The organism is Gluconobacter sp. OJB (genome assembly GCF_039638275.1).
GTDB lineage: Bacteria > Pseudomonadota > Alphaproteobacteria > Acetobacterales > Acetobacteraceae > Gluconobacter > Gluconobacter cerevisiae.
Window position 1 is genome coordinate 57,053 of the sequence record NZ_JBDIWH010000003.1, and the last position, 54,234, is coordinate 111,286.

General features: G+C 60.4%; 60 protein-coding genes (2 of these 60 only partly in view). 36 read left to right on the top strand and 24 right to left on the bottom strand.

Going from position 1 to position 54,234, the window contains the following annotated elements; translation table 11 throughout:
- A protein-coding gene (locus ABDK74_RS14335) for a ParA family protein (RefSeq protein ID WP_061507245.1) crosses the window boundary here: on the bottom strand, positions 1 to 418 show its 5' portion. 245 nt of this gene lie to the left of the window's left edge; only the first 418 of its 663 coding nucleotides appear in the window; its start codon is at positions 416 to 418; its stop codon lies off the left edge, out of view.
- Positions 419 to 608: 190 nt separating this feature from the next.
- Positions 609 to 896 carry a hypothetical protein gene (locus ABDK74_RS14340; protein ID WP_172493786.1) on the bottom strand — a complete coding sequence of 96 codons (288 nt, stop codon included), beginning with the start codon at positions 894 to 896 and terminating at the stop codon, positions 609 to 611.
- On the opposite strand from ABDK74_RS14340, the gene ABDK74_RS14345 reads away from it, so the two are divergent.
- The 12 genes from ABDK74_RS14345 to ABDK74_RS14400 all read left to right on the top strand — a co-directional run bounded on the left by ABDK74_RS14345 (position 895) and on the right by ABDK74_RS14400 (position 13,301).
- Complete coding sequence (locus ABDK74_RS14345) at positions 895 to 1,272, top strand: hypothetical protein (RefSeq protein WP_346004383.1); 378 nt, start codon at positions 895 to 897, stop codon at positions 1,270 to 1,272. The genes ABDK74_RS14340 and ABDK74_RS14345 overlap by 2 nt on opposite strands.
- Positions 1,269 to 2,240, top strand: coding sequence for a phosphoadenosine phosphosulfate reductase family protein (locus ABDK74_RS14350; protein WP_346004384.1), 972 nt, complete (start codon positions 1,269 to 1,271; stop codon positions 2,238 to 2,240). The genes ABDK74_RS14345 and ABDK74_RS14350 overlap by 4 nt, the downstream gene beginning before the upstream one ends.
- 197 nt (positions 2,241 to 2,437) lie before the next feature.
- Positions 2,438 to 2,698, top strand: a complete 261-nt coding sequence (locus ABDK74_RS14355; protein WP_061498686.1) for a hypothetical protein — start codon at positions 2,438 to 2,440, stop codon at positions 2,696 to 2,698.
- A 114-nt stretch (positions 2,699 to 2,812) separates the two neighbouring features.
- Entirely contained in the window at positions 2,813 to 7,957 is a 5,145-nt protein-coding gene (locus tag ABDK74_RS14360; protein ID WP_346004385.1) for a DEAD/DEAH box helicase family protein, read from the top strand.
- 193 nt (positions 7,958 to 8,150) lie between these two features.
- Entirely contained in the window at positions 8,151 to 10,013 is a 1,863-nt protein-coding gene (locus ABDK74_RS14365) for a ParB/RepB/Spo0J family partition protein (RefSeq protein ID WP_346004386.1), read from the top strand.
- Positions 10,014 to 10,201: 188 nt separating this feature from the next.
- Positions 10,202 to 10,882, top strand: coding sequence for an LPD29 domain-containing protein (locus ABDK74_RS14370; RefSeq protein WP_346004387.1), 681 nt, complete (start codon positions 10,202 to 10,204; stop codon positions 10,880 to 10,882).
- A 72-nt stretch (positions 10,883 to 10,954) separates the two neighbouring features.
- Positions 10,955 to 11,362: a hypothetical protein gene (locus ABDK74_RS14375; RefSeq protein ID WP_015074906.1), complete on the top strand. Its 408-nt coding sequence runs from the start codon at positions 10,955 to 10,957 to the stop codon at positions 11,360 to 11,362.
- Between the two features lie 196 nt (positions 11,363 to 11,558).
- A complete protein-coding gene (locus ABDK74_RS14380) occupies positions 11,559 to 11,687 on the top strand; it encodes a hypothetical protein (RefSeq protein ID WP_255308586.1) in 129 nt (42 codons plus the stop codon).
- A gap of 54 nt (positions 11,688 to 11,741) precedes the next feature.
- A complete protein-coding gene (locus ABDK74_RS14385) occupies positions 11,742 to 12,092 on the top strand; it encodes a hypothetical protein (protein WP_346004388.1) in 351 nt (116 codons plus the stop codon).
- Positions 12,089 to 12,610, top strand: coding sequence for a hypothetical protein (locus tag ABDK74_RS14390; protein ID WP_346004389.1), 522 nt, complete (start codon positions 12,089 to 12,091; stop codon positions 12,608 to 12,610). The genes ABDK74_RS14385 and ABDK74_RS14390 overlap by 4 nt, the downstream gene beginning before the upstream one ends.
- 26 nt (positions 12,611 to 12,636) lie before the next feature.
- On the top strand, positions 12,637 to 12,987 hold the full coding sequence (gene ssb, locus ABDK74_RS14395; RefSeq protein WP_172493778.1) for a single-stranded DNA-binding protein: 351 nt from the start codon (positions 12,637 to 12,639) through the stop codon (positions 12,985 to 12,987).
- 92 nt (positions 12,988 to 13,079) lie between these two features.
- Positions 13,080 to 13,301, top strand: coding sequence for a hypothetical protein (locus ABDK74_RS14400; RefSeq protein ID WP_061500341.1), 222 nt, complete (start codon positions 13,080 to 13,082; stop codon positions 13,299 to 13,301).
- Between the two features lie 218 nt (positions 13,302 to 13,519).
- On the opposite strand, the gene ABDK74_RS14405 is transcribed toward ABDK74_RS14400, so the two are convergent.
- Positions 13,520 to 13,798 (bottom strand): DNA-binding transcriptional regulator, encoded by a 279-nt coding sequence (locus ABDK74_RS14405; protein ID WP_010505506.1) that lies wholly within the window; start codon positions 13,796 to 13,798, stop codon positions 13,520 to 13,522.
- Positions 13,767 to 14,126 carry a BrnT family toxin gene (locus ABDK74_RS14410; protein WP_346004390.1) on the bottom strand — a complete coding sequence of 120 codons (360 nt, stop codon included), beginning with the start codon at positions 14,124 to 14,126 and terminating at the stop codon, positions 13,767 to 13,769. Before ABDK74_RS14410 ends, ABDK74_RS14405 begins: the two co-directional genes overlap by 32 nt.
- A gap of 610 nt (positions 14,127 to 14,736) precedes the next feature.
- On the opposite strand from ABDK74_RS14410, the gene ABDK74_RS14415 reads away from it, so the two are divergent.
- From ABDK74_RS14415 to ABDK74_RS14445, 7 genes are all read left to right on the top strand, one after another.
- Positions 14,737 to 15,717, top strand: coding sequence for a DUF3991 and TOPRIM domain-containing protein (locus ABDK74_RS14415; protein WP_346004391.1), 981 nt, complete (start codon positions 14,737 to 14,739; stop codon positions 15,715 to 15,717).
- Positions 15,714 to 16,385 (top strand): hypothetical protein, encoded by a 672-nt coding sequence (locus ABDK74_RS14420; RefSeq protein WP_061500337.1) that lies wholly within the window; start codon positions 15,714 to 15,716, stop codon positions 16,383 to 16,385. Before ABDK74_RS14415 ends, ABDK74_RS14420 begins: the two co-directional genes overlap by 4 nt.
- The gene (locus ABDK74_RS14425; RefSeq protein WP_346004392.1) at positions 16,382 to 18,430 is read left to right on the top strand and encodes a UvrD-helicase domain-containing protein; all 2,049 of its coding nucleotides are present in this window, start codon (positions 16,382 to 16,384) and stop codon (positions 18,428 to 18,430) included. Before ABDK74_RS14420 ends, ABDK74_RS14425 begins: the two co-directional genes overlap by 4 nt.
- Positions 18,431 to 18,712: 282 nt before the next feature.
- Positions 18,713 to 19,204 (top strand): MucR family transcriptional regulator, encoded by a 492-nt coding sequence (locus ABDK74_RS14430; RefSeq protein WP_346004393.1) that lies wholly within the window; start codon positions 18,713 to 18,715, stop codon positions 19,202 to 19,204.
- Positions 19,205 to 19,290: 86 nt separating this feature from the next.
- On the top strand, positions 19,291 to 19,662 hold the full coding sequence (locus tag ABDK74_RS14435) for a hypothetical protein (protein WP_061500330.1): 372 nt from the start codon (positions 19,291 to 19,293) through the stop codon (positions 19,660 to 19,662).
- On the top strand, positions 19,662 to 20,054 hold the full coding sequence (locus ABDK74_RS14440) for a hypothetical protein (protein ID WP_062501815.1): 393 nt from the start codon (positions 19,662 to 19,664) through the stop codon (positions 20,052 to 20,054). The genes ABDK74_RS14435 and ABDK74_RS14440 overlap by 1 nt, the downstream gene beginning before the upstream one ends.
- A gap of 67 nt (positions 20,055 to 20,121) precedes the next feature.
- A complete protein-coding gene (locus ABDK74_RS14445; RefSeq protein ID WP_194260269.1) occupies positions 20,122 to 20,487 on the top strand; it encodes a hypothetical protein in 366 nt (121 codons plus the stop codon).
- Between the two features lie 11 nt (positions 20,488 to 20,498).
- Here ABDK74_RS14445 and ABDK74_RS14450 read toward each other — a convergent pair whose 3' ends face one another.
- Together ABDK74_RS14450 and ABDK74_RS14455 are read right to left on the bottom strand one after the other, a co-directional pair.
- The gene (locus tag ABDK74_RS14450; protein ID WP_346004394.1) at positions 20,499 to 21,092 is read right to left on the bottom strand and encodes a nuclease-related domain-containing protein; all 594 of its coding nucleotides are present in this window, start codon (positions 21,090 to 21,092) and stop codon (positions 20,499 to 20,501) included.
- Between the two features lie 221 nt (positions 21,093 to 21,313).
- Positions 21,314 to 21,667 (bottom strand): hypothetical protein, encoded by a 354-nt coding sequence (locus ABDK74_RS14455; protein ID WP_194255956.1) that lies wholly within the window; start codon positions 21,665 to 21,667, stop codon positions 21,314 to 21,316.
- 247 nt (positions 21,668 to 21,914) lie between these two features.
- Between ABDK74_RS14455 and ABDK74_RS14460 the strand changes: the two genes are divergently transcribed.
- The 4 genes from ABDK74_RS14460 (at position 21,915) to tnpC (ending at position 25,431) form a co-directional block, all read left to right on the top strand.
- Positions 21,915 to 22,739 (top strand): hypothetical protein, encoded by an 825-nt coding sequence (locus tag ABDK74_RS14460; RefSeq protein ID WP_346004395.1) that lies wholly within the window; start codon positions 21,915 to 21,917, stop codon positions 22,737 to 22,739.
- Between the two features lie 94 nt (positions 22,740 to 22,833).
- The gene (gene tnpA, locus ABDK74_RS14465; RefSeq protein ID WP_346004396.1) at positions 22,834 to 23,493 is read left to right on the top strand and encodes an IS66 family insertion sequence element accessory protein TnpA; all 660 of its coding nucleotides are present in this window, start codon (positions 22,834 to 22,836) and stop codon (positions 23,491 to 23,493) included.
- The gene (gene tnpB, locus ABDK74_RS14470) at positions 23,490 to 23,852 is read left to right on the top strand and encodes an IS66 family insertion sequence element accessory protein TnpB (RefSeq protein WP_346004397.1); all 363 of its coding nucleotides are present in this window, start codon (positions 23,490 to 23,492) and stop codon (positions 23,850 to 23,852) included. The genes tnpA and tnpB overlap by 4 nt, the downstream gene beginning before the upstream one ends.
- A gap of 52 nt (positions 23,853 to 23,904) precedes the next feature.
- Positions 23,905 to 25,431 (top strand): IS66 family transposase, encoded by a 1,527-nt coding sequence (gene tnpC, locus ABDK74_RS14475; protein WP_346004398.1) that lies wholly within the window; start codon positions 23,905 to 23,907, stop codon positions 25,429 to 25,431.
- 155 nt (positions 25,432 to 25,586) lie between these two features.
- Here tnpC and ABDK74_RS14480 read toward each other — a convergent pair whose 3' ends face one another.
- Positions 25,587 to 27,044, bottom strand: a complete 1,458-nt coding sequence (locus ABDK74_RS14480) for a catalase (RefSeq protein ID WP_346004399.1) — start codon at positions 27,042 to 27,044, stop codon at positions 25,587 to 25,589.
- A gap of 325 nt (positions 27,045 to 27,369) precedes the next feature.
- On the opposite strand from ABDK74_RS14480, the gene katG reads away from it, so the two are divergent.
- From katG to ABDK74_RS14510, 6 genes are all read left to right on the top strand, one after another.
- A complete protein-coding gene (gene katG / locus ABDK74_RS14485; protein ID WP_346004400.1) occupies positions 27,370 to 29,628 on the top strand; it encodes a catalase/peroxidase HPI in 2,259 nt (752 codons plus the stop codon).
- Positions 29,629 to 29,681: 53 nt separating this feature from the next.
- Positions 29,682 to 30,122, top strand: a complete 441-nt coding sequence (locus tag ABDK74_RS14490; RefSeq protein ID WP_346004401.1) for a pseudoazurin — start codon at positions 29,682 to 29,684, stop codon at positions 30,120 to 30,122.
- Between the two features lie 1,296 nt (positions 30,123 to 31,418).
- A complete protein-coding gene (ssb, locus tag ABDK74_RS14495) occupies positions 31,419 to 31,913 on the top strand; it encodes a single-stranded DNA-binding protein (RefSeq protein ID WP_346004402.1) in 495 nt (164 codons plus the stop codon).
- 27 nt (positions 31,914 to 31,940) lie between these two features.
- Positions 31,941 to 32,219 carry a hypothetical protein gene (locus ABDK74_RS14500; protein WP_010505526.1) on the top strand — a complete coding sequence of 93 codons (279 nt, stop codon included), beginning with the start codon at positions 31,941 to 31,943 and terminating at the stop codon, positions 32,217 to 32,219.
- Complete coding sequence (locus ABDK74_RS14505) at positions 32,212 to 32,337, top strand: hypothetical protein (RefSeq protein ID WP_255308585.1); 126 nt, start codon at positions 32,212 to 32,214, stop codon at positions 32,335 to 32,337. The genes ABDK74_RS14500 and ABDK74_RS14505 overlap by 8 nt, the downstream gene beginning before the upstream one ends.
- Before the next feature lie 152 nt (positions 32,338 to 32,489).
- Positions 32,490 to 32,666: a hypothetical protein gene (locus ABDK74_RS14510; RefSeq protein ID WP_346004403.1), complete on the top strand. Its 177-nt coding sequence runs from the start codon at positions 32,490 to 32,492 to the stop codon at positions 32,664 to 32,666.
- 348 nt (positions 32,667 to 33,014) lie between these two features.
- Here ABDK74_RS14510 and ABDK74_RS14515 read toward each other — a convergent pair whose 3' ends face one another.
- Positions 33,015 to 33,167 (bottom strand): hypothetical protein, encoded by a 153-nt coding sequence (locus tag ABDK74_RS14515; protein WP_264815041.1) that lies wholly within the window; start codon positions 33,165 to 33,167, stop codon positions 33,015 to 33,017.
- A gap of 265 nt (positions 33,168 to 33,432) precedes the next feature.
- Between ABDK74_RS14515 and ABDK74_RS14520 the strand changes: the two genes are divergently transcribed.
- Together ABDK74_RS14520 and ABDK74_RS14525 are read left to right on the top strand one after the other, a co-directional pair.
- Positions 33,433 to 34,101: a hypothetical protein gene (locus ABDK74_RS14520; RefSeq protein ID WP_346004404.1), complete on the top strand. Its 669-nt coding sequence runs from the start codon at positions 33,433 to 33,435 to the stop codon at positions 34,099 to 34,101.
- Between the two features lie 314 nt (positions 34,102 to 34,415).
- On the top strand, positions 34,416 to 35,090 hold the full coding sequence (locus tag ABDK74_RS14525; RefSeq protein ID WP_346004405.1) for a hypothetical protein: 675 nt from the start codon (positions 34,416 to 34,418) through the stop codon (positions 35,088 to 35,090).
- Between the two features lie 543 nt (positions 35,091 to 35,633).
- Here the strand turns inward: ABDK74_RS14525 and ABDK74_RS14530 are convergent.
- Positions 35,634 to 37,109, bottom strand: a complete 1,476-nt coding sequence (locus tag ABDK74_RS14530; protein WP_346004406.1) for a Fic family protein — start codon at positions 37,107 to 37,109, stop codon at positions 35,634 to 35,636.
- A 7-nt stretch (positions 37,110 to 37,116) separates the two neighbouring features.
- Complete coding sequence (locus ABDK74_RS14535) at positions 37,117 to 37,332, bottom strand: antitoxin VbhA family protein (protein ID WP_061489988.1); 216 nt, start codon at positions 37,330 to 37,332, stop codon at positions 37,117 to 37,119.
- A 126-nt stretch (positions 37,333 to 37,458) separates the two neighbouring features.
- Between ABDK74_RS14535 and ABDK74_RS14540 the strand changes: the two genes are divergently transcribed.
- Entirely contained in the window at positions 37,459 to 37,737 is a 279-nt protein-coding gene (locus ABDK74_RS14540; protein ID WP_194255986.1) for a hypothetical protein, read from the top strand.
- A gap of 83 nt (positions 37,738 to 37,820) precedes the next feature.
- Here ABDK74_RS14540 and ABDK74_RS14545 read toward each other — a convergent pair whose 3' ends face one another.
- The 5 genes from ABDK74_RS14545 to ABDK74_RS14565 form a co-directional block, all read right to left on the bottom strand.
- Entirely contained in the window at positions 37,821 to 38,216 is a 396-nt protein-coding gene (locus tag ABDK74_RS14545) for a hypothetical protein (RefSeq protein ID WP_061507385.1), read from the bottom strand.
- Positions 38,217 to 38,251: 35 nt separating this feature from the next.
- The gene (locus ABDK74_RS14550) at positions 38,252 to 39,055 is read right to left on the bottom strand and encodes a hypothetical protein (RefSeq protein ID WP_346004407.1); all 804 of its coding nucleotides are present in this window, start codon (positions 39,053 to 39,055) and stop codon (positions 38,252 to 38,254) included.
- 108 nt (positions 39,056 to 39,163) lie between these two features.
- The gene (locus ABDK74_RS14555; protein WP_062501820.1) at positions 39,164 to 39,730 is read right to left on the bottom strand and encodes a hypothetical protein; all 567 of its coding nucleotides are present in this window, start codon (positions 39,728 to 39,730) and stop codon (positions 39,164 to 39,166) included.
- Positions 39,730 to 40,572, bottom strand: a complete 843-nt coding sequence (locus ABDK74_RS14560; RefSeq protein WP_346004408.1) for an FAD-binding oxidoreductase — start codon at positions 40,570 to 40,572, stop codon at positions 39,730 to 39,732. Before ABDK74_RS14560 ends, ABDK74_RS14555 begins: the two co-directional genes overlap by 1 nt.
- A 114-nt stretch (positions 40,573 to 40,686) precedes the next feature.
- Positions 40,687 to 41,241 carry a hypothetical protein gene (locus ABDK74_RS14565; protein WP_194260277.1) on the bottom strand — a complete coding sequence of 185 codons (555 nt, stop codon included), beginning with the start codon at positions 41,239 to 41,241 and terminating at the stop codon, positions 40,687 to 40,689.
- Between the two features lie 446 nt (positions 41,242 to 41,687).
- On the opposite strand from ABDK74_RS14565, the gene ABDK74_RS14570 reads away from it, so the two are divergent.
- The 3 genes from ABDK74_RS14570 to mobF are packed head-to-tail and all read left to right on the top strand — an operon-like array spanning position 41,688 to position 45,986.
- Positions 41,688 to 42,455 (top strand): BRO family protein, encoded by a 768-nt coding sequence (locus tag ABDK74_RS14570; RefSeq protein WP_346004409.1) that lies wholly within the window; start codon positions 41,688 to 41,690, stop codon positions 42,453 to 42,455.
- 10 nt (positions 42,456 to 42,465) lie between these two features.
- The gene (locus tag ABDK74_RS14575) at positions 42,466 to 42,816 is read left to right on the top strand and encodes a hypothetical protein (protein WP_346004410.1); all 351 of its coding nucleotides are present in this window, start codon (positions 42,466 to 42,468) and stop codon (positions 42,814 to 42,816) included.
- The gene (gene mobF / locus ABDK74_RS14580; RefSeq protein ID WP_346004411.1) at positions 42,813 to 45,986 is read left to right on the top strand and encodes a MobF family relaxase; all 3,174 of its coding nucleotides are present in this window, start codon (positions 42,813 to 42,815) and stop codon (positions 45,984 to 45,986) included. Before ABDK74_RS14575 ends, mobF begins: the two co-directional genes overlap by 4 nt.
- 101 nt (positions 45,987 to 46,087) lie before the next feature.
- On the opposite strand, the gene ABDK74_RS14585 is transcribed toward mobF, so the two are convergent.
- Genes ABDK74_RS14585 through ABDK74_RS14625 form a run of 9 tightly spaced genes read right to left on the bottom strand, consistent with a single transcriptional unit; the run spans position 46,088 to position 53,769 of the window.
- The gene (locus ABDK74_RS14585; protein ID WP_346004412.1) at positions 46,088 to 48,403 is read right to left on the bottom strand and encodes a type IV secretion system DNA-binding domain-containing protein; all 2,316 of its coding nucleotides are present in this window, start codon (positions 48,401 to 48,403) and stop codon (positions 46,088 to 46,090) included.
- Between the two features lie 4 nt (positions 48,404 to 48,407).
- Entirely contained in the window at positions 48,408 to 48,848 is a 441-nt protein-coding gene (locus ABDK74_RS14590; protein ID WP_346004413.1) for a hypothetical protein, read from the bottom strand.
- A complete protein-coding gene (locus ABDK74_RS14595; RefSeq protein WP_346004414.1) occupies positions 48,845 to 50,008 on the bottom strand; it encodes a hypothetical protein in 1,164 nt (387 codons plus the stop codon). Before ABDK74_RS14595 ends, ABDK74_RS14590 begins: the two co-directional genes overlap by 4 nt.
- A complete protein-coding gene (locus tag ABDK74_RS14600; RefSeq protein WP_346004415.1) occupies positions 50,005 to 50,502 on the bottom strand; it encodes a lytic transglycosylase domain-containing protein in 498 nt (165 codons plus the stop codon). The genes ABDK74_RS14595 and ABDK74_RS14600 overlap by 4 nt, the downstream gene beginning before the upstream one ends.
- Positions 50,499 to 50,918: a hypothetical protein gene (locus ABDK74_RS14605; protein WP_346004416.1), complete on the bottom strand. Its 420-nt coding sequence runs from the start codon at positions 50,916 to 50,918 to the stop codon at positions 50,499 to 50,501. Before ABDK74_RS14605 ends, ABDK74_RS14600 begins: the two co-directional genes overlap by 4 nt.
- The gene (icmT, locus tag ABDK74_RS14610; protein WP_064273037.1) at positions 50,915 to 51,163 is read right to left on the bottom strand and encodes an IcmT/TraK family protein; all 249 of its coding nucleotides are present in this window, start codon (positions 51,161 to 51,163) and stop codon (positions 50,915 to 50,917) included. Before icmT ends, ABDK74_RS14605 begins: the two co-directional genes overlap by 4 nt.
- The gene (locus tag ABDK74_RS14615) at positions 51,163 to 52,329 is read right to left on the bottom strand and encodes an ATPase, T2SS/T4P/T4SS family (protein ID WP_346004417.1); all 1,167 of its coding nucleotides are present in this window, start codon (positions 52,327 to 52,329) and stop codon (positions 51,163 to 51,165) included. Before ABDK74_RS14615 ends, icmT begins: the two co-directional genes overlap by 1 nt.
- On the bottom strand, positions 52,326 to 53,324 hold the full coding sequence (locus tag ABDK74_RS14620; RefSeq protein WP_346004418.1) for a type IV secretory system conjugative DNA transfer family protein: 999 nt from the start codon (positions 53,322 to 53,324) through the stop codon (positions 52,326 to 52,328). Before ABDK74_RS14620 ends, ABDK74_RS14615 begins: the two co-directional genes overlap by 4 nt.
- Entirely contained in the window at positions 53,317 to 53,769 is a 453-nt protein-coding gene (locus tag ABDK74_RS14625) for a DotD/TraH family lipoprotein (protein WP_346004419.1), read from the bottom strand. Before ABDK74_RS14625 ends, ABDK74_RS14620 begins: the two co-directional genes overlap by 8 nt.
- Positions 53,770 to 53,994: 225 nt before the next feature.
- On the opposite strand from ABDK74_RS14625, the gene ABDK74_RS14630 reads away from it, so the two are divergent.
- On the top strand, positions 53,995 to 54,234 hold the 5' portion of the coding sequence (locus ABDK74_RS14630; protein ID WP_077804200.1) for a type II toxin-antitoxin system RelB/DinJ family antitoxin. Its footprint extends 57 nt past the window's final position; only the first 240 of its 297 coding nucleotides appear in the window; the start codon lies at positions 53,995 to 53,997; its stop codon lies off the right edge, out of view.

Genomic DNA, 54,234 nt, shown 5'->3' on the forward strand with positions numbered 1-54,234 from the left:
CTGAGTGAGGAATTTTGCGCCCTAAAGACTCTTCTTCCTCTGCTACTAGAGCAAGGGCTCTCGCTCCGATTGTCGCGTCCAACGTGGTTCCTCGCATGGGCGTCAAGACCAAGTCCGCTTGAGAAATCGCGCGCGAAACCAATCTCGATGCGACGCCTTCCAAATCAACAATGACGATTTTTCCATCAGCATCGTGCCTTTTGATCGTCTTTATGATGTCGCTTTCAGAGACCTTCGTTATCAGGCTGATTCTAGGCGGCTTCGGCGCGCGGTCAGCCCATAAAGTCAGCGCTTCGTTCGGGTCGCAGTCTAACAGAGTTACCTCTGCTCCATAGTGTGCAAGCTGGGTTCCCAAGATGACAGCAGTAGTCGATTTTCCAGCGCCTCCTTTGGGGGACGCGATAGCGATGACAGGCATTGTGTTCTCCGCTCAAAGAAGCCGTGCTGACCTACGTTCGTACTGCCGCCTCCTGTTTTAGTAAACCGGATAAATGTTAAAACCAGATAAAAAAATATATCCGGTAACAAAAATAACCGGGTAATATCTTCTCAGGACTTCAACAGGAGTGTTCCAACTCACCCTTCCACTGGCGGCTTCTGAAGCGGGATCAAGGCAAAAAACCGGATAAGAGCAAGAACCCGGTAAGAACAAAAACCAGATAAAAAGAAAAACCGGGTAAAAAGAAAAACCCGATAAAAAAAGGGAAGGGCTGGCTGGGAGCTGCCCAGCCAGCAACAGGTGGGTCAACGCGTGTCCTCGCCATGCTCGCCGGCTGCGCCGCCTGCGCGTGGCTGCGGGCCGCGTTGATCCTGCCGCTGCGCGGCACTGTTGCAGTCTGAACAGCCCCCAGCCGGACGCGACGATGTTCAAAAACCAGAAATGGATCGAGCATCATGCGCCGTCATTACCTTCCTTATGTCCCAACACCACGCGGTCGGCCGCCCATGCGCTGGACCGATACGCAGGAGCCCGTATCCTGCCGCAAGTGCAATGAGCACTGGGCTGGCGGCGATCCGGCTCTGACGATTGCCTGCACGGGCTGCAACGCGCCAGCCCATGAGCCCTGCCGTCGCAGTGCGGGCGGTAATGAACGGGTGTGTGCGTGCCGGGATGAGGCGGCCACCCAGCTTGGACTCCTCTCACGCTGCGAAGGCCTGAGCTGGGACAACCGGCACGTCAAGCCGCTTCTCCTGCGGGACGCTCCGATCGCCAGCGCCCTGATGTGCCGGTCTGTCCGGACAGGTGCTCCGGTGAACAGGTTCGTGTCATGACGCCGGATCTGACGTCGTATGACAGTATCATCGTGGCCGTATCGGGCGGCAAAGATGGCCTCGCCTGCCTCCTTGCCCTCCTTGAAGCCGGGGCGCCGAAGGACCGTCTGGAACTGTGGCACCACGAGGTGGACGGGCAGGGGCCATCCTTCATGGACTGGCCCTCCACCTCGCCCTATGTGAGCGCACTGGCGCAGGATTTCGGGCTGCCGCTCTATCGCTCCTGGCGAGAAGGCGGCTTCGAGCGGGAGATGCTCCGCAACGCTGCCCCGACGGCGCCTGTCCTTTTCGAAAGCCCTGACGGGCTGATCCGTACAGGCGGGGAGGGGCCAAACGGCACACGTCTGAGGTTTCCTCAGGTCTCCGCCAGCCTGACGACGCGCTGGTGCTCGGCCGTCACCAAGATCGACGTCGCCGACCGCGCCTTGCGCGGGCAGGAGCGCTTTCTGAACCGTCGCACGCTGTTCGTGACGGGCGAGCGGGCCGAGGAAAGCCCCAACCGAGCCCGCTATGCGGCCTTTGAGCCGCACCGCACTGACACGCGACATGGCACCCGCCGTCGCCGGCATGTCGATCACTGGCGGCCGGTTCACCAGTGGAGCGAGACGCAGGTCTGGGACAGTTTGAAGCGCTGGAACGTGATGCCGGCGCTGCCATACCGCATCGGCTTCTCCAGGCTGTCCTGTGCCACCTGTATTTTTGGCGATGCGCGGCAGTTTGCAACGATCCGCTGGCTCGATCCTGCCCGCTTTGAACGCCTCGTGCAGTACGAGCAGCAGTTCGGCTGCACCATCAAGCGGACCGTCTCCCTGGAGCAGCTCGCGGAGCAGGGCAGGCCGTATGAAGCTGCACTGTCAGCGCCCGATCTGGCCCGCGCGTGCCTGTCGTCGCAGCCGATCCCAGCCGTCCTCACACCAGCCTGGGAGCTACCGGCCGGAGCGTTCGGGCAGGGGGCAGGGCCGACTTAGAAAAAAGTAGAAAAAACAGAAGGTTAAAAAAGGAAAAGGAGGGGAGGGGGCAGCACAGGCCAGCCCGCCCCGCAAGAGGTGGGTCCGTCCGTGTCCTCGCTACGCTGCGGGCCGGGCGGTCCCGACGCTGCGCGTCGCTCTGGCAGGTCGCGCTGTCCTGCGCTCGCCGGAGAGGGTCAGGAAAGGAAATAAAGACGATGTCAGAGACCCTCGAACGCCCCGCACAGGCCACGGCCTTTGAACCCAGACAGGCTCACAAGGAAGGCTGGACGCTCCTCGAAGGATGCGGACCCGAGAACGACGAGACGCATCTGGTGGGTCTGCATTGCAGCGATCCGCAAGCCTGGTGGCGCGTGGCGACGAAGGCACGGGAAGGGTCGGCCTACCACTGTGACGCGCTGGCCCGCCTGTCCGAGGGCGAGCGTGAGCAGATCCGCCTGCGCTTTGGTCCCTTCTGACCCCGAACTGATCCGGGAGGCCTGACGCCTCTCTCCCCGCACTGATCCTGTTTTCCGGCCCCCCGGTCTGCCTCCGCGCAGCACCGGGCGCTGCCGCTTGTCCGGAGTTTTTCCATGTCCACGTCTCAACTGAGCTTCTTCGATACCTCAGCACTCGGCGGCAGCCAGTCCAATCTGTACTGGGGCGAGCTTCCGGGAGACCGCGCCCTTGAGGAAGCCGCCGCTGCGGCCCGACAGGCGACACAGGCCCCGGCCCCGGCCCCGATCCCCGCTGTCCTGCCGAAGGTGGACTTCGCCCTGACCGGAACGCGTGGCCTCGCCCAGGGCTGGAAAGAGCGTGCCCGTGACAATCTTGCGGCGATCCGCCTTCTGGCCACGCTTGAAGCAGAAGACCGCAACGCCAGCCCCGACGAGCAGGCTGTCCTCGCCCGCTTCACCGGGTTCGGGGCAGGGGAGCTGGCCAACAGCCTGTTCCCGCGTGCTGGTGAAACCTTCCGGTCAGGCTGGGAAGAGATTGGCAGCCAGCTTGAGGAACTGACTAGCCAGCAGGAGCGGGCGGGTCTGGCACGGGCCACGCAGTACGCCCATTACACGCCCGAGCTGATCGTTCATGCGATGTGGGATCTGGCCGCACAGATGGGCTTCCGGGGCGGACGCGCCTTGGAGCCGGGCTGTGGCACAGGGCTTTTCATGGCGAGCGTGCCCCCGAAGCTGGCCCCGAAAACCGCCTGGACCGCGATCGAGAACGATCCGCTGACGGCCCGCATCACGCGCAAGCTGTTTCCGAACCAGTGGGTCCGGTCGGAAGACTTCACGACGGCCAAGCTGGCGGAACGCTACGATCTGGTGATCGGCAACCCGCCATTCAGCAACCGCACGGTTCGGGGCACGGACGAGCTGGGCCGCCTCGGCCTGTCGCTGCACGATTATTTCATCGCCCGCTCCCTCTCCCGTCTGCGTCCCGGAGCCGTGGCGATGTTCGTGACGTCGCGGTGGACGATGGACAAGTCCGATGCCGGCGCACGGCGCACTATCTTCGAGACAGCCGATTTCGTGGGTGGCGCACGCCTGCCAGCCGGAGCCATGCGTGACGATGCCGGAACCGACGTCGTGGTGGACGTGCTCGTGTTCCGCCGTCGCGCACCGGGAGAGGACGCGGGCGATGCGACATGGCTGGACGTAGCGGCGCTGGAGGACACCGATCAGGGCGAAGGCCCGCTGCGGATCAACCGCTACTTCGCGGAAAACGGCCAGCAGGTTCTCGGCCGGCACGACTGGACGAGCGGTCAGTTCGGACCCGAATACACCTGCAAGGCCAATCCGCTCCAGATGCTGGACGAGGCCCTGCCACGGGCCCTTGGCCGTCTCTTTTCTCTGGCCCGCTTCCCCGTCCCGCAGACGCTCGATATGGCTCCGGTGCAGGAGAACCACGCCGCCGAGGTCGGAACGGCCGCAGACGGTGCCCTGCTGAAAGAGGGGAGCTACCTGCTGCATAAAGGCGTGCTGCACCAGATCATCGACGGCGAAACCGTGCTGGTGAAGGTGAAGAAAGGCGAGCAGAAGGAAGGGATCTTCCAGAAGCACGCAGCGATCATCAAGGGCCTGATTCCTGTCAGGGATGCGGCCCGGCTCGTGCTTCGGGCACAGGTGGAAAACCTGCCCTACAGCGCCCATCAGGCCGATCTTAAACGCGCGTATCAGGCCTTTGCCCGTCAGTTCGGGCCGATCAACCTCACCAACACCACAACGCGGGTGGATGAAGAGACGGGTGAGGAGAAGTCCACACAGCGGCGCCCGAACCTTCAGCCCTTCTACGACGATCCGGATGTGTGGCTGGTCAGCTCGATCGAGGAGTATGACGAGAAGAGCCAGACCGGCCGTCCGGGTCCGATCTTCAGCGAGCGCGTGATTCAGGCGCCGTCCGAGCCCGAGGTTCACGGCGCTCATGATGCGCTGGCGGTCTCCCTGCATGAGACAGGCGGCGTGGACGTCGAGCGCATGGCGGAGCTTCTGGGCCGCCCGGGTGAGGAGGTGCTCGCCGAACTCGGATCCTCGGTCTATCTCGACCCGATCCGCAGCACAGGTGGCCGTGAGGTCTGGGTGACGGCAGACGAAGCCCTGTCAGGCGCGGTTCGCACCAAGCTGGCGCAGGCCCGGGAGGCGGCCGAGCGCGACCGACGCTATCAGCGCAATGTCGCCGCCCTTGAAGAGGTCCAGCCCGAAGACCTGCGCCCGTCCGACATCACCGCCCGTCTGGGAGCCCCGTGGATCCCGGTGCCGGATGTCGAGGCTTTCGTCGCAGAGGTCATGGGCGTTCGCACGACCATTCACCACACGATGGAGGTAGCGACCTGGAGCGTGGACAAGAGCGGGTTTTCCGGCAAGGCGGAGGCCACCTCGGTCTGGGGAACACAGCGCCGCCATGCCGGGGATCTGCTGGACGATGCGCTCAATCAGGCCAGCCCGAAAATCTGGGACACCTGGCGCGATGAGAACGGCGAACACCGTGAGCTGAATACGAAGGAGACCGAGGCCGCCAAGGAAAAGCTGGCCGCGATCAAGACCGCGTTTGAGACGTGGGTGTGGCAGGACACTGACCGCGCCGAGCGTCTGGTGCGGCTGTATAACGATGCGTTCAACAACCTTGTCCCGCGCACGTTCGACGGCTCCCACCTGAAACTGCCGGGAGCGAGCACGGCCATCAGCCTGCGCGACCATCAGAAGCGGGTGATCTGGCGGATCATCGCCAAGGGCAGCACCTACATGGCCCATGCGGTGGGGTCCGGGAAGACGTTCTCGATGTGCGCGGCCGTGATGGAGCAAAAGCGCCTCGGCCTGATTTCCAAGGGCATGATCGTGGTGCCGGGCCACTGCCTTGCGCAGATGGCGCGTGAGTTCATGATGCTCTACCCGAACGCCCAGATCCTTGTGGCGGACGAGACGAACTTCGTGAAGGACAAGCGCCAGCGCTTCCTGGCCCGGGCGGCCACGGGGAACTGGGACGCCATTGTCATCACGCATGACGCCTTCAAGTTCGTGCCGGTCGAGAGCGCGTTCGAGCAGGAGATGGTCGAGGACCAGATTGCCTCCTACGAAAGCCTTCTGGAGAATGTGAGCCGCGATGACCGTCTGTCGCGCAAGCGCATCGAGCGCCTGAAGGAAGGGATGGAAGCCAAGCTGAAAGCCCTGTCCAGCCGCAAGGACGATCTGGTGCATCTCGGCGAGATCGGGGTGGACCAGATCCTCGTGGATGAGGCGCAGCAGTTCCGCAAACTGTCTTTCGGGACCAACCAGTCCGACCTGAAGGGGATCGACCCGAACGGCAGCCAGCGCGCCTGGGATCTGTTCGTCAAAACGCGCTACCTCGCCAAGCGTAATCCCGAGCGCGTTCTGGTCATGGCGTCAGGCTCGCCGATTACCAACACCCTGGGCGAGATGTTCTCGATCCAGCGTTTCATGGACCTGCCAGCCCTTGTCGAGCGTGGCCTGCACGAGTTCGACGCCTGGGCTGCAAGTTTTGGCGAGACCCGCACGGAACTGGAGCTTCAGCCGAGCGGGCTTTACAAGCCGGTCACGCGGTTCTCCGAGTTCGTGAACGTCGCCGATCTGATGGCGATGTATCGCGACTTTGCCGACGTGGTGCAGCAGGACGATCTGCGACGCTACGTGAACCTGCCCGAGATTGCGGGCGGCAGACGTGAGATTGTCGTGGCCGATAGCGGGGACGCCTTCCGCGAGTATCAGAAGACGCTTGCCGAGCGGATCAAGACGATTGAAGAGCGCACGGGCAAGCCCCAGAAGGGTGACGACATTCTGCTGTCCGTCATCACTGACGCCCGGCACGCTGCCATCGACCTGCGTTTCGTGAGGAACTGGGCGGATAATGACAACAGCAACAAGCTGAACGTCATGATCCGCAAGGTCTTCCAGATCTGGCAGGACACGTCCGCCAATCGCTACACCGACCCTGAGACGGGACGGGAGTACGAGCTGCCGGGTGCCACGCAGATGATCTTCTCGGATCTGGGCACGGAATCCGCCCTGGAGACACGCGGTTTCTCGGCCTATCGCTGGATCCGCGACGAGCTGATCCGCATGGGCGTGCCGCGCGACGAGATCGCGTTCATGCAGCACTACAAGAAGAGCACCGCCAAGCAGGCGCTCTTCCGCGACATGAACTCCGGGCGCAAGCGGATCCTGATCGGGTCTTCCGCGACCATGGGGACTGGGGTGAATGCGCAGCAGCGGCTGATTGCCCTGCATCACCTCGATGTGCCCTGGCTGGTCTCGGACATCATCCAGCGTGAAGGCCGCATCGAGCGGCAGGGCAACCAGAACCCGGTGATCCAGCTCTACGCCTACGCCCTGAAGGGCTCGGTGGATGCGACCAACTGGCAGATGCTGGAGCGCAAGCAGAAGTTCATCTGCCTTGCCATGTCCGGAGACCGGACAATCCGCCGTCTGGAAGATGTGGGGGCGGACGCCAACCAGTTCGCGATGGCGAAGGCGCTTGCGTCAGGAGATGAACGCCTGATGCAGAAGGCGGGACTGGAGGCCGAACTGGCGCGTCTGGAACGGTTGCAGGCCGCGCATCACGACGATCAGTATAACGTCCGTCGCGCCATCGACCGCGCCGAGCGTGACCGTGAGACGGCGCAGGCTGTGATCCCGCGTCTTCAGAACGACATCGCACGGCGTGAGCCCACACGCGGTGAAGCGTTCCGTCTGGTGCGCAAGGACCGGGAGATGACCGAGCGTGAGAAGGCCGGTCTGTGGCTTCTCTCGCAGGCCCGCATTGCGGCGAAGTCCGGGGAGAAAGGCAAGTGGACGCTCGGCACGATCGGCGGCTTCGAGATCCTGTGCGAGACCTGGCGCACCCGCTTTGACGGCGAAGAGACGTGGGACGCGACCCTCGGCCTTGTCCTAGACGGGCGGATCCTCGGCATGGACTTCGACCGCGAGACAAGCCCGGTCGGGCTGGTCAGCCGCATCGAGAACGCATTGCTGCGGTTCGAGGCGGAACTGGCGGACGCACGCCGTCAGGTGGAGGAAGCCGAGCGCAAGCTCCCCGGCTATCGCGCCCGTGTGGGTCTGGCGTTCCCGGAGGCGGCTTTGTTGCAGGAGAAGCGCGAGGCCATGGCGGCCCTTGAGGCGGATCTGGCAGCCGATACGCAACGCCGTAACGACGCGGAAGAGGCTGAAGCAGCCGAGGCAAAGGCAGCGCTGGAAGATCAGGCCGTGGCCGTAGAGGCCGCCTGATGCTGCCCTTACTGTGTCCGGAATGGACACAGTAAGGGAGAGGAAAAGCAGCAAGGAGTAGGAGGAAAGGCGGGGCTGTCACGAACCAGCCAGCCGCGCAAGGCTCAGGCCGGGCGCGCTTCGCGCGGTCTTGCGCGGCTGGCTGGCCCGTGACGCGGGAGGGACATCTGAAAAATCATAGAAAGAGCGTCCCATGGCCGAGCTTCGCCGCGTCGATCCGAAAACCCTTGTGCCCAATCCGAACAACCCGCGCTCTTCCATCGGAAGCCTTGAAGAACTGCGCAAACTCGCGCTCAACATCAGGGCGATCGGCATCCTTCATCCTCCGGCCGTCCGGGAACTGGAAGACGGACGCCTGATGATCGTGGCCGGGCACCGTCGGACAGAAGGCGCCATCTATGCGGGTGTTCCTGAAATCGACGTCTATGTCGGAGACCAGAGCGAAGACCTTGATGCCCTGGCCGCCGTCAGCGAGAACTTCGTCCGTCTGGACATGACGGAGCCGGAGCAGTGGAACAGCGTCACCCGCCTGCGCGAGCAGCTCGGCTATACAGACCCGCAGGTCTGTGCCGCCCTGATGGTCACACCGAGCTATCTCAAGCGTCTCAGCCTTCTGGCGAAGCTGCACCCGCCCATTCTGGATGCCATCGCCCTCGGCCGAGGTCCTGATGAGCGGCAGCGCAAGATCATCGCTCAGGCCTCTCTGGACGAGCAGCGTAGCGCATGGGCAGAAATGTTTTCCGAAAGCGTGGAAGACGACGAGGATCCGGCCGAGTATCGCGTGAAGGCCGAAGATCCGGAGGACACCGTGGCCTGGGGCGCACTTGCCCGGAATCTCAAACAGAAGGAATGGTACGCCCGCAACGCCCGGTTTGGCGACGAGCTTGCCCGCAGGCACAATATCGTCTGGATGGAGGATCTGTTTGCCGAAGCCGATACGGACAGCCGCTATACGCTCGATGCCACGGCTTACGCGGCCGCACAGCAGGACTGGCTGGACAATGAGCGGCCCGAAAACTCCATCGTCCTGACCTCGGACGAGTACGGATACGTCCGCGCGCCCGAAGGTTTCATCACCATGGGCACCTGGATGGCGACACAGGAGGGTGAGGTGATGGGTTACGGCCTCAATCCCCGAAACCTGAAGATCGTGGAAGAACGCTGCCGTCCGTCTGTTGCCTTCACACAGAGTCACGCGACCGGATCAGGAGAGCCCGAGGCCCCCAAGGAACGACCGGATGTGTCTGGGACCGGCCACAAGATGATTGGCGAGATCCGCACCGTCGCCTTACGCGAAGCCCTCGGCGAGGTGTCCGAGACAGCCGATCCGTGGGATCTGATTGCAGCCCTTCTGCTGGCGCTGGAGGCCGACAATGTGCGGGTGCATGGCGATGCCAGCGGAAACAACTGGTCAGAGCCAACCGCACGCACGCTCGCGATGGCTGACCTGTTCCCCGAGGGCAGCCTTGTCCGTGACGAGACGCTGATCCGCCGCCATGCCGTCACCGTCCTGCAAAGCATCCTGAACTGCGACGTGTCGATGCACAGCGGCAGTGGCCTGCCCGCGCAGCTCGTGGGCGTTCTGTTCGGTGCCGACCAGAAGATGCCGAGCATGGCCTTTGAGGCGTTCCTCAAATGCTACAGCAAGCCCGGCATCACCAAAGCGGTTCAGGCCGAAGGCCTTGCGCCGCAGAACACCGGCAAGGAGATGCGTGCGGTCCTTATGAACCATGTCGGGGAAGGCCACTGGCTGCCCGAAGTCGCATCGTTTGCGCAGGCGCAGGACGTCTGGACGCAAAAGCAGAAGAAAAAACAGCAGAAGATCCGCGAGCTGGAAAGCGTGGTGGACGATGAAGACCTGGAGGAGATGCCTGAAGATGATTTCGATGGAGCAGCCGATGATGAGGCCGACCTGTTGAACGGCCCTGTCGTGCCAGTGACGGAGCCGGACTCCGAAGAGAGTTTCTCTCTGCAAGCGCCCGAGCCCGAGCCGTCGGAGCACAACGAGGCCATGCAGTTCATGCGTGACCACCTCGAAATCGTTGTCGTGGCCTGAAGCAGGGAGCGGGAAAAGAAAAGGAAAGGAGGGGAGGGGCGCTGCCATCGCGCTCCGGCCGGGTCAAAAGGTGGCTCCTTACCGGCTTCGCCGCCTCCGGTGCCGGCGCACGCGCCGCTTTTGACCCGGCCGTCCCGCGCTGACGCTGGAGAAGACATCACGAAAATCCAAAGGAAAAGGATCAGACGATGTTCGTCCCCTCTCTCGTTCCCGTTCAGGTCGGCACCCGCGTTTACACGCATCTCTACAGCCGGGGAGCCGGGATCGTCATGGCTGTTTACGGCAAGGCCAGCCCGACCACCGTCCGGTCCCTGTCGCGTGGCGGGGCCATCGTGTCGGGCGGGAGCGCCTCCTACGATATCGTCTTTGCCTGTGGCTCGATCTCCCGTCGTCTGCCCGAGGCCATTCTGCGCGGTGTCCAGTGGCGGATCGAAGCCGACAAGAAACTGGCAAGCGCTGAGGAGATCGCCTTCCTCCGCACCCATGCCGAAGAGGTTGAGGCTGAGCAGGTGGCAGCCGAAGCCCGCGCGAAAGCCGAACATGCCGCCGAGGTCGCAGCACTCCGCGTCAATCCGGACTATGCCCATCTGGAGCAGGGCGACGACAGCAGCGGCACGCTGGCGGCCAAAAACATCCGCCGGATGCTGAAGAAGGCTTTCCCGAAGGTGAAGTTTTCCGTCCGCAAGAGCCACTACGGTAGTGTGATCGTACGGACGGAGGAGGATCTGGACGAGACGGCGACCGAAACCCTCCAGGCCATCACTTCGCGGTTCAAGTCCGGATATTACGACTGGCAGTCCGACTGCCACCTGACCAGCAACAGCCCCTGGCAGGACGTGTTCGGCAGCTCCGAATTTGTGAGCGACTGAGCCTCTCTTTTTCCGTTCGCCCTTCAAGGCCGCCCGTTCCGGAGCGGCCTTTTTCAGTTCCGGAGCCCTGACATGCCCGTTTTTATTGTGACGCTCAGCGAGCGCCAGCTTCTCTCCGATCGCGTCAACTTTCACGTCGAGGCCGAGACGGCCGAGGCAGCCGGTCAGCTTGTGCTGGACGCGACGGCCGACGAGCCGAACGAGAGCGGGCTGCGCCCGGTTCGCCTGCCAGACGGTCAGAAGACCGTTCTCGAACCCGGAGACGTGGACGGAAATGAAGTCTCGGTGTCCGTCCGCCCGGTCGATCAGCCGGATGCGGTGGCCACGCAGATCGGCGCGTGCTGGCATCTGGATCTCTCGGCACCTGAAGCGCGCCGCCTTCTTCCCGTCCTGACCGGTGCGGTTGTGGACGAGGACGATTCCGTAACGCGCGCGCTCTGTGCCCGCCTGGCGCGGCAGGTCGCCAATCTCGCGCAGTAGGAGACGGGAAAAGAAAAAGGGGGAAGGGGGAGAAGGAGAGGGCAGGCACCACACCGGAGCCTGTCTGGCAAAGGGTGGGTCGGCCGTGTCCTCGCTGCGCTGCGGGTCGTCCGATCCCGCTGCGTTGCAGCGCCTTTGCCAGCCAGTCTCCGCTGCGGTCGCCGGAAGAGGTCATGAAAGAAAACAGGAGAATGACATGGCCGACTTTTCCGATCTGCGTCCCCGCAACCGCACGGAATGGCTCGAACTCGCAGGGTTCGTAGCGGGCGTCGCGCTGTTCGCAGCCTTCATCGTTCTGGTGGTGGTGCTTCCCGCCTTTCTCTGACCGATCCGAGATCAGCCGCCCTGACGGGCGGCCCTGTCCTGTGTGGAGATCACCATGCCGACATACACTCTGGCTGCCATCCCTGCGGCCTCTCACGGGAGCCTCATCTCCTGTTCGTCCCCTGACCGCTACCGACAGACACGGATCAAAGCGGCTGACCTTGCGGAAATCCGGGCGGCAGTAGCCGAATACGGTGCACGCCTGCACGACGACTACCCGGAAGCCTCCTTTCTCGTGTCTGTGACACCCGAGCGTGGGAGCGATCATCCCGAGGGCTTCTGCGAGGCCCGGTGGAAGGGATCCCTCGGTACCGAGCAGTGGATCAGGATGATCCCTGAGGAGACGCCGTTCAAAGCCTACCTCGCCAAGGTCGAGGCGATGCTCGCCCGCGAGGTGCGGTCATGAACGGCCCGGAGCCAGCGTCCATCGCGTGTCCGTCGCTGCGACGGCCTCCGATCCAGCCTCAGGGCCTCACCGCGACGCAGTTCAGTGACACGGCCGAGAAAGCGAAAATCGGCAACGCGCTCCTGTCCTTCATCGCACGCGGGTTTCCGCAGAGCGCGTGGAACCGCACACTGTACAACCGCCTGAGCCAGATGTTCGGGCATATCGCCCATTACGACATCCACGGCTTTTGGGGCGCACAGTTCTCCACAACACAGGCGCGTCTGGGCTTCCTGCGTGGCATCGCCCTGTACCGCTGTTATGGCGATCCGGCCTGGACCTGGTCGGACGTCGAACGCGACATCCGCAACCGCATCATCGGCAGCGGGCTGATCGACGCTTACACGCGCGCCCTTGCCGCCGAGCAGGAGGCACGCGACCGGGCCGATCTGGTCCGTCTGGCACAGCGCTTCCGGATATCCCTGCCATCCGAACACCAGCCTCTCCCTGCCGCGCCCGTGCAGGCCGAGCTTTTCTGACACGGGCCAGAGAAAAGGACAGAGCAATGGCTCAGACCCTCAGCCTTGCCATCGTCATTGGCAACCTTGGCGCGGATCCTGAGATCCGCACAGGACAGGACGGACACCGCGTGGCCCTTTTCCGTCTGGCGACGGACAGCCACCGCACCGACACACACACCGGTCGCCGCGTCCCGCAGACGGTGTGGCACAGGATCGTCTGCCACAACGACTTTCTGACAGATCTTCTGGAGCGACGCGCCCGCAAGGGCCAGCTCGTGTTCGTACGCGGCGCTTACGAAGTCCGCCCGGGTACCGATCAGGGGCCGCCTGAACCCGAGATCGTCGTGAGCGCCCAGGACGGGGATGTGAGGATCCTCACCGACACAGGCCGCTGACGTCCTCTTTCTTCGTAACACGCACGCAAACCGGCCCTGGAGCCGGTCTTTTTATACCCGCTTCCTGAAAGAGGCGGGTCTCAGGAGGTTTTATGTTCTATTCGACGCCCGCTCCCCTCACAGTCCCTCGCAGTCAGGCGCGCGCCCTGAGTGTCCGCCTCATGGCTGAGGCCGTGCTCCTGGAAGACACGGATCAGTCCCTCATGCTGCCATCGCGGCTGACGGCCGGTTTCCGCCGCAAGGCCGCGACGCTGCGCCGCCGCTCGCAGGAGAAGCTCCTGGACAGTCTCGATCGTCCGGAAGGTGTGGCATGAGGACGGCGACGGTGGACCGCCGCGCGTACTCACGCCGTTTCTGGGAAGGAAAAACGCGGTTCTCACAGGCCGTGAGACGCACACTGGCGGACCTGGAGCGACAGAAAGGGCAGACGAAGAAGGACGAAGACGGGATGGCCGACATCGAGTCTTCGAAAAAAAGGCTATCCGGCGTTTGGGGTTGATGGGCTGAATCCCCGGCTCGTTGTGAAGGTAGCTCAGGCCACTGCCTGAGCTACCATATCGGGGTGACGTCCGATGACCCGGACGTAGGCTACAGCGAAGTCGGGGGCCATCGCCCGTGCCTGTTCCCAGTCACGTAACGTGCCGACAGGGACGCGGAAACGGCTGGCAAATTCGACCTGAGACAAACCGAGATCGTTACGGGTTTTACGGATCAACCGCGCTCTTTGCCCACGCTCCATGCCTTCGGTGGATACCGCACGGTCTTCGGAATCCGCCGGATCAGCAGGCAGAATGATATGCTTTCTCTTCACCTTTGTTGCTCCTTCTCACGGAAATGAAGCGGGGCAGATCGTCCCGCCAGACAAACACACCGGTGCACAGCTTCTCGCCCACGACGCCAACCACTTTGTAGCGATCCTCCTCATCCTCGATGCGGATGGTGGGCAAGATCAGGTGATTATCGTCCTCGAAAATACGGTCGCCAAAGGCCAGAGACAGCTTGTGCTTTTTTTGGTTGGCGAGGTCTTTTGCGGGGTCAAACCTGTTATCCATGAGACGACAATACGGGATACCCGTAGTTATTGCAAAGAGAAAAATACGGGTATCCCGTAACTTTTGGCCATTTCGACAGGTCGCCATCAACTTCATATGCCGGATAGACAAAAAAAGCTGAGGCCGAGGGCTTCAGTCGCAGATGGCACGGGCAGACTGATGACACTTCTTGAAGGATCCGTTCATGCCGAACCATCAGACGTTGCCGCTTCAACCACCCCTTGCGGGGTGGCACGGAGCTGTGTTCCGACCTCGCCGTCATGCGATCAGTGTGACAGTCACGGTCCGAGGGTCTCAAGACAACCCTTCGGGCTCCAGACCGCGTCTTTCGTCAAAAGAGGGCCGCGTTCATCGCAGGACGTTGTCCCGCGCTGCCCGCAACCCGCTTTTGCCGATCCGCAGTCTTCCGGTCCTGACACCCTCGGCCCGCAACTGTCGTGTTCCTGGCAGGACGGGACGAGAAAAACGTCTCCACACAGCTCCTTTCAGCGGCAACACCGGGGGCTGCGCTGCCCCCGAAACCCCCGCAGGACGAACAAGAAAAACTGGTTTTTGGCGCGCTGGACGCAAGAACTATTTTATTCAATCAAGTAAATATATTCCGCGTTATTCCGTTGTATTTGTTGGATATTATCGCGGGGATTTACTATACTTTCCAAAGATCGAAAGTAACGGACGCTCGGGAGGATTTTCCGTCATGGCTTACCAGAACTCGCCTCAGCAGATGAACGACGAACTCCAGAAGTTTCGTGACGAGATCAGTTGCATCGTTGTTCTGGAACAGGCCGGTTACAGGTTCGCCCGGTCCGAAAGTTCCGCCCGTCACATGCGCTTTCGTCGCCAGAAGGGCGAGAGCATCATCGTGACCCACGGCGGCAAGGGCTGGTGGGATCCGCACAATTCCTCTTCGATCGTCAAAGGCTCGGTCATCGACCTGGTCCGGTTCCTCAATCCGGGAATGTCCCTTGGCAACGCACGCGTTGAACTCCGTGGAATGCTGGGCCTGACGCCGAGCGGGGCCGAGTATGTGGCGGAACCGAAGGAGCGCAAGCCCGCGCGTGATCCGAAATATATGTGGAAGAACCGTCAGGCTCCCCATCCGGGGTCGGCCGCCTGGATCTATCTGACCCGCGACCGGGCGTTGCCGGAAAGCATCCTGCGTCTGGCCATCGAGCAGGGTCTCCTGCGTGAAGGTATGAAGGGCACGGCCTGGTTCGCCCATAGCAACAATGCCGGTGAGCTGACCGGCATGGAAATGCGCGGGCCGGACTATCGCGGCTTCTCCTCGGGCGGCGGTGGCAAGATGCTCTTTCGGATGAGGACTGGCGAAAAAGGGGAAACGCCCGTTCGTCTGGTCATCGGTGAGTCTGCCATCGACGTGCTGTCCTATGCGGCCATGGACCCGTTCAATTTCGAACCCAGCCTGTATGTCTCAACAGGTGGCGGCATGAGCCCCGAGGCCCTGGAGGAGTTTCGTGTTCTTCTCGGCACCATTGAGGCTGGCGGCCGTGTCATGATTGCCGTGGACTGCGATGCCCAGGGTGATCGTTACGAAGAAATCTATGCGCCCATGATCCGTGAGGCCGGGCTGAAACCCCTGCGCTACTCGCCCAGTGCCAGAGACAAGGACTGGAACGCGGTCCTGCAGCGCCGCGCCCGTCAGGACGTGGCCGCATGAAACAGAGTAAATCCCGTCTGAGCTGGCAGGCCGTCACGCTGATCCTGTGGCGGCAGGACACAGAGGCCATCAAAGTCTGGAAGCGTGCCGGGGTGGGATCCTCTGCTCCTGAGGTCTTCTGCGAGGCGCAGACGCCCGAGGGGCTGGTGCAGGGCGTCGTGATCGGCGGTGATCGCCTGAATGATGCCTGGGACCGCGACGGCGAGCTGATCGTCTTCACCCGCAAGTCCACGATCGTCCGTCTGAACGGACCTGAACTCCCAACGCTCACTTTGTCAGCCTGCCCCAAGGCTTTTGAGGACGTCATGATGTATAACGACACACGATCAACGGCCTGCCAGCATATCGACCAGATGGTTCTCAAGAGCGGCCTGACCTTCAACATGCTGGGCCACGAAAAGGCCTCTGCGATCTGGATGGATCATGCGCGCCGCCTCGGCTGTACGGATCCTGAAGCGCCGGAGATGCCGGTCCCGCATCAGCTTGTGTGGCTGGGCAGCGGCCTGAACCGCGCACTGGCCCTGGTGATTGCCGGACGGTGGGACGGCCCTCATGAGGGCTTCAATCTCTATCATCCGCTGACCCTCTTTACCGACAGCAGCAATGTCGTGGCCGTTGAGGATCCGGTGGCGTCTGAAGTCTATCCGGTTGAGCAGGTGCCCGCATGAGCGCCTATCCCCAAACCCTCGCACCCGTACTGGATCCGCTGACCCCGGTGCAGCGTGAGGCCGCCATGGCGCTTGGCCGCGTGCTGGTCCTGGCCGGGGCTGGAACGGGAAAAACGAAGACGCTCACGGCTGGTGTGGCGTGCCGGATCCAGATGTATGGGATGCGCCCGTCACAGATCCTGTGCGTGACCTTTACCAACAAGGCTGCTCAGGAAATGCGCGAGCGCATCACGGGCGTCTTGGGCGAGGGGCAGGCTCCGTTCTGGCTTGGCACCTTTCACGGCCTCGGCGCGCGGCAGCTCCGGGCGGAGCCTGAGGTGGCGCAGTTGCACCCTGGCTTTGACATCCGCGATGCGGACGATGCGACGGCGCTGATCCGTCGTCTCATGAAGGCCATGGACCCCGACACTGTGCCCGAACCGGACACAGGCAAGAAGTGTGACGTCCGGCAGGTCAAGACAATGGGCGAGCGGATCGGGCATCTGAAGGAGAACCTCGTCACACCTGAGGCCGCACCGGCCTGGGTGCGCGGGCTGATCGAGCGCCGCCGTGCAGCGCGTCAGATGGTCGATGTCGAAGGCTGGGAGTTTGCCGTCCGGCTCTACCAGATCTATCAGGCGACCCTGCGCGAGCAGAATGCCGCCGACTTCTCCGACCTGCTGATGTGGCCAACGCTTGCGCTGATGAACGACCGATCCTATCGTGACAGGTGGTCGCAGCGCTTCACATCCGTGATGGCCGATGAGTTTCAGGACGTGAACCGTGCACAGATGCTCTGGCTCACCTATATGTCTGAATACTCACGAGAACTCTTCGCTGTGGGCGATGATTCGCAATCAATATATTCCTGGCGTGGGGCCAAAATTGGCTTCATCCGAAACTTCGTTCGGGAGTTTGACGGGGCCAGACTTTTCAAGCTCGAAGAGAACTTCCGCTCGACGCATCATATCCTCCAGGCCGCCAACGCCATCATCGCGCGAGACCCGGGCCGGATCCCGAAGACCTTGTTTACCCAGAAGGGCGACGGTCAGAAGATCGAGGTGCTGAGCTACGATTATGCGTCAGATGAAGCTGACGCGATTGCAGCCGAGATGGGACGTCGTGCGGCAGAAGGTGTGGCCTGGCATGACATGGCGATGATCTACCGGATTAACCGTCTGTCCCGCTCTCTGGAAGAAGCGCTGCTCAAGGCGCGTATCCCCTACGAGATCATCGGCGATGTCGGCTTCTATCATCGCGCCGTGGTGAAGGACGCGCTCGCTTTCCTGATGCTGGCGGCCTGTCCGGACAGTCGCCAGTCCGATGAGGCGTTCCGGCGCGTGGCCAATGTGCCCAGGCGAGGCCTTGGCGCCAAGGCGCTTGGCCAGATCGAGCAGGAAGCGCAGGATCGCGGCCTCAGCCTGTGTGCGGCCGTCACCACGGCAACGCTTCCCGCTAAGGTGCGTGACAGCCTGCTTGCCTTCCGTGAGGCGGTCTCCCGGATCGGGCAGATCCCGGACATGCGGCTTTGCGATCGTCTCGATACGCTCCTGAAAGAGACGGGCTATTATACGATGTGGCGGGAGGCCGCATCCGAAGAGGGGGAGACGGCCTTGCAGAACCTGTCCGAGCTGGTCGGGCTGGCCGAGGGCTTTACCCGGCTTCAGGATCTTCTGGAGCACGCAGCCCTGGCCACGGCCTCACCGAATGAGCGTGGGCGCGATCGGGTGCAGCTTATGACCATGCACCGCGCCAAGGGTCTGGAGTTTCCCCACGTCTTCCTGCCAGCCTGGGAAGAGACAGTCTTTCCGGGGATGGGCGAGCGCAATTATGAGGAAGAGCGCCGTCTGGCTTATGTGTCCCTGACCCGTGCCATGCAGCAGGCCACGATCAGCAGTGTCGGCTATCGTCAGGGTGTTTCAGCGAGGCCGTCAGGCTTCATTGAGGAAATCCCAGCCGAGCATCGCGTGACGGGCTGGCTGCGCCAGCAGGGGCAATCGAAGAGAAGAGAGACAGGGGGCCGGTTCCGGCACACGGCGGCCGCTCTTGATGCCATGGGGTTTTAAGGGATGTCCGATCATCACAGTCCTGACGACAGGCCTTACATCTCTCAGCGGCCCAGGACGAAGTCTGGCTGGCTTTATGACTGCGAGGTTTGCGGGAAGGGGGCGGCTTTCGGGTTCACCGGACCGAAAGGCGATACGCACTATTGCTCCGAGCACCGTCATCTGGGACGAGGTGTTGCCCCGGCTCCTATGCCGCGAGCGACGCGACCTCAGTGACCTGTCATGTTATCTTGCGTATAGACAGACACTCTACACAGTCAAAATTTGAAAAAGGCATTTGAAATGACCACAGACGTTGAAACAGATTTCCGTCATCTAACGGCCGATATTGTCGAAAGCTACGTCAGTGCTCATGAGGTACCGGTAGAGCAGATTCCCGAGCTGATCCGGACTGTCCATACAGCCCTGGCGTCGGCCGGTCAGGCGCCGGAGCCAGAGCCAGTCGAGCTGGTCCCGGCCGTCAATCCGAAGCGGTCTGTGTTTGAGGACTACATCGTCTGTCTCGAAGACGGAAAGAAGCTGAAGCTTCTCAAACGGCATCTCATGAGCGCATACAATCTGACTCCGGATGAATATCGCGCCAAATGGGGACTGCCCTCTGACTATCCCATGACCGCGCCTGCTTACTCCCGTCACCGCACGGATCTGGCTCACAAGATCGGTCTGGGGGCTACGAAGGGCGGTCGGAGCAATCCGGCTTCCGAGCCAGAAGAACCAGAGATTCCCGTGCGTCAGATCCCACAGAAGCGTCGCGGACGCCCTGCAAGGGTCTGAATCTCTTTTAGGAAGTCGCAGAAGCGGTCTTTACCTTTGCGGGGTAAAGCGATCTTTTCAGATCCAATGAACCGTAAGGATCGGCCGTGACCCGTTATTTTTCTTCTCTTGCCCTGGCAGCCGGCCTCACGGCCGCTGCTCTTTCGCCAGCTTTTGCCCTCGATCCCGCGCTCGGGAGTATGGGGCCTGCGACACCCAACCTGTCGGGCAAAGGCCATACGGCCTCTGTCGCGACCGCATTTGAAGTCGTCCCTGACAGTCTTCAGGATCTTCTGAACAAAAATTACCTCATCCATTCCAGCGCGGGCGAGGAAGGCAACATCCTGATCCTTCAGAAGGACAATGGCCCGGCACGACCCTACACCTGGGTGCGGTGCGAGCTGATCGGTGATCACAATGGCAATACGCGTCTGACATTCAGTCAGCATGTGACGTCCACCTGCTGGAAGCTGAACTGATGTGTGATGCGATGCCTGTCTCAAAGACCGGACCTTTTCGCCCGCAGACCCAGCAGGTTGTGGATGCGCTGAACACGGCCTTTCCTGGCTTGTATGCGGGTGTCTGCAAGGCCTCCGATCTGCCGTCCGAGGCCGAGGAGGAGCACGACGACGATCTTGAGGATGACGGACTGCTCAGCGATTTCGTATTTCTATCGGATGGCTGGGCCGTCAGGGTCGATTACGATCCTGAAGATCCGGATCTCTGCCTGGGCCTGTCGGCTGGCAGCACGGAGGCACCGGCTGAAGGTCTGGAAGTCGATCTTGATGACGGTGAGGAAATTCCGGATGGCGTCCTGAAAGACGTCACGGACTTTATTGACGAGCAACGCCAGGCGTCGGCAAAACACTGACCTGTCTCGATAAGGGAGGCCCCTCTGTGGCTTTCCTTATCCATCTCAGCAAGGAAGGACTGGCCGCGTGACTGGTGAACCGATCTATCCCGCCCCCTGCACATATGAGAGCCTGACCGAGCAGCAGAAAGAGGCTGTTGGTCAGTTCATGTCAGAGCGTTTGAAGCAGAAAACCCGAGGTATTCTCCCGGGAACGCTGCATACGGTGGCCGAAAAAGGGCGGATTCATGCTTTCGTCTCCTGGGACGAGCATCATGTTTATGAAGTCAGCCCGATCACCAGCCTTCGCCTGGTGCTCGATCCTGATGGGCGCCCTTTGGGCTGCCCGAAAGACGGGCTTCTCTATCTCTCCGACGTTAGCGGGGAGGTGGTTGTCCAGATCCTTCCGACAACCCGGTATACAGCGGCCGCCATCGGTATTGCCGTGGAATAAGACGCTATCGCCTATCTCTTTGTGTGATGGGCGACGCGCACGATCCTCTGCCACAAGCCCATCATCAGTCCTGACGCCTCTCCGCAGTTGTGTCGCAGTTCGTCGGCGAGGGCGTTCGGGGTTCTGACACAGGCCTGAAGGGCCGGGCTGACGCTAGCGCGCCCTGTCAGGACCACGCGATTCAGGATCTCCACATCCAGACAGGCCTGTGACGTCACAGCGCGGACGGCTGCGCAATGGCCCGCATTCTGGCGCAGAGGGCTGTAGATCAGCCGGCCCTCTTCTTCTTTGCCTAAACGTTGGCGCCAGTATTCGTCATTTGGATGCCCGCTCAGATGGCCCGCATAGTGCTTGGTCTCGATGACCATGAGGGCACGGGGCAATAGGACGAGATGGTCGATCTGGGTTGTGCCTTCCCCCGAGGCTTTAGGTAGATGAACGTCGTGGAGACTGGGCTGTCCGAGTTCGTTCAGGAGGGTTCGGATCCTGTCTTCGCCTTTCGCGCCTTTGAGTTCTGCCTGAAGGCTCTTCCAGGCCGCGTGCGCGTCGTCGCTCCGCTCAACGCGCGAAGGCCCACCCCGGGGCCTCAGCCTCAGGCGAACCACTGCTGGTATTCCCGTTTGTGAGAATAAATCGTCATCCTGTTCTTCCCTGTATCTGTACTGAGGGTAAGACTAGGCGTTCGGCCTGCGACTTATACGCTGAGGGACAGTGCTCTTACGGACCGGTACCCAGAAACTCATCCAGCAGCGCCAAAGCAGAAAAAGAAGACAAAAAAAGCCGGGGCAAAGCCCGGCCTTTCTGATCCCATACGGGAGAGTGGCGTTTACTGCGGCTGACCGCTCGGCGCTTCGGCAGCAGTCCCATTCATCTGACCCGGCTTTGTGGAATGCTCCACGTCATAGGCCGTGGCCTTCTCTTCATAGGAGCCTTTGGCTCCTGGATGATCCTTGTCATAAAGCGCCGCCTTCTGACGTGCTTCCTTCCGATATTCATGTCGGACGTACATACCGGTGATGCATCCGCCCGTGGCGCCCAGAACACCATGATGGTTGGCAACATGGCCACCTACGGCGCCTGCGGCACCGTACTTGAGGCATCCACCCGGCTCTGCCTGGGCGGATGCAAGTGTTGTTCCCAGAAGTCCGGCAGCAGCGGCAATCATCAGGGAGGTTTTCATAAAAGCATCCTGTTTCTCAATAGGCTCCGGCAAGGCCGGATCGTTGAACATCCATAGAAACAGATGACGGTTACAGGAGTTGCAGGTGGGGACAGGCAGGGAAGGGGCAAGAAAAGGAAGTCCAGTCGCCACAGGCCGTCTGGCCGCCACAATGGTTCGGCCGTACGCGGCCCGCGCCCTGGAGGGCGCGCCATTGTCCCGTCCAGCCGTCTGCGCCTCGCGGGGAAGCATCTGAAAAAAGAAAAGGATGTTTTCCGTGGCTACTGCCGTCACAACAGTCTTCACACTCACCGGCCCGCAGGATCGTCTGCGCCAGATCGCCGAAGAGCGCGCCTACCGGACCTGCGCACCGGACCAGATGGCGTGGGAGAACGACACCACACTGGTGATGACCCTCGAAAACGGCATCGGCACGTCCTTCCTCCGTCACGGAGACGGGCTTTCTGACGAGTATCCCGACGTCAGTATCCGGGGCATGGAGTATTTCGACTGCTTCGATGATCCGGGCCTTGCCAAATGGCAGGGCGGTCAGCTTGTCTATGAGGCTGATCTGATCACCGTTTTCGGAATCCTGTTTCCGACCGACGCCTCAAAAGACTGGCCGGGCTGTAGCGCCAGCTTCTGGCACAGGTCTCCGCCTCTCACGGCAGCCATAGCCGAGAACTGCCCGGACTTTGACCTGATGCCGTTGCGGCAACTGGGTGGGCCAGCGCCCGGATGGGTTCAGACCTCGGATGGCTTCGCCACCCTGTTCCTCCGACCGCCCTCAACACCCGCCGCGCAGGATGGCCTCGGCGTGATCTTCTATCCGGGGATCGGCAGGAGTACCATGCTGACAGGTATCGACCGTTTCGGCGGCGTGGCCCGGTTCCGGCGTCAGGCCTATGGACAGATCAGCGCACAGTGTCCTGAACTGCGTGCTGTCCTGCGGGACTGCTGGAAGGCTGACGAGAAGAAAAGGCGCAAGGCCCGTCAGGAGCAGAAGGTGCTGAGGAGGAGATGGAAGAAGGCAGAGCAGGAGAGAGGGGATAATGTGTTTTCTTTCTTCGATACTGACTCGTGGGTGATGTGAAGGGCAGAAGAAAAGTAAGCGTCCGGAGATGACACGCTGCGATCCTGCGTGAGGTGTGCCCTTATCATGTCTTCACTACGGGTATTGGAGTGTCATGATGAATCGGGAAGAGGTTTGGCGAGACCGGCTTGTCCTGTTTGCTGAGAGCGGGCTGACGCAGACTGCTTTCTGCAGCCGCCATGGTCTCAGCGCCAAAGCTCTTCGGCTCTGGGCGCGCCGGCTTGGTTTCGTCTGGCCGCCACCGATCAAGGCGTCGATTCCGGACGGGACATCAGGAGAACGGGCTAAGGAATTCTCTGGCTCGTCCAGGGCGGATCTTGCCGTCCCCGTCGGGGATCTGAAAAGTCTTCTGGCCGTCCGGGTGCGTAAGACATGGACGCCCGAAGAGAGTTTGGCGCTTCTGATCGATGCCCGGCAATCAGGGATGTCGCTTGATCGCTATGCCAAAATGAACGGTCTGACATCCAGTGTGCTGTATCGTTGGCAGAAGCAGTTCGCAGATCAAATTGCAGAATGTCCGGCTGATCCCCTGGCACGTCAGCCGAAATTTGCCGCAGTTAAGATCGACGACACCCCTTCCACGCCACAACAGGCGCCCCAAACACAAGCCTCCCCGCTTGTCTCCAAAGACAGGCAAAACCCCGGAGCGCCCATTGAGATCGTGCTGCGCAATGGGCGTATCCTGCGGGTTACTCCTTCGATCGACTTTGACGTGATGACCCGACTGGCGGATGCGCTCGAGGCTGCGGCATGATCACCCTGCCACCCCATGTCCGGGTTCATGTAGCCCTGGGCTATACCGATCTGCGCAAGGGGATCGACGGGTTGTCGGTGCTGGTACAGGAGACGCTGCGGGCGGATCCGTTCAGCGGGCATGTGTTTGTGTTTCGCGGCCGGAGGGCCGGACTGATCAAGCTTCTGTATCACGATGGCAATGGCATGTGTCTGTATGCCAAGCGCCTCGATCAGGGGATCTTTACATGGCCGGTCACACAGGCCAGCCCCGGAGAACCGGCGACAGTTCTGTTGACCCCAGCCCGTTTGTCGATGCTTCTGGAAGGGTTGGACTGGCGGGCACAGGCCCCCGCGCGACGCATACTGATGGCAGGGTAAAACGCGCCGATTTTTCTTGTACAAACCCGCAGAAAACTGGCATTTTATAGGTATGCGGATCGCCCTCGACAGCCTGCCGTTTGACCCGATCACCCTGCAAACCCTGGTGCGGGATCTGGCTGGCGCAGTGGATGAGGGACAGATCGAGATTGACCGCTTGCGGCAGATCATCCGGGAGTTCCAGCGCGCCCGGTTCGGTCGTCGCGCCGAAACACTCGAACCCGACCAGCTCCTGCTGACGCTGGAGGCTGATGCTGACCAACCGTCCCCTATAACGCCAATCTCCACGACACTATCGGACATCAGCAACACAACGCCGATCGTCAAACCATCGCATCGCACAGCCCTGCCAGAGCACCTGCCGCGCACGGATGTGACGATCCTGCCTGACGTGACAGCCTGCCCGTCTTGCGGCGGCTCGTTGTGCGACGCAGGCACGACCACCAGCGAAATGCTGGACTGGGTTCCGGCCTCGGTGCGGGTCGTGCGGATCAACCGGCCCAAATGCGCGTGTCGCGCCTGCGGGACGCTGCATCAGGCTCCAGCACCTGAGCGCATCGCCGAAGGGTGTCTCGCCACTCCGGGTCTAATCGCGCATGTGCTGACCAGTCGCTATTGCGATCACCTGCCGCTGTATCGCCAAAGCCAGATGTTGGCCCGTCACGGTGTCGCTCTCGCGCGTTCCACGCTGGCCGATTGGGTCAAGGCCGCCGCCTGGTGGCTGGCCCCGCTGCGCGACCAGCTGATGACCCATGTCTGTGCCGCAGAACGGGTTTTCGCAGACGACACCCCACTGCCCATCCTTGATCCGGGACGCGGACGCACCCGAACCGGACGGCTTTGGGCCTACACGCGCGATGACCGTCCTTTTGGCGGTGCGGCCCCACCCGCCGTGGTGTTTTATGCGACACCGGATCGCACGTCCGCTTGGCCCGCCGGTCATTTGAAGACCTATCGCGGCGTTCTGCAAGTCGACGGTTATGCCGGGTTTGAGCAGCTGACACAGGGCGGAACAGTCCATTTGGCGGCATGTTGGGCGCACACGCGCCGCAAGTTTTATAAGCTGCACCAGACCGGATCACCAATCGCAACCGAGGCTTTGGTGCAGATCCGGGCACTCTACGATATTGAGGCCACACTCCAGGGTTTGCCGCCCGATCAACGCAAGACCTTTCGGGAGGAACACAGTCGACCGCGTGTTGAGGCGCTGGAACTCTGGCTCCGACAAAAACTGGCTTTGCTGCCCTCTCGCGCCAGACTGGCAGAGGCAATCCGCTATGCGTTGAACCGCTGGGATGATCTCGCGCGCTTTGTCGGGGATGGGCGCATAGATCTCGACACCAATCCGGTGGAACGGGCCATTCGACCCGTCACGCTCGGCCGCAAAAATGCTCTGTTCGCGGGCAGCGAGGGCGGCGCCAACCGATGGGCCATCGTGGCGTCACTGATCGAGACAGCCAAGCTCAATGGGATCGAGCCATTTGCCTGGCTGCGCGATGTGCTGACACGCATGATCGACGGACATCCAGCCGCACGTATCAGCGAACTGCTCCCATTTCCCCAAAGCGCTAACGCCTAATTTGGGGGGGGGAAGCGGCATGTCCGGTTTAGAGTAGAAAAATCAATAAAATGGACATGCCTCTCTTCTACATGACGAATTTTCTATTATTTCGTGAATCAAGAAAAAAACTTAGCTCTACAGACACTATTGTATCTGTGGAGCTTTCCGTAAAATTATACTTTAGCAGCCATTACACCATTTTTTACACGTTGTCCGAGCGCTGTGTCGACATTCGACCAGTATTCAAAAACCCGAGATAAAACAGGCTCTTCAACGCCCTGTAAAATATGTCCAACAATATTGCTTACCAGTCGATCACGAGCCGCATCATCCATGACGCGGTTGACCAGAACATTGGCCTGATTGAAGTCCCCATCATCAGGACGCAAGGTATACGCTGCCCGAACGAATTCGCCGTCTGCCGCCCAGACTGCATTTTCGGGAAATTTTTGCGGATCGGCGACAGGACCTCCCTTTGAGTTAGGCACGTAAACGGGGTCTTGCGCGTTACGGATCCGCATAGCTCCGCCCTTTGTGTAACCGTGCACCGGACATTTGGGGGCATTAACCGGAATCTGCTTGTAATTCACTCCAAGCCGAGCCCGATGGGCATCGGCATAAGCGAAGGAGCGCCCCAGTAGCATTTTATCCGGAGATAAACCTGTTCCTGGAACGAAATTGTTCGGTTCAAACGCAACCTGCTCGATCTGGGAATGAAAATCTGTTGGATTGCGGTCAAGAATGAGTTTGCCAACCTCAATGAGCGGGTATTCGGCTTGCGGCCAGACTTTGGTCAGATCAAACGGATTGATGTGATAGGTCTTGGCATCTTCATAAGGCATAATCTGCATTTTGAGCGTCCAGCTCGGATGCTCGCCACGCTTGATAGCCATATGGAGATCACGTCGATGATAATCGGCGTCCGCCCCAGCAAGATGCCCTGCCTGCTCCTGCGTCAGGCACTTGATGCCCTGATCAGTTTTGAAGTGGTATTTTACCCAGAAGCGCTCTCCACTTGAGTTGACCCACATGTAAGTATGGCTCGAGAAGCCATCCATATGGCGCCAGCTTGCCGGGATACCACGATCCCCCATCAGCCATGTGACCTGATGCGCACTTTCGGGGCTCAGCGTCCAGAAATCCCACTGCATGTCATTATCACGTAGGCCACTATCGGCGCGACGTTTTTGCGAATGAATAAAATGCTGGAACTTCAGGGGATCGCGGAGGAAAAAAATCGGCGTGTTATTGCCGACCATGTCAAAATTTCCTTCGTCCGTATAGAATTTCAGAGCAAATCCGCGCGGATCGCGCCAGGTATCTGGACTTCCAGCCTCGCCCGCCACCGTTGAAAACCGGGCCACGACCTCTGTTGTTGCCCCTGGTTGCAGAAAGCTTGCAGATGTATAGCGACTGACATCGTGCGTGACTTCAAACCGACCAAAAGCGCCACCACCTTTGGCGTGCGGCTGACGGTCAGCAATCATTTCACGGTTAAATGCTGCCATCTGTTCAATCAGATAATGATCATGCAGCAGAATGGGACCATCTGACCCCACCGTGAGTGAATGTTCGTCATTCGAAACAGGAATGCCAGAGTCTGTTGTATGTAATGGATTGTGGGATGCCATGGTGAAATTTTCCTACAATTGTATGAGCGTTCAAAACTCAGCACCGGACCGTATCGTCTTTTTCGCACCACCGACAGGTCGCTCATCGTTTCTGTCCACATGCACGTGCGTATGGCCTTTTTTGAGAACGCAGATCTAACCGAATTGTTCAAAACGTTCTCACAGGATGGACTGTTCTTTATGCGGCGACGATTACCTATAAGAGATATAAAATCAAACTGATTTTATATCTTTGATTCAGATCATAAGAAGATCCCTATCTGAATGCCCCTAAGTGCCTAGGCATCCAACCTGGTCATATTGTATTCGGTTTAGGAGATTATAAATGATGACGCGACGTTTTATGGCTTTTATTTTAGCCGGAACTGTCCTTGGATCTATTTCTGCTTCAGCACAAGCAGATGGGGTAGAAAAATCCAACCAGTTCTATTGGCCAACAAGTCTGGAACTCGAACCTTTACGGTTTCAGGATACTGCGTCCAATCCTTACGGTCCGGCATACCGTCAGGACTATCACAAGAAGTTTCAGACTCTGGATCTGACTGCGGTGCGTAAAGACATTCTGAAAGTCATCACGACATCGCAGGACTGGTGGCCGGCCGATTATGGAAATTACGGTCCCTTTTTCATTCGCCTTGCCTGGCACAATGCAGGCACATATCGCGTTCTTGATGGGCGTGGTGGCGAAGAAGGCGCTCAACAACGTTTTGCTGAACTCAACAGCTGGCCAGATAACGCAAGTCTGGATAAAGCACGCCGTCTCCTATGGCCGATCAAACAGAAATACGGTGAAAAGCTTTCGTGGGGTGATCTGATTGTCCTGACGGGGGACGTTGCATTAACGTCAATGGGTTTCAAGACACTTGGCTTTGTTGGCGGTCGTCCTGATGACTGGCAGTCTGAGAAAGTGTACTGGGGCCCCGGCACCACGTTCTTCCCTGCAAAATCTGCTGTTCAGGGCAAATTCGATGCCAGTGGTAATGCACATCTGGAGAAGCCACTCGGGGCTACGAACAAAGGGCTGATCTACGTTAATCCAGAAGGTCCTGGCGGTGTCCCTGATCCAGTGCTCTCGGCCAAAATGATCCGCCTCGCATTCGGACGCATGGCCATGGATGATGAGGAGACTGTGGCTTTGATTGCTGGCGGTCATACTTTTGGCAAGGCCCATGGCGCAGCTCCTGCCTCCTGTATTGGTGCAGCTCCTGAGGGCGCGGCTGTCGAACAGCAGGGGCTTGGTTGGAAAAACAACTGTGCAACCGGCCATCTCAAAGCCACTGATGCTGTTACCAGTGGGCTTGAAGGCGCCTGGTCGTCAGATCCCATTCATTTCACGACCCAGTACCTGGATAACCTGCTCGGTCATGATTGGGTGCAGACGAAGAGCCCTGCCGGTGCTACACAATGGATCCCGAAAGACGCGGTAAATATCGTGCCTGATGCGAGTGAGCCGACCAATCGTGCTAAAATGCATCCGCTGATGATGTTCACGACTGATATTGCTCTCAAAACAGACCCAGCTTATCGGGCGATTATCGAGCGTTGGGTGAAAAACCCGAACCAGTTTGCTGATGCGTTTGCGCGTGCCTGGTTCAAGCTGGTTGTGCGCGATATGGGGCCAAAATCACGCTATTTTGGGTCTGAAGTTCCTGGGCAGACATTCTTGTGGCAGGACCCACTTCCCCAGGCTGACTATGCTTCCATTAATCAAGCTGACATTACTGCTCTGAAACACGCTATTGCAACTTCCGGTCTTTCGAACCGAGAAATGGTCAAAACAGCATGGGCAGCAGCTGCATCGCATCGAACGACCGATCACCGGGGTGGCGTCAACGGGGCAAGGATCGCTCTTGATCCGCAGGATAGCTGGGCGGTTAATGATCCAGATGAACTGAAAGCGGCTCTGTCTAAGCTTAAAGGTGTTCGGGATCATTTCAATGCGGGTCACCACGGAGGGCGCAAAGTTTCTCTCGCTGACATTATCGTTCTGGCAGGAAACGTCGGTCTTGAGAATGCTGCACATCAGGCTGGCGTTACCCTTCAGGTTCCTTTCAACCCGGGTCGGGTTGACGCGACCCAGGCTGATACGGATGTGAAGTCGTTCAACGCTCTCGAACCTACTGCTGATGCCTTTCGTAATTACTATCGCAGCGTACCTGACGGGAAGTCTCCAACCGAGGCACTGGTGGATCGAGCCAGTACACTTGATCTGACCATCCCGGAAATGACAGTGCTGCTTGGTGGTATGCGTTCGCTCGACGTTAACTCAGGTCATTCCCCTGCTGGAGTGCTGACTGCTCATCCTGGCATGTTGACCAACGATTTTCTTGTCAACGTTCTGAGTATGGATACCCGCTGGGAGAAATCGATTAGCCAACCCGGAGTGTACAACGGGTTTGACCGTAAGACCGGTACAAAGCGCTGGACGGCCACGGATGTTGATCTGGTCTTTGGAGCGAACTCAGAATTGCGGGCTACAGCAGAAGCCTATGCATCTGCAGACTCCCAAAAGAAATTCTACGCAGACTTCGTCAAAGCCTGGACGAAGGTCATGAACCTCGATCGCTTCGATCTGCAACGCTAACAAGAACAAAAGGTCCCCATAATCAGTCTGATCATGGGGACTGAAGGAAAAAAATGAAAATCTCACTATTTCTTGGTGTCTGCTTGTCCTTGGCACCCGCAACGACTTTGGCAAAAACAGTTGAAGTCCGGATGCTAAATAACACTCCAGCAGGAGGCCCGGGATTTGTGCCTGATCTCGTCCGTATCGCCCCGGGTGACAGTGTTCATTTTATTGCTACAGACTCTGGGCACAATGCACAGTCAGTCCCTGGCATGTTGCCCGACGGTGCAAAACCATTTGGTGGCGAAATGAGCCGTGATCTGACTGTCACGTTTGATAAGTCTGGGCTCTATGGGTTCAGGTGCTCACCCCATTATTTCATAGGCATGGTCGGACTTATCGTCGTTGGCGATGCGCATAACGAGACAGTGCTGAAACAGCAATCTCAACCGGGTATGGCACAAGGGTCATTCAAGAACATTTTTCAGCGCCTTGATGCGAATGCTCCGTGAAATCGGGACACTTTTAAAAGCCTGTCACACGCCTGTTTGTTCCTCGATCAGGCAGACGACATAGAAGCCAGGATTAAGGCATCATGCTCAATGGATCTGTTTTGCAGGAACTGCTTCAAAAGCAAGTTCTGACGATTGATGTGGCATTCGACAACAGACCAGTTTCATCAAAATATCGACGTATTCTCGATGACTTTTGTGCTCGTTTTGAAACGGTCCGACAGATTAGCAGCCTCAGGACAAGTCGTGCTGGACAGCCTGTAAAGCGCCCTTCGTTCCGAGTGCAATCAACCTGGCATCAGCATGAATCAACCTATGACGGTCCCGCGGACCCCGCGGCCATCATACGCTTCCTTGTGGACTTTCTCCGACTTCAGGAGAGTGCGAACCCAGACGAACTTTCATGCTGAAATGATCCCACCAGATTGATGTCTTGTCGATACAGTCTTCGTTTGTATCCTTTATGTTGGATGTCCGCTTACGAAGAGGATTAATTCGGCTTTTACGGCTTGTATGAGGCGGAAGCAGCCGTCAATCGTGTAATTCTCGGACGCTTACGAAGAAAAGAAGGATCTGGGCGGCCCTGAAGGGTTCGCGCGCTCTATTCCGCTAGGCTCCTGCGTCGCCAAGCTCCACCGAGCCCCGACGTCCAGCCGCCCTCAACCGGGCGTCTAGCCCTCGGGTCTCGGCCCTTCCGGGTAACGGCTTGCCCGCGTCTTTTTCCAATGTCGGCCGGCCCTGGTCTGAGTGATCTGTTCGTGAGACGGCTCCTCAACCTCCTCGGCCAGTCCTGCGGACCGTCCGGGGAGGCACGTTCCACGACGGCGGCCTCGCATCCAGCGTTCAGTCTGACAGTCGCCGTGCCAGTCCGTAAAGCCACTGCACATCCCTCGGCGGCAGGTGTCAGGCCCGCGTCTGCTGGCAGGGCCGCACGCGACCCCGCAGCAGCCGCAAACCTGCCCCCCTTGCTCAGGACGCTCCGGGCTTGACGGCCTGTCCCGTCGCCCGTCTTGGCCGGTGGCAGGATGGGCTCAGGAAAACGCCACCGTCGTTCCACTCTCGTCTCCGTCAATGCGCTCGCCGCACGGGCAGGATGGGTCTAGGAAAACATCAAATACCTATTGAGCAATCAACAAGTAAATCGCACATTTCTGCGGCTTTATTTCTTCGTAAATGGCGGTTTTCTGCCGTTTTTTGTTGACTGTCACCAAGTAAAAACCTATTATCTATTCATGGACAGAGGCGATCGCGCCGAACAAGTCCAGTCGATACGTTCCCTAATTCTTGGAGGCTCTCATGGCTGGTTCCGTTAACAAAGTCATTCTCGTTGGCAACCTTGGCAAAGACCCGGAAGTTCGCAATACGCAGTCCGGGTCCAAGGTCGTGAGCTTTACGCTGGCCACGTCCGACACCTGGAACGACCGGCAGAGCGGCGAACGTCGTGAGCGCACCGAATGGCACCGGGTCGTCATCTTCAATGAGCGGGCTGGTGACGTAGCGGAACGCTTTCTCCGCAAAGGTCGCAAGGTCTATATCGAAGGTGAACTCCGCACCCGCAAATGGACCGATCAGGGCGGTCAGGAGCACTACACCACAGAGGTTGTCATTGACCGTTTCCGGGGGGAGCTGGTGCTGATCGACAGCAACCGAGGCAATGGCGATGAGGGCGAGGGCGGCTTTGCTGGTGGAAGCAGTGGCGGCCGGTCAGGTGGATCGTCTGGCAACGGAAACCGCAATGGCGGCTGGGATGCGCCCGCAGGGAACGATCTTGACGATGACGTGCCGTTTTGACGCTGGGAAAAAGGAGCCTAGCGCCAGATGAACAAAGACCGCCTCATGGCGCTGCTGCCCCCGCCGCAGCGCTCCAAACACAAGGAAGACCGCTATAAGGCGATTGCCAGCGTCCTTCAGACATTCGCCCTCAGCGCGTGGGGGCTCGGCATCGTGACCCCACTCATCTCCGGGACAGGACCGTTGACCCCCATGCGTGCCGTCACCTGCTTTTTTCTGGGAGCCGCGCTTGAGGCAATTTCTTTGACTTTTCTGGCTTATATCCCTTATCCTGAGGACAAGACGGAGGCGAAAACCAATGGATAACGTGACCCAGAGTATCCTGTTTATTCTTCTTCCTGCCGCTGCTTTCACCATCGGTCTGGGGCTTGCGATCGGACCCATTGCCACCCGGCTGGCAAAGCTGCGAACGTCCCATCAGTGACACCGACAGGCGGCCTCCGGGCCGCTTTTTTTTGTCCGCTCGCCCGGTTCAATCAGGCGGGCGCGCCTCGTCGGCGCGAAGTGTCTTGCCCCCAGTGCTCGCCCCCCACAGGGGGGCTGCGCCAGGACAGAGAAAAAGACTAGACTGGCCCCATGTCACGACAAACAGTCATCCGCATCGGTGCGCTGAGTATTCAGCTCGCCATTCTTCTTCTGATCTGGCAGGGCTTTCTGCATCCCATCAGGGGAGGTCTGCTCGTGCTTGCCGTCGGGTTTGCCGCGTTCTTCCTCACGCGGGACTCTTCACGCAGAAATCAGGGCCGTCAGTAGAAAAAGCAAAAGAAGGATCGGGGCGGCCCTGACGGGTTCGTTCACCCTATTCCGCTAGGCTCCTGCGTCGCCAAGCTCCACCGAGCCACAGGGTCCAGCCGCCCTTGGTCGGGCGTCTGGCCCCTGCGTCTCGGCCCTTCCGGGTAACGGTTCACCCGCATCCTTTTCCGATGACGGACGGTCCTGGTGTGGGTGATCGGTTCGTGAGACGGCTCCTCAACCTCCCCGGCCAGTCCTGCGGACCGTCCGGGGAGGCACGTTCCACGACGGCGGCCTCGCATCCAGCGTTCAGTCTGACAGTCGCCGTGCCAGTCCGTAAAGCCACTGCGCGACCCTCGGCGGCAGGTGTCAGGCCCGCGTCTGCTGCAGGGCCGCACGCGACCCCGCATCAGCCGCAAACCTGCCCCCCTTGCTCAGGACGCTCCGGGCTTGACGGCCTGTCCCGTCGCCCGTCTTGGCCAGTGGCAGGATGGGCTCAGGAAAACGCCACCGTCGTTCCACTCTCGTCGCCGTCAGTGTGCTCGCCGCACGGGCAGGATGGGTCTAGGAAAACGACAGGTATTCATGAAGTAATCAAGAAATCTTTTTACTTGTCCTGCAAAAATAAATCGCGTTTTATGGCGGTTTTCCGCGCTTTTTCTCTTGTCATGAAAGGCCGGAAAGGCTATCTTTTACTTGTCGAGAGGGATTGACCCTCAAGACAAAGCGCCCCGGTTAGTGCTGTAACACCAAGCCGGGACTTCGCTAGACTAGAAAAGGTAGTTTCATGTCCGACGCAGCAACCACAATCGCACCGAAGGCCCAGAACCGCAAGGCTGCAAACAAGGCCAGCCCCGCCGCCGTCCGCCGTTTCAACGAAGCCCGCGAGCGCACCAAGACCATTGCCGCTCCCACGCTGGCAGACGTCATGCGCCTTGCCCCCAACGATGACAAGATCGCCGCCATTGTTCAGCATTTCGGTTTCGAGGCTGGCGACTATGACGAGCTGATGGGGGCCGGTCTAAGCATGATCCGGGACCAGTACACGCTTCTTGAGGATGTGCTTGTCGTCACAGACTTCCGGGGCGAGCGCAATTTCAAGGCTATGGAAATGCACCTTGGCCGCATCGTGGACGGCCTGATCCGCTCTGCCTATGGGGCCGCCAACTTCTACGAGAACAAGCGGCAGATTGCCCGCGACGAACAGAACTCTTTCAGCAACGAAAGCCGCGACGAAGACCGCCAAGGCATCGACGGCGGGGAAAACCGCGTAGATCGGGCCGTCCGTTTCGCTGCACAGCAGGCCCCCAAGGCTTACGCGCTCGCCGTCATGGCTCAGGGCGCATGTGACGCCTACCGCGAACTGATCGGGGAAGACTGGAAGCCTTACGTCAAGGACAACGCCCGCAGCCTCACCGAGAACGTCCGCGCCGCACAATGGGGGGCCGTTCTCTAACCCCCACAGGCCGGGCCAGCAGGTCCGGCCACTCACCGGGGCCGCGCTGACGGCCTCGGCTCTGCCCTCGGCCTCTTCTCCCGTCCGCCCTTTTCTTTTTCCCGTCGTTTTTTCCAGGAAGGCGGACGCGCCTCGTCGGCGCGAAGTGTTTTGCCCCCAAGTGCTCGCCCCCCACAGGGGGGCTGCGCCAAGGCAACCGAAAGAGGCAAGCGTGGAATTGCCTCCCTTAACGCGGTTTCCTAGTCTCGAACGAAGTTACTTCCAGAGAGGCCATAATGCTTTCAAGAAATGCGTCGTTCGTTAAAGGTCACACGATGAGGCTGGACGACTACCGGTTTGACGGGCCGGGAGATATTGGAAGCGCTGAAAAGCCTTCCACCTGGCTCTGTGGCATTGAATTTGGTGACTCCGAAAATATAAATCCTGCCCTGGTCGCGGAAGAAGGTTTTTCAGTCGAAAAGCAATGGGGATACCCCGGAGGATACAATCGAAAAGCCCACAAGCTGCTCTGTTGCATCGAGGGTTATCCCATCAGCGAAGCCTTCGAGTTTGCAAAAGAAAGAAGCATTTTCGCGTCTCCAGACTGCGGCTACATGCTCACAAACCTCTTCCCGGAAAACTGCCTGACCGTCGATACATGGTCCGCTGAAGCGCAGGCGCGCACAGGCTTCGCAAGCAAGGCCGATTACATCGCATATGTCAGAAATGTTTGCTTCAAGACAATGAGAGCGCAGGTCAAGGAGCATAGACCAAAACTGTTTATTGGCGTCGGCGTAACACACGAGCGAGATTTCGTGAGCATCGCATCTGAGCCAGAAATCAAGTGTGAACTCGCCGAGTTCAAGGTTGGAAACCACACAAAGCGGATCAGGCTCTATCCCGGAGAGACACCTCTCGCCGTGGTCCCGCATCTGACCAGTGCTGGTGGCCTCAACAGCAATGAGTCCATCGAGATGACCGGAAAAATCATCCGAGAACGGCTCCTTTAACCGGGCGGCCCTGAAGGGTTCGCGCGCTCTATTCCGCTAGGCTCCTGCGTCGCCAAGCTCCACCGAGCCACAGGGTCCAGCCGCCCTTGGTCGGGCGTCTGGCCCCTGCGTCTCGGCCCTTCCGGGTAACGGCTTGCCCGCGTCTTTTTCCAACGTCGGACGGTCCTGGTCTGGGGGATCGGTTCGTGAGACGGCTCCTCAACCTCTCCGGCCAGTCCTGCGGACCGTCCGGGGAGGCACGTTCCACGACGGCGGCCTCGCATCCAGCGTTCAGTGTGACAGTCGCCGTGCCAGTCCGTAAAGCCACTGCGCGACCCTCGCCGGCAGGTGTCAGGCCCGCGTCTGCTGCAGGGCCGCACGCGACCCCGCATCAGCCGCAGGCCTGCCCCCTTGCTCGGGACGCTCCGGGCTTGACGGCCTGTCCCGTCGCCCGTCTTGGCCGGTGGCAGGATGGGCTCAGGAAAACGCCACCGTCGTTCCACTCTCGTCACCGTCAGTGTGCTCGCCGCACGGGCAGGATGGGTCTAGGAAAACAGGGGGCGATCAGCCGGGGCCGGGTGTTCGGGCAGACGAAAGAGACGGGCGGCCTGTAGGGTTTTCGTTGGCGTTTAGGGCGGGCTGGCCGGTCAGGGTCTGAATCAGGGCGCGGCCCGGTTCAGAGGTGGGAGTCCGGCTGGCATGGCGGGCGATCTCCCGATCCGTCCCGGCCAGGTCTGTCAGGATGTCTGTTTCCCGACCGTGAGCGGCGCCAAACGCAAGGACCTTTTCCCGACTGTCGCCATAGGCAGCCATGTCCTTCTGCACCTTGCCTAGCTCGCGCGCGAAGGTGGGATTGTGGCGCAGTTCTTTTTCGATCTCTTTCCCGAGCGCCGCATGACGGCCTCCGGTCTTCATGCCGGTGAAGGCCTGTGCTGCATCGCCGCCCTCCTGGCGGATCGCGGCCTCGATGTCGCGGCAGACGAGGGACGGCGGGGCCGACCAGAACGCATGAAGAGAGGCGGCGGCCTTGCGGCCTTCTTCCTTGGCCTGCGCCAGGAGCGCCCTTTCGCGCTTCTCTTCCGCAGGCCCGAAGACAGCCGGAATGACCGGACGCGGCACGGGCCGAAGCGTTGGAGCAGCAGAGGCCGTCAAAAAATCGGACTGCACGATGACAGTGTATCCGCCATCCTGTCGGACAGCGTTTCGCAGATCCGCGACAGGCACCGCCACGATCCCGTCAGGCGTTTCAAACGCACCGGAGAGGCTGGTCCGTGTCTTGAAGATCCCCGAGACCGTTTCCCCAGGTGCGGCCGTGCGGATGACGAGGTCATCCAGCGGCCTTGCGGCAGGGCCAGAGCCCATGTCCTGCATCAGCTCTTTCAGAGCACGCGCGCGGGCGGGATCGGTGGCATCTGTCAGCAAGGCCGCCATAGCAGGGTGATCCGGATCCTGCGTGCCGGCAATGGACGCGGACACCATGCGGGCTCTTGTGATGACGGAAAGGTCCACGTTATGCCCGTAATGACGGCCGAGTTCCGCGATGAACGCGTCCTGCGTTCGGCCGTTGCCCTCCCTGTACGGGTGGACATAATTGAGTTCGTTTAGAACCTTTCCGGCGACGGCCGCGAACTGCTCCGGCGTGGAGTTCTTCAGCACATCCGGGTTGCGGATGGGCTTGAAGGCCTCGTTTAGCCCCATGTCGATATGGGAGCCGGGGAGGAAGGTTGTTGACCCTTTCCGCATGGAGCCGATCGGTTCGACCCGTGCTCCGTCCACGACCGGCCTTTCGTGGCGCATGTGACCGGCCCACTCATAGACGTCCTGAAAGATATGCCGATGGATGGCCTTCAGGTGGTCGGCATCGAAAGAGCCGGACGGCCCCAGACCCATCCGGATTTCCAGAATCCTGTGACTGGTGCGGCGGTACTCTTCGGGGTGAAGCTCGGAATGGCGGCGCAGGCCGAGACGATTTCGCAGAACGTCCGTCTGGTCAGGATCATCCGAGACATTCGGGTAGGTGTAGCCGTGGGCAGGAGGCATTGACGCGTCAGAGGGCGGGATTCAGTCTCCGCCCCAGTTCGGCGAGGTCGATCTGTCCCGCGACGAAAGACTGGCAGGCAGCCTCGATAAGGGGATCATGCGTGTAGCCCTGCCGTCTCTGGGCCGCGAGGGTCCATTCGACCGCATCCTGACGGCGCGCGCGCTCTTCATCCGAAAGGGCGGAAAAAGGCGTCGGAGCGAAAAGGGTCTTGGCTGAACTCATAAGAGGAAATTAGCAGTTTTTGCGAGAAATGGCAAGGTTTTCCGGGCTTTGCGGCCTATCTGGTGGCGTGTTTTTAAGGCGCGTTTTTTTACGTTCAGTCGCAGAACGCGGCGGCAGGATGCTCTTATGACGAAGAGCCTTTCCCCTCTCGATAGCCGCCCGAAGCGCCTGACCGGGCCGCGCCTGTCTCTTGCCCTGTTCCGGATCGGATGGTCCGAGCGTCAGGCCGCCGAGAAATGCGACATGCACCGCAACCAGTTCCGGCGCTGCCTGGAGGGCACGTCCTCTCTTCCGGCTGATCTGTCTTTATGGTTACTGGATCTGGAAGCGGCCCATGTGGCCCATCCCTGTCCCCGGCAGAGAAAGGCCGATCCCATTCTCGCCGAGATCCGCAAAGCCGGGTGACATTGCCCGCGACGTGGTGGGTTCCGGTGTCTCCACGTCCAGGCTCAGGGGATACGAAAAAGGCAGCCCGGAGGCTGCCTTTTTTATTTGTTTGCGAAGACGAAGCCAACGCTTCCGTTGGTCATGACGTATGGCGTGCAAGTCCGGCCAGGATGAACATTAGAATAGGGCTGCAACCACTTGGCCGAGATCCACATGGTCTTCCGCGCTAGGTTCACCGTCTGATAGTAACCGTTAACAGGCTCGACGGCTGTGTTCACAGGAACGAGCGTGGTTGCCGGGGCCACTACAGGTGACTGGTCGGACGGGTTTTGGCGGAATGGGATGGAGAAGTTCGGATCCATCATCTGCGCATCTGTCGCGTTGAGAGTCAGGCACTTATAGCCGGATAGGGGGCTGACAGGCTTGTTCGGCGATGCGGAAGCGCTGAAGGAATAAGACGCCGCCAAGACTGCCAGAGCGAGAAGTTTATGTTTCATAGTGATTGGGTATCCAGTTCTCTGTCTTCTGTCACTTAACTCTGGAGTACGGGAGCACTTGCCCCGGTCCCCATCTTGTTCGCCGTGCTCTGCCGCCACTCGCCGACGGTGGTTCCTGACGAGATGTTGTTGTTGCTCATGGCGGTCGAGGAAATGAAATCTGACATCATCGAGCTATCATCGGCTTGTGCGACTTGAGCCCCAGCATGACTTCCAAAATTATACATCGCTCTCGTATCCAGCGCGGTCGGATTGCTAATTCCTTGCGCCTGCAAGGTCATAGCTTCCTCTTTCATATACTGAGCCGCTGCGACCGCCTGTGTGGCTGGGTCCTGCTGCCCTGCCGTTCCTGATGTAATGGTACTCGCGAGGCCGGGGTTCGATGCCAGAGCCTTGCTCATTTCCTCGCTGTAAGTACCATTTGCCATCTGAAACGCGCCTGTGATGGTGTGCCCGGACCCGGTGGCCGTATAGACATTCTGACAGCCGGATTCTACCTGACACGTCGCCGCCAGAGCAGCCGGATTAACGCCGAGGGAAGATGCGTTGTCAGCGGCCTGATAGCCCCATGAGCGGCTATAGAGCGTTTGCAATGAATCCGATCCGGTTGAGACGGGCTGCGTGGTCTGAATCACTTTCCCGTCTCCGCCGATCTGCTGGACGGTCCCGGCCGGTACCGTAAAGTTCGGCAGGCCGACTTCCGGATAGACGACATGCGGGACTTCCGGGAGGCCGTTCGGCACTTCAATCGACTGCGCCTGGCACGAACCGCTGAGGCCAAGTCCGGCCGAGAAAGCCAGACCTGTAATCAAAAAGGATTGTTTGAAGGGCGGCGGCATTGAGCACTCCTGTGTTGGGGTGGTCAGTATCCGCCCGTAGTCTGCGACTTTGAGTATTGTCTGAACAGCGCTTATTGGCCCGAGGTGGTGTGTCCGTTTTGGACACACCTAAATCAGGTGATCGAGGATAATTCCGAAGACGGTTCCGCCCACGATCATGGTGGCGAACCATCCGGCCCGCTTGCTGATTTCGTCCCGTCGAACACGAGTGCCCGCCATCACGATCTGCGCTTTCATGCTTTCGGCGATTTCGCCTTTGACGGTTCCAAGGACTTCCGCGACCTTTGCCTTGACGGTCTTTTCGTCGATCTTCTGGAGCTGGCGAGAGGCTGCCACGCCTTCGTGAAGCGCCCGCCTGACTTCAATAACCTCCTCTGTTGCCGAGCGCGTGCATTGATCCAGCAGGCTCTCGCACTTGGCAACGCACTGCTCCATTCGTGTCTCGGCCTCTTGAAACAGCGCTCTATGCGCGGCCTCTGAGTGTTCACGGTCCTTAGTAAGGAGGTCCTGATGAAGATTGTTCATCTCCATCAGGATCATGAGGCCATCCAGAACCTTGGCCTCAGGTGAACGTGGCCGGAGCGTCCAACGATGCGTCTGCTCGCGTAGCGCATCCAGTGAGCTTTCAAATCTGGCCTGACAGTCAGAAATCCTCTGGGTAAGGCCGTCAGACATCACACGTCACTTTCGGCCGGAACAGGGAGGCCCTTAGGCATGTCTGGCAGGCGAGGCGCGCCTAGCTCTCGCAGGAAGACAGGGAAATCACGGCGGTACCACCGGTCAATCGCGAGACGGTCGAAGATCGAGCTGGTTGGGAAGCCTTCCTTTTGCTCGCCCTCGGCATACGCACGAAACGTGAGCGTTCGGTCACAGACGTCCTTCATGGGCTCGGCAGCCGGATAGAGGACGAGCTTTGCGCCGTTGTCCATGGCCTCGACAACTGCGGGATGAATGGCAACTTCTTCGAAGACATCATCCACGTCCAGAGAAGGAGGAATGAGGCCTTCGTTGAGAATGACTGCGGCGTTCCGGGGAGAGAACTTCTTGTTCGTCTGGAGGTCTTCCAGATAATCGAGATCTGCGCGTTCATGGCCGATGAGGAAAGCCACAGAGAGCGTGATGCCCATCATATCGAGGGCGCGTGTCAGTGATTCCGTGCGGATTAACTCATGCAGCGCTGTCCATCCGCCGCCGATGTCGAGAATGGCGTCATGGCGACTTTCCATGAGAGACTGGATCTTCTCTTCCAGCCATTTCCGCTGACGTTTCGTGTCACCGCCTGTGGGGCTTTTCGCATCATGGAAACTGGAAATGGAGTGCGACCGGTTCAGCAGGTCGGTGTTCCAGATCTCGGGGGTGCCGCCCTGCTCGTGGATCGTCTGAGCCAGAGCGTTGAGCAGGGTCGTTTTCCCGACCCGCTGGCGGCCAATGATCGTAAAAATAACCGGCTTGCGCTTGGGGGCTGCCTTCTGGTCGGCAGCGCTCGTAGCGGCTTTGGCGGCAATATCCTTGGTCATGGATGGTCGGCTCCTGATGAGGCAGCCCCCTCACTGTGAGGTGGGCTTCTCTTCCTCTTTCGGACGCCATAGTGCGGGGCCAGTCTGCGACTTAACCCTGCCGCGCAAAAAAAATCAGTCTGGCGTGAGCCTTCTCTTCTCTTCCTTACGTGCCCGAAGCTTTGCCCTGATGTGCTCCAGAGACTGGCGGCCCTCAGCAGAAATGTTCGTATGCGGGTCGGCGTCTCTGGAGGGCGATGGCGTTACGGCGACTGAAATGGCGGGCACCCGTGGCGTGTCGGCAGGTCGTGGCGCGACGGGTCTTTCCTCACGTTCCGCGTAATACTCTTCTACTGCGGCAGGCCGCCAGTCTGCCGGGGTTCGGCTCGGCGGTTCTGGCGTCTGATCGGGTGTGTCGTTTGCCGGTTTTCCGACTGTGATTCTCTCTCGCTCGCTCTTGAGGCGGGACCACATTTTTCTGATGGCCCCAAGTCCAACCGGAGAGAGCTCGACCTCCACACCATCTTTTCTCGCAGCTTTGGCGATCATCTCCCAGGTGGCGATCTTCGCATCGCGAAGTTCAGACACGATGTCCTGATTATTTCTCAACCACTGATAGACGGCTTTCGAATGCGGCTGAGCGGGGCGTGTCTTGTGTGCCTCCTGGATCTCTCTCAGTGCCTTGGACATGCTCACTTTCGCCCCCGCTTTGTGTCCATTTCGGACACACCTCTCACGCTGCGCCGTTTTCACGGCCTCTGGTGTATCGAACCTCTTTCGCAGGCGAGGCATCTCCGTGTCAAGTTCGAGGCGTCATAGAGGCGACTACGAGGCATCTACGAAGCGATTTCGAGGCGTTCTCGAAGCGACTACGAGGCGAGATTGAGAATTAACGAGGCAACTATGAGGCAAAGAAAAGAGCTTCTTCATAGACCATTGCACCGTTGGTGCGGACGGCTTCGCCGCGCAGGGAGAAAGAAGAGGGGTAGGTGTATCAATCTGATAGACCTCACCGTGTTTGAAAGCGGCGCTTCGGTCTCTCGGTGCAGTCGCAGATCAAGCGGTCATCATGGCTTTCGAAAGAGGAATACCAGTCCGTCTCATCGGGAGGTGGAACCCCTCAACAGGAGTCTGACGTGCCAAGAAAGCAGAAAGCTATATCGCCCCCCCTCGTCGCTGATGTGGACTACGTCGAAGCCGCGCAGTTCCGTTTCAACGACACAACTCTTCAGACTTTCGTAAAAGATGGCGAAGTCTGGTTTCGGATGCTGGAGGTGTGTGAAGCTATCGCACACAGCTCGCCTGCCGTTGCAGCTCGTGGGCTTGATGACGACGAAAAGCGGACGATCGCGCTACCATCCTCAGGTAGGATTCAAAATCAGATCGTTGTTAGCGAGAGCGGTCTCTATCACTTCCTGATCAAGTCACAGCTTCCGCTTGCGGTCGCCTTTCGTCGCTGGATTACCAAAGAAGTTCTCCCGAGCATCAGGCGGAATGGATTTTATTCACGCCCAGGAGTGGAACTGGCGATCGCGGGAGGTCAATCAGTGGACCCCGCTGACCTTAAGCGCCTTCAGGCAATGCGTCGCCTACCGGGCCGGTATATGGTTCTGAGTTTGCCGGATCGGCCTTTGCATGTTGAAGCCCGTGATCTGGACGAAATCCTTGTCGAGGTTGATCAGGCCGATGTGCAGGCGTTGGTGAGTTCTGCCCAACTCGTCGGATCCCTGTGGCGGAACTTCCGAACCGAGGACGTCATCATGAACAAGGCCGTGACCGAAAACTCCTGCGGCCAACAGCTTGATCAGGCCATCTCTCTGAGCACTCGACTGGCGCAATGGGTGACGCAGGCGGCAACCACCGCACAGAAGGAGAGGGAACGGCCTGACGCTTTGACGAAATGATCTCAGTCGCATGAGGGCTTTCTATCCTGCCCTCATGACAGATCAGACCCAGACCCCCGACCGCGCTCCCGAGACCGATGTTTCGGATCGGGAGCTTCTTCAGCATCTTCTCGCGCGCTCTGACGAGCAGGGAGAAGAGATCCGGTTCATCAGCGAAAAGCTGAGTATCCTGATTGAGCTTCTGACCCCCTCGGAGAAAGGTGACGGCCCGACACTGGATGATATTCTCGCGCGCCTGGTCGAGCTGATGAAGGATCAGGAGCCGGTCATCAGGCGCATCGACCATACGACCGCCCGCAACAACGATCTGCTTGAAGGCCGCAAGGTTCGCCCGAAAGCAGAGGACGGCCGCCCGTCATGATGACCTTCCGCAAGATCTCGGCGGAATGTAACGGCCGGTTCGTGGCCGCCTACTTCACCGAGGGCGCGCCGGATCCGGAGCACGATTTTCGCACGGACACCGGCAAGGTGCCTGACGGAGATGGTCAGCGCCTCACGAACTACTACCTCGGCCGGGATGGTCGGGCCTCGTTCAATCCGGGCATGAGCCAGAAGATGGCGGACGTGCTCGGCGTGGATCGGCGTGCCATGCCGACGACCGAAACACTTGCGGCCCTGTTTGAAGGCAAGCGCGCCGACAATGGCGAGCAATGGTCTCAGGCCAAGCGGAAGATCAGCGCCTACGACCTGACCATGGCCCCGCACAAATCGGTCACGCTGGCTGCCGAGTTCGCGCCAACACAGGCCGAAGGGGCCGCCATCTGGAACGCAGTGCAGCGGGCCAATGACGCGACCATGCAGTATGTGGCCCGTGAGCTGGGCTTTGCCCGACGCGGCCATGGCGGGGAAGACGGAGAAGAGGCTGGGGAGGTCGCCTGGACGTCCTACCGGCACCGCACGTCTCGACCGACCCTGACCCTGCATGATGCCGAGACCGATACGACCTACCTGCGCGAGGCTCCGACCGGGGGCGATCCGCAGATGCACATCCATAATTCGCTCTACAATGTCGTTGTCACCGACAGCGGCCATGTGGGGTCGCTGGATACGAAGCGCCTGCGGTCCCGCGTCCACGAGTTCGGAGCCTTCTTCCAGGCGGAGCTGGCGGATGAGCTGCGCAAACTCGGGATTGCGCAGTCCTACGACGCCAAAGAGCAGGCGACTGTTATTTCCGCCGTCCCGCAGGAGGCCTGCGACGCGTTCTCCAGCCGCACGGCCGAGGTGACACGGGCCGCGCGAGCCTATGCCGAGAAAGAAGGTCATGACTGGAACGCCATGACGGCCGAGCTGAAGAACAAGATGCTCAAAGCCGCCAGTCTGGCGCACCGGCAGAAGAAGAATGAGTCCGCCGACGACGTTCAGGCCTGGCGCGAGCGCGCCGGCGAGATCGGGTGGGAGCATCACAGCGTTCTCGATACAGCCGAGGCTCCTGCGCTCACGGTCGCCGAGCGACACGAGCAGGCCTATGCGTTTGCGGCCAGGCACCTTGGCAAGGAGTTCGAGACGGCTGCCGTGCTCGATCACGACAAACTGCGGATGTATGCGGCACGCGGCCTCATCGGCGCTGGGATCTCAGGTGGCATTGAGGACATTGATCAGGTCGTCAAACTGATCGAGGACAAGGGCCTTGAGGTCCGGGGCGAGCAGGTCAGCCTTGTGTCGTGCGTAAAGAATGATCGGGTCCGCGTGACCAACACCGCCCAGATCCGGGTCGAAGAGACGCTCGCCAAAGAAGCTGTGCGGGCCTCGGCGGATCGCAGCGCTTCCCTTTCGGATGCCCAACTCACCGAGGCCATCGAGCGCTGCGACCTCGATTTTGACAACGAGCACGGCCAGTCCCAGAAGGCGGCAATCTATGCCCTGGGGAAGGCCGGAAAGATCTCGATGCTCACGGGCGTTGCCGGCTCCGGTAAGACAACGCTGCTTCAGCCGCTTGTGGATGCCTGGAAGCGCGATACCCGGTTTTCGGAGAAGGGCCGTGAAATGATCGGCCTTGCAACGGCCTGGCGTCAGGCCGATGCGCTTGGCGATGCCGGCATCCATCAGCGTTACGCCATGATGCCGTTCCTCAGCCGTCTTGAGAAAGGCGAGCAGACGGTGGACGAGAACACGGTGCTGGTCATTGACGAGGTCGGGCAGATCGCACCGCGCCAGATGCTTCAGCTTCTGGAACTTCAGCGAGCGAGCGGCTGTACCATCAAGGCCCTCGGGGATCGGGAGCAGGCGCAGTCCATTGAAGCCGGTGATACCGTCGAGATCCTGCGTAGGGTTCTGGCCAAGGAAGACATGCCGGAATTGCTGTCCACGGTCCGCCAGACGACCGCCCGCAATCGTGAGATTGCCGGACTGTTCCGTGGCGAGAAACCCGATGCGGATGCGCTGGAAGCGCTTCGACCCAAAGGGAAGGCCGCCTACGCCAACAGGGACGAGGAAAACTCGGACGATCCCCGCAACGCCTTTCACCTCGAAGAGGTGCGCCGCGCGATCGACATGAAGCGAGAGGATGGCACGATCCGGCTGGTCGGCGGCGATCAGGACGAAGTGCTGCAACAGATTGCCGAGCTGTATGTCACACGCCGCGACGCCCTGGCCGCGTCCGGTTCAACGCGTGGCATCAGCATGTCGGCCCTGACCAATCAGGACGCGGCCGATCTCAGCCGCGCCGTCCGCAGGATCCTGCAGGAGCGTGGGGAGATCTCCCGCGATGAGGTCAAGCTCGATGCGGTCGATCAGCGCGGCGAGGCCTACGAGCTTCAGGTTGCGGCCGGGGACAGGTTGCGCCTGTTCCGGCGCACCTGGGGGGCGGTCGAAGGGAAGGGGACCACCGTTGGCAACAACGGCGATGTCGTGGAGGTTGTCTCTCACGGCAAGGACGGCCTGCGCGTCCGGATGAAGGATGGTCGGGAGGCAGATGTTGAGTGGCGTCGGCTGAAGGATCACAAGACCGGCCGGATCCTGCTTGGCTTCGGTCATGCCATGACCATTGATGCCGCCCAGGGCCTCACGTCTGACGAACATATCAACGCGCTTCCGCGAGGTGTCGCGACGGCAACCGGGTTCACGTCCTACGTGGCGGAGAGCCGCGCCAAGGGCACGACCTGGACGATGATCTCGGACGGCGCCACGTTCGAGGCCGTGCGTAATGGCCGGGCACTTGGCGACACGACCGAAATCACCAGTGACGATCTGTGGAACCATGTGGCCAAGGGCATGTCCAACAAGCCTTATAAGGCGCTTGGCATGGATCTGCCTTTTACGTCCCAGGAGGAACGGGAGAAGCACGTTCAGGAACTGATCCGTCTCGGCAAGATGCAGGAGGAGATGGCGCAGGAGGGCCGGGACTACGGGCGCGAGGTCGCGGACCGGGTTCAGGCGATCGCGGTGCAGAAGACAGCGGGACCGAGGCTGAAGGAACTGGACCGGCAGATAGAAGAGCTGCTGGCGCAAAACACGGCCTCCGTGTCTCACGCGGAGCAGGCGCTTCGCGAGAGCCGGATCATGATGACCAGAGCCGCCTCGCCAGCGGTGTGAGTCGCCCCCGCTTGGTCTTATAGCGGCTGTTTTCTAGCCGTCCGCACCGAAACTCAATGGCCATCCCTGGACGGCCATTGAGGGTATCGTGGCGTAATCTTTCAGGCCTGAAGCCTCTCGCCCACTCTTCGGAACGCGGTGAGGATCTCTTTTTCGCTTTCCCCTTTCGCTCCGGACGTATTGGCTGGAAGGGCTCTGAGCTGATCGCGTGTCGCCAGAACCAGCACAGCACGACGACGAGGCGTCCGCCCCGTCCTGCTCCCGACCAGGCGCTCCAGTTGTTCAATCTTCCCCAAAAAGGCCCCATCCATGGGCTGCGCAGGCACAAGGCTTTCATCCTTGTTGTCGTCGCGATGGAAGCGGCCCCAGGCCAGCATCCCGGCAAACGGCGTGCTTCCGTCCGCCTGTCCCTGTGTCGTCGCCGTCCGCAGGTAAGACGCGATTTCCGTCAGGTGCGTGCTCACATCGCCCATGAGGGCCTTGCTGTCCCGGTGGTTCTCATTCGCAATCCTGCCGATCAGGACCTTGACCTCTGGCGGGAGATCCGAGCTGGCCGTCTCGATCTGGAAGTCGCCGTTTTCCAGCGTTTCGACAATGCCCCATGTCTCGGCGTCCGGATCCACACCGTGTCCGGACTTGGGAGATGGGAGCATGACCGGACGGGCGCGGCGGACTTCGCCGGAGCGTCCATTGATGTCGGCAAAGAACGTCTTGGAATGAATGACGCGGCCGCCGAACATCGTCACGGCCTCACCCTCAATCAGACTTTGCAGATCATTCCAGGGCAGGCGGGAGACTTCGCGGACCTCAGCGCCTGAGCCGTTGTAATAGCCGTAGCCATCATTCTCCACGCGGGTTGCCTGTGTCACCTCGACCTTGTCGGCCTGCTGTTCCAGCCATTCGCGCGTCTTCATGGCATCCTGAAGCCGCAGCGCATGGGTGAGGTTCGCATTGCCAAGAAGCGAGAAGGCCTTTTCGCCAATCCGGGCTGTCAGGCCGGGCAGATCCTGAAACGAGATCCAGAACATGCAGTTCAGGCCACGGCCCATCGCGAGCATCCGGTCCATGCCGTCCGTGACATAGGCGGCCAGCTCGTCAAAGAAGATCTGGAATGGCGCATCACCAGCTCCGGCCTTCAGCTTGAACACTTCGCTGGCAGAGCCATGCAGCTTTGCCCCGAGGAGCTGGGCCATGACACCGCGCAGCGAGGCCACGACGATCTTGCCCAGGCCCGCCAGACTGTCTGACGAGTTTTCCAGCGATGGCAGGATGACGATCAGGATGCGGCGGTTCAGGACCACGTCGCGCATGATGATGTCGGCCGTCTCGGCACTGAAGATATGCCCCAAGCTCACGCCAAGCTGTGTGAAGACGCGCGAGAAATACATCTTGGCATAGCCGTGCTGCTCGGACGGCTTGTTTTCCTTCTGGGCGTTCCACTCCAGAGAAGAGTCATAACCGGGCAGCTCGCCAAGATAGGCCTGAAGCGGCCAGAGCACATCGTCCGGAATATCCTCGACCCTGCGCTCGATGGCCTGATTGGAGCCGGGATTGCGAATGAGGAAAACCTTGTGCCGGGCGAGGGTGCCGATCCAGCGCAGGTCGGTCGCATAGCGGATGGCGTCGATATTGATGGGGATGCCGTGCGTGTCGCGCATCCAGACGAGGGCCGGAACCACTGTGCCGATGAGGCCGACAGCGCGGTCGCGGAAGACGCCATTGGAATCATTGGCCGACTGTTCGCCGAGCTGGCTGACCAGCATTTCGCGGATGGCGTCCGCATTTCCGGTGGCAAACGGATTGAAGGTGTTGGAATCCCGTGTGCCGGAAGCGGCGAGGAAGTTCAGCGCCAGCACCTGGTCATCGAGCCCAAACCGCCGTGCGAGGGCCAGCACATCGCCATAGACCGTGTTGTCGCCTTTGGCGTCCACGAGGATGCAGCCGGAGCCATGGGCCAGGGCGTTCGTCATCAGGGAGACAATGGCCGTGGTCTTGCCGGATCCGGTGGTGCCCGGAATGGCCGCGTGTTGCCGGGCCGCGTCCGAGGACATCCAGAGCTGGCGGCGGGTCCGGGCTTCCGTGCCGAGATAGAGAATGCCGTTGGCCTGACGGGCCTTGCGATCCTTGGGGTTCAAATCGTTCGCATCCTTCAGCCCGCTATAGCGTGGCATGTGAAGCGGAAGACGCTCAGGACGGAGGACCACCCAGGCCGCGACGGCCGGGGCCGCGAGGATCAGCGCGCCATCTATAGCGGGCACGAACCAGCCCAGGCCGACCCCGACGAAGCCAAGCCATCCGGCCAGAGGGGAACGCAGCTCTTCCTTCGTTTTCGTCCAGAACGGGCGGGTATCGCGATATGTCTTCCCCCGCTCGACCTGCTGATGCCCAAGGGGGGCACCAATCTTTCGGGCCGTCATGGTCTCAGTTCTCCAGCCCAAATGGCGAACCGGCCTGTGCCGGCGCGGGTGCTGGCGGCGGCATTTCCAGATGGGCGGGCTGATGCAGCGCCTTTAGGATCTGCTGTGGTGCCGTGGGTGCCGCAGCTTGCGGCTGAGTCTCCAGCGGGCCGCTGGAGGGCAACGGCGGAAGAGGCGCGGATTCCGGCATGGTGGGAGCCGACGCGTGCAGGCCGCCAAAAGTATATAACAGACCGGCACAGACGACGGCTGTTGCGGCAACCGGCAGGAAGCGGCGGATCCGGCCCGGTGCGACGGCCTGAGTTCCAGCCGGGGCGATCTCGGCCTGAGCGGCCGCGAGCGGCAGGGCTTGCGGAAAATGGAGATGGATCGGGGCTGTGTTTCCCTCTTCGATGTCGAGCGTGAGGGGAGCGTTCTGGCCGTGCTGGAGAATGATGCGGGTCATGAAACTGTCTTCCAAGTGGAGCGGAGCGTGGAGAGGGCGCGATCAAGCACCGGGATGTAGAGGGGGCGACGCAGACGCTGTTCCTCGGACCAGTGGGCACGGGCGCCAGCGGCTTCGATCCGGGGATTGGGATGCACGTCTTCGTTCGGGTTTTCACTGGGGTAGCCCAGAGAGTGCAGGGCATACCAAAGCGGCCGGTCGATCAGCTTGACGATGGCGAAGGCGGGCGGCGCCAGCACACCAGCCTCAAAGCGGGCATCGCACAGAAGCGTCATAAGCGCGGTCGTGGTCCAGCCGTGACGGTCACAGCTCTGCGCGATCGTGGCCTGCACATCGGGATCTGCAAGGAAGTCCTGCGCGTTCTTCAGGACCTCTGCGGGCACCTTCAGGCTGACCTTCGGGCCGGTATCCCCATCAAGGCCTGCGTCTGCCAGACCTTCTGACAGTTGACCGAGCAAGGTCATGGCCTCATCGCGACGCTTGAGTTTGTGCAGCGCAAAGGCCGCAAAGAGCACCTGGGCCGCAGGTGGGGTCGCGATGGGTCCGGCCGTTGTGTAGTGCGGGCCAAGCTGACGCTCGAACGCTTCCTGCGCGCAGACCTCACTGAAACTGCCATCGGCGGCCGTGGCAAAGCGGCTGCGCCATTCGTCAGCCGTCAGGGCCGGGTCGGCCGGAAGAGGTGCCCCGGTGGACGGCGCAACAAGCCGGGTGATGCGGCGCTTGGCGAACCCGCGCAGGGTCGGAAACATTTTTGCCTGCACGGCAATCAGGCCTTCGAGATCGAGGACAGCCCGCAGCGCCTTGTTCTCCCCGAAGAAGAGACACAGACCTGCGCAGATCCCCCCGACCAGGACTGCAACCCACCGGAGCTGCAGACCGACGATGGACAGGCCGTAATAGAGCTGGATCAGGCGAATGGACGCCGGATGGTGCAGGGCTTGGTGAAGCTGGAGGTTCAGACGCGCAAGGTCAGGCGTAGGCGACAGGATGCCGATCTGCCAGATCAGGCCCTTGCAGTAAAAACGGCTGATCTCTGTGTGGAAGGTTGACCAGACCATATAGGCCAGGACAACGCTGCCGAGCAGCGCAACACCGGCCAGCATCAGGGTGAGTTCTCCTGACGAGCGCGAGCCTGAGGACCGCGAAGCTGTGCCACTCATGCCGGGTCTCCTTGATGGCTGGTTCGGATCAGGGTCTGGGAAATCTCGTAAAAGCGCTTCAGATAGGCCGTGCCAAAGCGGGGCGTGTGGGAGTGATAGCCCGCGACGGCCTGCCAGAGATCACCCCGGGCCTTGGTCATTTCCTGCCCGAGGATCCAGCCACCCGCTTCAAGATTGGCGCAGGAGTTATTCCGCAAGGCCGCGTAGGCGCGGGACGGGGTAGTGTGCCAGTGCCGCGCAATCTCGGGGACGTGGATCGTATTGACCTGCATGGGGCCAAGATCGGACGTCCCGTTCGTATTCTGTACGGCCTGTCCGGGATGACCGCCTTCGACATAGAGCAGGACCAGCATGACGCCTGCTGGCACATGCGCGTTATGGGCTGACTCTTTGAGGCAGGCTGCGATCTGGCGTCCGCCATCGTCCTCGGCCGAGGCAGCTGGGGCTGCCATGAGGGCCGCGAGGGCCAACGGAAAGAAAACTCGGGTTTTCATGCGGCTTGCTCCTTCTGGACGGAGACTGGCTGAAGACGCGCCATGCTCGCCTGCCAGAGGCCGTTCAGATCGCACAGGTTGATCTGCCCGTTCTGAACCGGGAGCGCGTCCAGCACATCGAGCAGGCAGAGCAGGACCGTGACGGCTGACTGCGCGTCATGGTCGAGGACGGTCACGCCAAGAGCGGCTTCAGGATCGTCCGCCAGCTTTAGCCCGAAGCCGTGCCGCGTCATTTCAAACCACAGCGCCTCGGCAGTAATCAGGAACGCAGGCAGGAAGCCGCTGCTGGACGCCGCGACCGTACTGGCACAGGGGGTTGAGTTGGTGGCATCGCTCAGAATGACGCTGAGGCCCTTGCGGTCGATGGCCCGGACCAGAACGTCCGACAGGAGCGTGACGGCAGGAGACGGTGTCATCCGTAGCGCCTCCGCTTCCAGGTCGGCCGCCCGGACCGGACGGGGCCGGTGATGAGGCGACGGACGGTTCTGAGGGCAGCCGGCAGCGTCAGACCAAAGAAGCTGATCGTTGCAAACAGGGCAGTGCCCAGAACGCCGATATACAGCGTCGTCCAGCTCCAGTACGTGACGGTCACAAGGAGCGGGAGACAGGCCCGGCCATCAAGGATGGCCAGACGGACAGGTTGTGCGGTTGCGCGCCACATCAGGCGTCTCTCCTCCAGGCATCGTTGGCCGTCTTTTCAGTAATCAGCCCCTCTTCCAGGGCTTTGCGGATAGCGACGGCATAGCTCTGACCGTCGCTCTCGATGGCCTGCGCCACGAGGTCGGGCCAAAGCTCGCTTTCGGTTCGCATGAGCTGACGGCGCAGATCCTGATGAAAGGTCAGGTACTCGCGCACGGCCACACGGCCCCCGCCGACCCGCTCCAGAAGACGCTGGTTGATGACGAAGCGCAGGGACTGCGCCAGCGCGCTCACGAGGTTGTCGCGTTCGGCCCGTGGGCACAGCGCAATGGCACGCTGGATCATGAGCGGGCCGTTATCGGCATGAATGGTGGTCGAGAGCTTCCCGCCCGTAATGGCGCAGTTGATGGCCGCTTCCATAGTGGGGCCGTCACGACATTCGCCAAGGACCAGATCCGAGTTTTCACGGCGCATGGAGCCCTCGACAAACAGGGGCGGTGTCAGATTGGGCGGGCGGATCTCGGTCTGGGTAATCCGGTTGCCATTCGGCGGCTTGAGGCTGTCGAAAAGGAACTCGATTGGCTGCTCGCCTGTGGAAATGTTGCACGAGACGGTCGGATCCATCAGCCGATCATGGATCAGCCCGAACTGTAGCGTGGTTTTGCCCGATCCCGTCGATCCTCCCGTGAGCACCATGCCGCTTCTGAGCAGGTTGGTGTCGCGGATCTCCTGCTCGACCCGCTGCTCATCCAGACTGGCTGGCAGGGTCGGGATGGGCCGAAAGACCAGATTCATGCCTGGGCCGCGCATGGTCTGCACGGGAAAGATGTTGATCCGAAAGCGCAGGGACTCACGGCGGTTGAGCGTGACGCTATAGGCCGTATCGAGCTGAAGGCTGATCAGGACACGCGCCGAGCCGTCCGCGCCATAGACGTGATCCACGATCTGCTTGAGATCCAGCGATGTCGTGGGGTCCATGGTGGCGTAGCGGTTGCGGCCATGAACCGTCAGCGTGGCGCGATGACCGGTCAACAGGTCAATCCGCGACGCGCCGAGGCCATGCGCCCATTTCAGGAAGTCATCGAGACCGGGCGCATGTTTCCGGGCTTCAGCAACCCACGGATATTCGCGCTTCGCCCGTTCGTGCGCCCAGGTTTCGGTGTCGCGCAGTTTGAGGACGGCGCTCATCGGCAGTCCTCCGGATAGGCAACGCGGGTGCGGGCCTGAAGACCGGGCTGCCCGGTGATGCGGATCACGCGGTCGCCAAGATGCAGACTGTCGCCGCCGCCCACGGCCTGACGGTTCTCGAAGACCACGCGTGGCTCTTCGACACGACCGGCCCGGAGAAGGACGCGGTAGCGGGCCATGCCCGTGATGTCGCGCTGAAGTCGGGAGAGATCGGACAGGTAGATCTCATCAGCCACCTTTTCTCCGGAGGCCCAGCCTTCAGCCACCCAGTCGTTCCAGTGCCGCACTTCCTTGTCGGTGTGTGGCAAAGCGGATGAGGCCGGATGACGTGGCTTGTTCCAGAAGCGGACCAGATAGGTGCGCCAGTTCGGTGCGGCAGAGGTGAGCTGCGCCTCGCGGGTAATCTCGAAGACACAGCGGCTTTCATGGGCGATGGTGCCGGTGTCGTTCAGGGCGAAGGCCATCTGCGCCTGACTGACGATCGGGGGCTGCATCAGCGTCTGGCCATCACCGACCGGCAGGACGAAGGGACGGAAATCAAAGGTCGTGTCGAGGATCGGTTCGTTATGGCGCAGCATTTCATTGATGGCGAAAGAGCGCGCTGCCTGTCCGCCCTGTGCGCCGTAGGTCAGCGCGGCCTGACGGATCTGCTCGCGTCGGCCCGGCTTGAGATCGTCGCCGGCTTCATCGTTCGGCCGCGCGTCCTGCAAGGCTTCGAGAGACGGCGGGGCCTCGCCGCCTGTGATGCGGTCGAGCTGAAGCGCGCCCGTGACCGGGGTGTTGGCCGGATTGCCCAGGGCCTCATCATTGGCGTTGACCTGATCCGCGCCTGGTTCAGGCGGGTTTGGCATGGAAACGAGCGTTCCGCTCCGGGCTGGCGGAGGAAGAGAGCTGGTGGACGGCATGATGGTGCCGTTGTCGGCCGCACCTGCGAGGGAGGGGAATGCGAGAAGGGCGGCCGTTGCGAGGCCGCAAAGCAAGGCGCGATCAGCCATGGTACGTCACCGAGATTGCGTGGGAGAGGGGATCGACAGAGACGGTGGCCTGTTCTCCCGCCTGCTCGCCGAGCGTGCGCAGGTGGTCAATCACCGGGGCCACGGCATTGATCTGGACAATCACCTTCCGATGCGGGCCGAACGCGGTCACGCTGTAGCCGATGTCCTTGCCGAGTTTGCGCACCGCAGGCTCAAGCGGGCCTTGCCAGACAAACCAGACCTGTCGCTTGAGGTCAGCCGGAAGGCCGGGATCCGGCGTCATGGGCGGCGGGGTAGGGCGCAACGTGCCGAGCTGGGCCAGATCCGCGTCGGTCGTGGCAATGGCGCGTTGCAGCGCAAGCTCGGGATTGGCCATGCCTGTTGTCGCGACAGGCTCGGGCGGTTTGGTGGCGCAGGCCGAGAGGGCCAGCAGAAGAACGGGTGTCAGAAGGTAGTGGTGTCGCATGGATCCCTCCAGATGTTGGAAGGATCATCGCGGGTCGATCTGCGACTTTCAGAAAAAACTTTACGGCGGTTCATCGCCACTCAGTGATAAGTCTTGTTTACCCCGATGTTTTTTGTGTTGCTTTTGTTGAACATATGTTTGACAGATATTTTTAGTAAGTCGGTCCCATAGAGAAGATACGCGAGTGCCAGTGAGTGCCGCAGAGTAAAGAGAGATCCCGACACGATGCCCCAGATCACTGCAAACACAGCCCATTTCGGAATGCGGCTCGAAGCCGATTTCAAAGAAGAGTCTTTCAGGAAGGTCAAGGAACTCGGAACGACGCCTGCTGACCTGTTTCGGGACGTTCTTGAATATGTCGTCAGAAACAACCGTCTGCCGATCCGCAAGGAAGTCGTGAGCGACGATGACGCCGTTCTTCTTGATCTGGTCAAGAAACGCCTGAAGAACCCGGGGGAAATTATG

Coding starts and splice junctions, on each gene's coding strand:
- ABDK74_RS14345 (WP_346004383.1), top strand. CDS start 895: ATGCGCCGTCATTACCTTCCTTATGTCCCAACACCACGCGGTCGGCCG.
- ABDK74_RS14340 (WP_172493786.1), bottom strand. CDS start 896: ATGATGCTCGATCCATTTCTGGTTTTTGAACATCGTCGCGTCCGGCTG.
- ABDK74_RS14350 (WP_346004384.1), top strand. CDS start 1,269: ATGACGCCGGATCTGACGTCGTATGACAGTATCATCGTGGCCGTATCG.
- ABDK74_RS14355 (WP_061498686.1), top strand. CDS start 2,438: ATGTCAGAGACCCTCGAACGCCCCGCACAGGCCACGGCCTTTGAACCC.
- ABDK74_RS14360 (WP_346004385.1), top strand. CDS start 2,813: ATGTCCACGTCTCAACTGAGCTTCTTCGATACCTCAGCACTCGGCGGC.
- ABDK74_RS14365 (WP_346004386.1), top strand. CDS start 8,151: ATGGCCGAGCTTCGCCGCGTCGATCCGAAAACCCTTGTGCCCAATCCG.
- ABDK74_RS14370 (WP_346004387.1), top strand. CDS start 10,202: ATGTTCGTCCCCTCTCTCGTTCCCGTTCAGGTCGGCACCCGCGTTTAC.
- ABDK74_RS14375 (WP_015074906.1), top strand. CDS start 10,955: ATGCCCGTTTTTATTGTGACGCTCAGCGAGCGCCAGCTTCTCTCCGAT.
- ABDK74_RS14380 (WP_255308586.1), top strand. CDS start 11,559: ATGGCCGACTTTTCCGATCTGCGTCCCCGCAACCGCACGGAATGGCTC.
- ABDK74_RS14385 (WP_346004388.1), top strand. CDS start 11,742: ATGCCGACATACACTCTGGCTGCCATCCCTGCGGCCTCTCACGGGAGC.
- ABDK74_RS14390 (WP_346004389.1), top strand. CDS start 12,089: ATGAACGGCCCGGAGCCAGCGTCCATCGCGTGTCCGTCGCTGCGACGG.
- ssb (WP_172493778.1), top strand. CDS start 12,637: ATGGCTCAGACCCTCAGCCTTGCCATCGTCATTGGCAACCTTGGCGCG.
- ABDK74_RS14400 (WP_061500341.1), top strand. CDS start 13,080: ATGTTCTATTCGACGCCCGCTCCCCTCACAGTCCCTCGCAGTCAGGCG.
- ABDK74_RS14410 (WP_346004390.1), bottom strand. CDS start 14,126: ATGGCGACCTGTCGAAATGGCCAAAAGTTACGGGATACCCGTATTTTT.
- ABDK74_RS14415 (WP_346004391.1), top strand. CDS start 14,737: ATGGCTTACCAGAACTCGCCTCAGCAGATGAACGACGAACTCCAGAAG.
- ABDK74_RS14420 (WP_061500337.1), top strand. CDS start 15,714: ATGAAACAGAGTAAATCCCGTCTGAGCTGGCAGGCCGTCACGCTGATC.
- ABDK74_RS14425 (WP_346004392.1), top strand. CDS start 16,382: ATGAGCGCCTATCCCCAAACCCTCGCACCCGTACTGGATCCGCTGACC.
- ABDK74_RS14430 (WP_346004393.1), top strand. CDS start 18,713: ATGACCACAGACGTTGAAACAGATTTCCGTCATCTAACGGCCGATATT.
- ABDK74_RS14440 (WP_062501815.1), top strand. CDS start 19,662: ATGTGTGATGCGATGCCTGTCTCAAAGACCGGACCTTTTCGCCCGCAG.
- ABDK74_RS14455 (WP_194255956.1), bottom strand. CDS start 21,667: ATGAAAACCTCCCTGATGATTGCCGCTGCTGCCGGACTTCTGGGAACA.
- ABDK74_RS14460 (WP_346004395.1), top strand. CDS start 21,915: ATGTTTTCCGTGGCTACTGCCGTCACAACAGTCTTCACACTCACCGGC.
- tnpA (WP_346004396.1), top strand. CDS start 22,834: ATGATGAATCGGGAAGAGGTTTGGCGAGACCGGCTTGTCCTGTTTGCT.
- tnpB (WP_346004397.1), top strand. CDS start 23,490: ATGATCACCCTGCCACCCCATGTCCGGGTTCATGTAGCCCTGGGCTAT.
- tnpC (WP_346004398.1), top strand. CDS start 23,905: ATGCGGATCGCCCTCGACAGCCTGCCGTTTGACCCGATCACCCTGCAA.
- ABDK74_RS14480 (WP_346004399.1), bottom strand. CDS start 27,044: ATGGCATCCCACAATCCATTACATACAACAGACTCTGGCATTCCTGTT.
- katG (WP_346004400.1), top strand. CDS start 27,370: ATGATGACGCGACGTTTTATGGCTTTTATTTTAGCCGGAACTGTCCTT.
- ABDK74_RS14490 (WP_346004401.1), top strand. CDS start 29,682: ATGAAAATCTCACTATTTCTTGGTGTCTGCTTGTCCTTGGCACCCGCA.
- ssb (WP_346004402.1), top strand. CDS start 31,419: ATGGCTGGTTCCGTTAACAAAGTCATTCTCGTTGGCAACCTTGGCAAA.
- ABDK74_RS14500 (WP_010505526.1), top strand. CDS start 31,941: ATGAACAAAGACCGCCTCATGGCGCTGCTGCCCCCGCCGCAGCGCTCC.
- ABDK74_RS14505 (WP_255308585.1), top strand. CDS start 32,212: ATGGATAACGTGACCCAGAGTATCCTGTTTATTCTTCTTCCTGCCGCT.
- ABDK74_RS14510 (WP_346004403.1), top strand. CDS start 32,490: ATGTCACGACAAACAGTCATCCGCATCGGTGCGCTGAGTATTCAGCTC.
- ABDK74_RS14520 (WP_346004404.1), top strand. CDS start 33,433: ATGTCCGACGCAGCAACCACAATCGCACCGAAGGCCCAGAACCGCAAG.
- ABDK74_RS14525 (WP_346004405.1), top strand. CDS start 34,416: ATGAGGCTGGACGACTACCGGTTTGACGGGCCGGGAGATATTGGAAGC.
- ABDK74_RS14530 (WP_346004406.1), bottom strand. CDS start 37,109: ATGCCTCCTGCCCACGGCTACACCTACCCGAATGTCTCGGATGATCCT.
- ABDK74_RS14535 (WP_061489988.1), bottom strand. CDS start 37,332: ATGAGTTCAGCCAAGACCCTTTTCGCTCCGACGCCTTTTTCCGCCCTT.
- ABDK74_RS14540 (WP_194255986.1), top strand. CDS start 37,459: ATGACGAAGAGCCTTTCCCCTCTCGATAGCCGCCCGAAGCGCCTGACC.
- ABDK74_RS14545 (WP_061507385.1), bottom strand. CDS start 38,216: ATGAAACATAAACTTCTCGCTCTGGCAGTCTTGGCGGCGTCTTATTCC.
- ABDK74_RS14550 (WP_346004407.1), bottom strand. CDS start 39,055: ATGCCGCCGCCCTTCAAACAATCCTTTTTGATTACAGGTCTGGCTTTC.
- ABDK74_RS14555 (WP_062501820.1), bottom strand. CDS start 39,730: ATGTCTGACGGCCTTACCCAGAGGATTTCTGACTGTCAGGCCAGATTT.
- ABDK74_RS14560 (WP_346004408.1), bottom strand. CDS start 40,572: ATGACCAAGGATATTGCCGCCAAAGCCGCTACGAGCGCTGCCGACCAG.
- ABDK74_RS14565 (WP_194260277.1), bottom strand. CDS start 41,241: ATGTCCAAGGCACTGAGAGAGATCCAGGAGGCACACAAGACACGCCCC.
- ABDK74_RS14575 (WP_346004410.1), top strand. CDS start 42,466: ATGAGGGCTTTCTATCCTGCCCTCATGACAGATCAGACCCAGACCCCC.
- mobF (WP_346004411.1), top strand. CDS start 42,813: ATGATGACCTTCCGCAAGATCTCGGCGGAATGTAACGGCCGGTTCGTG.
- ABDK74_RS14585 (WP_346004412.1), bottom strand. CDS start 48,403: ATGACGGCCCGAAAGATTGGTGCCCCCCTTGGGCATCAGCAGGTCGAG.
- ABDK74_RS14590 (WP_346004413.1), bottom strand. CDS start 48,848: ATGACCCGCATCATTCTCCAGCACGGCCAGAACGCTCCCCTCACGCTC.
- ABDK74_RS14595 (WP_346004414.1), bottom strand. CDS start 50,008: ATGAGTGGCACAGCTTCGCGGTCCTCAGGCTCGCGCTCGTCAGGAGAA.
- ABDK74_RS14600 (WP_346004415.1), bottom strand. CDS start 50,502: ATGAAAACCCGAGTTTTCTTTCCGTTGGCCCTCGCGGCCCTCATGGCA.
- ABDK74_RS14605 (WP_346004416.1), bottom strand. CDS start 50,918: ATGACACCGTCTCCTGCCGTCACGCTCCTGTCGGACGTTCTGGTCCGG.
- icmT (WP_064273037.1), bottom strand. CDS start 51,163: ATGTGGCGCGCAACCGCACAACCTGTCCGTCTGGCCATCCTTGATGGC.
- ABDK74_RS14615 (WP_346004417.1), bottom strand. CDS start 52,329: ATGAGCGCCGTCCTCAAACTGCGCGACACCGAAACCTGGGCGCACGAA.
- ABDK74_RS14620 (WP_346004418.1), bottom strand. CDS start 53,324: ATGGCTGATCGCGCCTTGCTTTGCGGCCTCGCAACGGCCGCCCTTCTC.
- ABDK74_RS14625 (WP_346004419.1), bottom strand. CDS start 53,769: ATGCGACACCACTACCTTCTGACACCCGTTCTTCTGCTGGCCCTCTCG.